Annotated in this window: 33 protein-coding genes (1 of these 33 running past the window's edge); 17 read left to right on the top strand and 16 right to left on the bottom strand. The window is 60.9% G+C overall.

Annotated features, from left to right (window positions below; genetic code table 11):
* Positions 1-194, top strand: a 194-nt coding sequence (locus CRO18_RS06810) for a transposase domain-containing protein (protein ID WP_143128607.1), incomplete at its 5' end; no start/stop codon positions are given.
* A gap of 171 nt (positions 195-365) precedes the next feature.
* Here CRO18_RS06810 and CRO18_RS06805 read toward each other — a convergent pair.
* From CRO18_RS06805 to CRO18_RS06775, 7 genes are read right to left on the bottom strand one after another with little or no spacing between them, the layout of a single operon-like run.
* Positions 366-1,670, bottom strand: coding sequence for an HlyD family type I secretion periplasmic adaptor subunit (locus CRO18_RS06805; RefSeq protein WP_097081538.1), 1,305 nt, complete (start codon positions 1,668-1,670; stop codon positions 366-368).
* 8 nt (positions 1,671-1,678) lie between these two features.
* Positions 1,679-3,808, bottom strand: a complete 2,130-nt coding sequence (locus tag CRO18_RS06800; RefSeq protein WP_097081537.1) for a type I secretion system permease/ATPase — start codon at positions 3,806-3,808, stop codon at positions 1,679-1,681.
* A 31-nt stretch (positions 3,809-3,839) separates the two neighbouring features.
* Positions 3,840-5,168 (bottom strand): TolC family protein, encoded by a 1,329-nt coding sequence (locus CRO18_RS06795; protein ID WP_212710064.1) that lies wholly within the window; start codon positions 5,166-5,168, stop codon positions 3,840-3,842.
* 24 nt (positions 5,169-5,192) lie between these two features.
* Positions 5,193-5,396 (bottom strand): DUF6447 family protein, encoded by a 204-nt coding sequence (locus CRO18_RS06790; protein ID WP_076483072.1) that lies wholly within the window; start codon positions 5,394-5,396, stop codon positions 5,193-5,195.
* 18 nt (positions 5,397-5,414) lie between these two features.
* Entirely contained in the window at positions 5,415-5,645 is a 231-nt protein-coding gene (locus CRO18_RS06785; protein ID WP_097081535.1) for a hypothetical protein, read from the bottom strand.
* Positions 5,646-5,691: 46 nt separating this feature from the next.
* Positions 5,692-6,342, bottom strand: coding sequence for a hypothetical protein (locus CRO18_RS06780; protein WP_097081534.1), 651 nt, complete (start codon positions 6,340-6,342; stop codon positions 5,692-5,694).
* A complete protein-coding gene (locus CRO18_RS06775; RefSeq protein WP_097081533.1) occupies positions 6,339-10,337 on the bottom strand; it encodes a cadherin repeat domain-containing protein in 3,999 nt (1,332 codons plus the stop codon). Before CRO18_RS06775 ends, CRO18_RS06780 begins: the two co-directional genes overlap by 4 nt.
* Positions 10,338-10,908: 571 nt before the next feature.
* Here CRO18_RS06775 and CRO18_RS06770 point away from each other — a divergent pair.
* On the top strand, positions 10,909-18,831 hold the full coding sequence (locus CRO18_RS06770; protein ID WP_097081532.1) for an ExeM/NucH family extracellular endonuclease: 7,923 nt from the start codon (positions 10,909-10,911) through the stop codon (positions 18,829-18,831).
* Between the two features lie 75 nt (positions 18,832-18,906).
* Here CRO18_RS06770 and CRO18_RS06765 read toward each other — a convergent pair whose 3' ends face one another.
* The 3 genes from CRO18_RS06765 to CRO18_RS06755 are packed head-to-tail and all read right to left on the bottom strand — an operon-like array spanning position 18,907 to position 22,633.
* Complete coding sequence (locus CRO18_RS06765; RefSeq protein ID WP_097081531.1) at positions 18,907-20,583, bottom strand: iron ABC transporter permease; 1,677 nt, start codon at positions 20,581-20,583, stop codon at positions 18,907-18,909.
* On the bottom strand, positions 20,583-21,533 hold the full coding sequence (locus CRO18_RS06760) for an ABC transporter substrate-binding protein (RefSeq protein ID WP_097081530.1): 951 nt from the start codon (positions 21,531-21,533) through the stop codon (positions 20,583-20,585). Before CRO18_RS06760 ends, CRO18_RS06765 begins: the two co-directional genes overlap by 1 nt.
* Positions 21,530-22,633 carry an ABC transporter ATP-binding protein gene (locus CRO18_RS06755; protein ID WP_212710063.1) on the bottom strand — a complete coding sequence of 368 codons (1,104 nt, stop codon included), beginning with the start codon at positions 22,631-22,633 and terminating at the stop codon, positions 21,530-21,532. The genes CRO18_RS06760 and CRO18_RS06755 overlap by 4 nt, the downstream gene beginning before the upstream one ends.
* A gap of 94 nt (positions 22,634-22,727) precedes the next feature.
* Between CRO18_RS06755 and CRO18_RS06750 the strand changes: the two genes are divergently transcribed.
* From CRO18_RS06750 to CRO18_RS06730, 5 genes are read left to right on the top strand one after another with little or no spacing between them, the layout of a single operon-like run.
* Positions 22,728-23,810: an ABC transporter ATP-binding protein gene (locus tag CRO18_RS06750; RefSeq protein ID WP_097081528.1), complete on the top strand. Its 1,083-nt coding sequence runs from the start codon at positions 22,728-22,730 to the stop codon at positions 23,808-23,810.
* Entirely contained in the window at positions 23,807-24,886 is a 1,080-nt protein-coding gene (locus CRO18_RS06745; RefSeq protein ID WP_097081527.1) for an MBL fold metallo-hydrolase, read from the top strand. The genes CRO18_RS06750 and CRO18_RS06745 overlap by 4 nt, the downstream gene beginning before the upstream one ends.
* Entirely contained in the window at positions 24,880-25,440 is a 561-nt protein-coding gene (locus CRO18_RS06740; RefSeq protein WP_097081526.1) for a histidine phosphatase family protein, read from the top strand. Before CRO18_RS06745 ends, CRO18_RS06740 begins: the two co-directional genes overlap by 7 nt.
* 41 nt (positions 25,441-25,481) lie before the next feature.
* Positions 25,482-26,462, top strand: a complete 981-nt coding sequence (locus CRO18_RS06735; RefSeq protein WP_097081525.1) for an ABC transporter substrate-binding protein — start codon at positions 25,482-25,484, stop codon at positions 26,460-26,462.
* Positions 26,455-28,164, top strand: coding sequence for an iron ABC transporter permease (locus CRO18_RS06730; protein ID WP_170952580.1), 1,710 nt, complete (start codon positions 26,455-26,457; stop codon positions 28,162-28,164). The genes CRO18_RS06735 and CRO18_RS06730 overlap by 8 nt, the downstream gene beginning before the upstream one ends.
* A 172-nt stretch (positions 28,165-28,336) precedes the next feature.
* Here the strand turns inward: CRO18_RS06730 and CRO18_RS06725 are convergent, their stop codons facing one another.
* The 5 genes from CRO18_RS06725 to CRO18_RS06705 form a co-directional block, all read right to left on the bottom strand.
* On the bottom strand, positions 28,337-29,164 hold the full coding sequence (locus CRO18_RS06725; RefSeq protein WP_097081523.1) for a sugar phosphate isomerase/epimerase: 828 nt from the start codon (positions 29,162-29,164) through the stop codon (positions 28,337-28,339).
* Between the two features lie 206 nt (positions 29,165-29,370).
* Entirely contained in the window at positions 29,371-29,937 is a 567-nt protein-coding gene (locus CRO18_RS06720) for a DUF302 domain-containing protein (RefSeq protein ID WP_097081522.1), read from the bottom strand.
* 46 nt (positions 29,938-29,983) lie between these two features.
* Entirely contained in the window at positions 29,984-31,027 is a 1,044-nt protein-coding gene (locus CRO18_RS06715) for a YeeE/YedE family protein (protein WP_097081521.1), read from the bottom strand.
* Positions 31,028-31,061: 34 nt separating this feature from the next.
* Positions 31,062-31,442: a helix-turn-helix transcriptional regulator gene (locus tag CRO18_RS06710; RefSeq protein WP_076483087.1), complete on the bottom strand. Its 381-nt coding sequence runs from the start codon at positions 31,440-31,442 to the stop codon at positions 31,062-31,064.
* Positions 31,443-31,533: 91 nt separating this feature from the next.
* A complete protein-coding gene (locus CRO18_RS06705) occupies positions 31,534-31,905 on the bottom strand; it encodes a SoxS (RefSeq protein WP_097081520.1) in 372 nt (123 codons plus the stop codon).
* A 123-nt stretch (positions 31,906-32,028) separates the two neighbouring features.
* Here CRO18_RS06705 and CRO18_RS06700 point away from each other — a divergent pair, with 123 nt between their 5' ends.
* The 9 genes from CRO18_RS06700 (at position 32,029) to CRO18_RS06660 (ending at position 39,548) form a co-directional block, all read left to right on the top strand.
* Positions 32,029-32,775 carry a cytochrome c biogenesis CcdA family protein gene (locus tag CRO18_RS06700; protein ID WP_076483089.1) on the top strand — a complete coding sequence of 249 codons (747 nt, stop codon included), beginning with the start codon at positions 32,029-32,031 and terminating at the stop codon, positions 32,773-32,775.
* 1 nt (position 32,776) lies between these two features.
* Positions 32,777-33,337 (top strand): thioredoxin family protein, encoded by a 561-nt coding sequence (locus tag CRO18_RS06695; RefSeq protein WP_097081519.1) that lies wholly within the window; start codon positions 32,777-32,779, stop codon positions 33,335-33,337.
* Between the two features lie 119 nt (positions 33,338-33,456).
* Positions 33,457-33,933, top strand: a complete 477-nt coding sequence (gene soxX, locus CRO18_RS06690) for a sulfur oxidation c-type cytochrome SoxX (RefSeq protein WP_076483553.1) — start codon at positions 33,457-33,459, stop codon at positions 33,931-33,933.
* A 29-nt stretch (positions 33,934-33,962) separates the two neighbouring features.
* Complete coding sequence (gene soxY / locus CRO18_RS06685; protein WP_097081518.1) at positions 33,963-34,382, top strand: thiosulfate oxidation carrier protein SoxY; 420 nt, start codon at positions 33,963-33,965, stop codon at positions 34,380-34,382.
* Between the two features lie 17 nt (positions 34,383-34,399).
* On the top strand, positions 34,400-34,729 hold the full coding sequence (soxZ, locus tag CRO18_RS06680) for a thiosulfate oxidation carrier complex protein SoxZ (protein ID WP_097081517.1): 330 nt from the start codon (positions 34,400-34,402) through the stop codon (positions 34,727-34,729).
* A 26-nt stretch (positions 34,730-34,755) separates the two neighbouring features.
* Positions 34,756-35,613 carry a sulfur oxidation c-type cytochrome SoxA gene (gene soxA / locus CRO18_RS06675; RefSeq protein ID WP_097081516.1) on the top strand — a complete coding sequence of 286 codons (858 nt, stop codon included), beginning with the start codon at positions 34,756-34,758 and terminating at the stop codon, positions 35,611-35,613.
* 58 nt (positions 35,614-35,671) lie between these two features.
* A complete protein-coding gene (soxB, locus tag CRO18_RS06670) occupies positions 35,672-37,366 on the top strand; it encodes a thiosulfohydrolase SoxB (protein ID WP_097081515.1) in 1,695 nt (564 codons plus the stop codon).
* A 3-nt stretch (positions 37,367-37,369) separates the two neighbouring features.
* The gene (locus CRO18_RS06665; RefSeq protein WP_097081514.1) at positions 37,370-38,632 is read left to right on the top strand and encodes an NAD(P)/FAD-dependent oxidoreductase; all 1,263 of its coding nucleotides are present in this window, start codon (positions 37,370-37,372) and stop codon (positions 38,630-38,632) included.
* Between the two features lie 16 nt (positions 38,633-38,648).
* Entirely contained in the window at positions 38,649-39,548 is a 900-nt protein-coding gene (locus tag CRO18_RS06660) for an MBL fold metallo-hydrolase (RefSeq protein WP_097081513.1), read from the top strand.
* Here CRO18_RS06660 and CRO18_RS06655 read toward each other — a convergent pair.
* Positions 39,545-40,588, bottom strand: coding sequence for a YeeE/YedE family protein (locus tag CRO18_RS06655; protein ID WP_097081512.1), 1,044 nt, complete (start codon positions 40,586-40,588; stop codon positions 39,545-39,547). The genes CRO18_RS06660 and CRO18_RS06655 overlap by 4 nt on opposite strands.
* A gap of 388 nt (positions 40,589-40,976) precedes the next feature.
* Here CRO18_RS06655 and CRO18_RS06650 point away from each other — a divergent pair, with 388 nt between their 5' ends.
* Positions 40,977-41,663, top strand: partial view of a hypothetical protein gene (locus CRO18_RS06650; protein ID WP_097081511.1) — the 5' portion only. It continues 654 nt past the right edge of the window; only the first 687 of its 1,341 coding nucleotides appear in the window; the start codon lies at positions 40,977-40,979; its stop codon lies off the right edge, out of view.

Below are 41,663 nucleotides of genomic sequence, written 5' to 3'. Positions count from 1 at the left end.
AGAATGCCCTCTTCGCGGGCCACGATGCCGGCGCCGAAAACTGGGCCGTCATCGCCTCGCTGATCGAGACCTGCAAAATGAACGGCGTCGATCCCAACGCATGGCTCTCATCCACGCTTACCGCCATCGTCAAAGGTCACAAGCAAAGCCTGATCGATGATCTGCTCCCGTGGAATTATCCAGCCAACGTGTGATCGGGACACCGCTTACCGAATGGCAAGCCGTAATGGGGAAATCTAGCCATATAATTTTAGCTGTGTTAGCTAACTATTTGCCGCACGAACAGTTGGCCCCAACCCTGCATGAAAGCGGGCGGAGAGATGGACTTTGTGCAACAAATCTGTGCGGTTGGCCGCCACTTTGCCTTAGTCGCGCAAAGCGAGTTCCTGCACCTTCGCCATCGGCTGCCAAAGGTATTCCAACACGGTGCGTTTGCCCGAAAGAATGTCGATTGTGGCGGTCATGCCGGGCAGGAAGGTAACGGGCTTTTCATTGACCAATAGCTCGCCCTCAATCGCCACATCCACCAGATAATAGCTTTGCCCGCCTGCTTGTTCATCGACCATCGCATCGGGGCTGATCCGCGTGAGACGGCCATCGACAGCGCCATATTTGGCTGAATCATAGGCTGAAAAGCGAATCCGCACTTGGTCATCGACACGCAGGCTTGAGATGTCTTTGGGCTCAATGCGCCCTTCCACAATCAGCCCTTCGCCGGTGGGCACCATCTCCAGCAACACATCGCCGCGATTGACGTAGCCGCCGGGTGTGCGGAAGTTGAGCCGGTTCACGATCCCATCCATCGGCGCGGTGACGACGGTGCGGCTTACCCGTTCGCGCAGTTGCGGCAGCGCTTCTTCCAACTCTGACCGCTCGGCCATCACTTTGGTGAGTTCGTCAATCGCCTGAAGCCGATAGCTTTCCCGGGCATGCGCGGTTTCACTGTCGATTTCATTGATGCCGGATTGGGCTTGTGCAATCGCCACTTTCGCGCGGTCATGTTCGCCGCGCGCGCGTTCCAATTCGCGCTGCAATTCCAGCAGCCGCGTCGCAGGGGCAATTTTCTCGCGCACCAGCGGCTCCACCACGGTGATTTCTTCTTCCAAAAGCGCCATCGTGCGCGCCATCGCCTCTACCGTCGCTTCAGCGGATTGGCGGTCTTGCACACGTTGAGCGCGGCGTTGTTCGAGCACTGCGATTTGGCCCGCTAAATCGGTCTGGCGGGCGCGAAACAGGCTTTCTTCGCTTTGTGCGACCTCTGGGGAACGGGCGGCCAGATCCGGGGCGACGCTATAGGCTGTTTCGTTCAGTTCCGCCTTCAGCCGGGCCTCGCGCAGCGACAGCGCCGCCTCGCGTTGGCGCGCTTGGTTGAATTCGCTTTCGGCCTCAACCGGATCAAGCTCAAAGAGCAATTCGCCCTTTTGCACGGCAGAGTTCTCCGTAACATAGCGGCGCAAAATCACCCCGGCTTCTGCGGCCTGCACAAGCTGGTTTTGCGCGGCAGAGACCACGCGGCCCGTGCCCCGGGTGACATTGTCGAGTTCGGCAAATTTGGCCCATGTCAGAAGCGCCACGATCAACACGAGGACCACTGCCAAGATCGCCGAGCCGCCAAAGCCCTCGCGCCCCGCCATTTGCCGCGACAGTGTTTTGAAATCAGCCTGAGACATGGTGCCTCCTAACGCTGCGCGGCGCGCAGCTTATCGGGGGTGGTGTCGGCGATCACCGCCCCCTGATCGATCACCAACACCCGGTCCACCATATCAAAGAGGCTGTTGCGATGCGTCGCGGCCACCACCGTGCGCCCCGCCGCCCAACCGGCCAGCCGCTCCAGAACCACGCTTTCGGTGGCGCGGTCCATCGCGCTCGTGGGCTCATCGAGCAGCAACATATTGGGGTTATGGAGAAGGGCGCGGGCAAGGTTGATGGATTGGCGCTGCCCGCCCGAGAGCCCCTCGCCACGCTCTTTCACCGCCATGTCATATCCCTGCGGATGGCGTCCGACGAAATCATCGACCCCGGCCACTTTGGCGACCTGCAAAAGATGGGCGTCGTCATATTCGTAAAAGCCCATTTGCAGGTTTTCCTTGAGCGTGCCGGAAAAGAGCCAGCTGTCTTGCAGCATCACGCCAAGATTGCGGCGCAGGTCCGACCGGTCGATCTGGCGCAGATCAACGCCATCAATCAAGACAGAGCCCTCTGTCGGCTCCACTAGCCCCGCAAGCAGTCGTAAAAGCGTGGATTTGCCAGAGCCCATGCGGCCCACCAAAGCAAGCTTTTGCCCGGCTGGGATCTTTAGGCTCAGATCGCGCAGGATGGGGGCTTTTGTGCCGGGGAAAGTATAGCTCACCCCACGCAGCTCAATCTCGCCGCGCAAGACCGGGCGGCTGAGCCGGGGGGTGGCCGATGCCTCGGGCGTCTCACTTTCGGCCATGAAGGCCGACAGCGAGCGATAGGCTTGCCGCGCCGCATTGGCGCGCGACAGAGCGGCGGCCAATTGCGAAAGCGGCGCCAAAGCCCGCCCGCCAAGGATCACGGCGGCAATCATCGCCCCCATCGTGATGCTGCCTTCTTGGATCAGGAAAACGCCAAAGAAGATGGTCGCCACCTGCGCGAGTTGCTGGGTCGAGCCCGCCGAGTTGATCGCCAGTTGCGACAGCATCCGGTTGCGAAAGCCCAGATCGGATTGGGCGTCGACCGCTTCTTCAAACCGGCGCCGCATCAGCCGCCCCGAGCCTGTCGCCTGCACCGTTTCCAGCCCGTTGAGCGTTTCGACAAGCACCGCTTGTTTTGACATGGCGCTGGTCATCGTGCCTTCAGAGATGCGCGCCAAGAAAGGTTGCAGCACCAGCCCAACGCCAATGACGACCGGAACGGCGACGAAGTGCACCAGCGCCAAGGGGCCAGCGATCATCCAGATCACCCAGATGAAAAAGAAGATGAAAGGCAGATCGACCACCGCCAAAAGCGTGGCCGAGGTGAAAAACTCGCGCAAAGTGTCGAATTCGCGCACGATACTGGCCATCGCACCCGAGTTGCGCACCCGTGTATCGAGCCGCATCGACAAGATCCGCTCGAAGATTTGCCGTGACACGCTCAGATCGGCGCGCTTGGAGGCATGATCGACAAACTGCCCGCGGAGCGTCTTGATAATAAAGTCAAAAGACAGCGCGATCAGCACGCCGATGGTGAGCGCGATCAGGGATTCTGTGGCGGCATTTGGCACGACCCGGTCATAGACGACCATCGTGAAAAGCGAGACGGAGAGACCAAGGAAGTTGGTCACCATCGCCGCAATGATCACTTGCGCATAAAGCCAGCGGCTTTGTTTGAGCGCGCCCCAAAACCAGTCGCCATTGCGTTGTGGCGAGGCGCTGCCTTTGCGAGACAACAGGAAATAGGGGGAGAGCAGGCTGCGCCAGAGGTCTGCGGGCAGCACCTCTTCGGTGGTTTCTCCCTCGAACCGGATCACGCGCGCGCTGCCATCTTTTTCAATCGACACGATCAGCACCGCATGTTGCGCGGCGTCAAAGCCAATCGCCGGGCAATGACCGGGGCGCAGATCGGCAGGGGGCATTTCGCCAAAGCTTGCGTCGTGGCCCAGATGTGCCAGCGCGGAAACGGCGGCGCGTGGGTCAAACCGCTCGCCCACAAGGTCTGGCAGATCGCGCACTGCACCCTCGGAAAAGGCTTTTCCCGACAGCGCGAGCAGCTTTTGCACGGCCAAGATCAGCGTTTTTTCCGCCATCGGGTCTGAGGTTCCCGCGCTTTGCGCATCTTCCGCAGAGAGGCTGGTCACAGCGGTCATGTGCGGCGCTCCTTCATGCGTGGCGCCAAAGTCATGGGGCGTCCACCCCAACAATCTGCGCCAGATCACCGGTGCCCGCGGCAATCTCGATCTGCGCCAGCGTGAGGGCGGCCTGCGTTGTGATCTTGCGTTCCTCAGTTTGGTAGGCTTCGACCTCGGTCGCGATCAGGGCCCCCAGATCGGATTGCCCGGTGGCGATCTGAGACCGCGCTGTACGTGCCTGTTCGGCCAGCAGCGTGGCCTTTTGCGCCAGAAGGCCCGTTGTGCTGTGCAGGGTTTGCAGTTGCGCAACGGCAGCGCGATGTTCTGCCCGCGCGCTGCGTTGCGCATCGGCCAGGGCCGCTTCGCGCGCGGCGACGGTTTGCGTGCTGGCCTCTAGTTGCGCCTTGCGGCGCCCGCCATCGTGGAAGGTATAGCGCAGCCGGACCCCCGCCATCACATCCGAACTGTCGTCGCTTTGCATGGGCGTGGTCGCGCCCACCTGCAAGCTGACTTCGGGCCGGAACCCGGCTTGGGCTGCCGCGACACCCGCCCGCGCGGCAATCAAGGCTGCGGCGGCGCGTTGCAAAATTGGCGCCTGCCGCCACGCATCTTCGCGCTGGGCTTGGCGCAGTTTTTGTGACGGCAATTGCGCCGCGCCAAGCCGTGCGGGGGCGGCCCCAAAGCGCTGTTCGAACCGGATCCGTGCATCGGTAAGTTCTGCGGCAAGATCGCGGCGCATCAGCTTGACATCAAGCGCTTTTCCCCGCGCAGTATCTAGCGCGCTACGGTCAAACGTCCCGGCACTCGCCAGCCGTTCGATTTGACCGATCATCTCATCCATCTGCGCTGCCCGACGGTCGAGCGCGGCAAGCCGCGACGCCGCCGATTGCCAATCAATCCAAGCGCGCGCGGCCTCTAGTAAAACCGCGTTTTCCTGCACCCGCCGCTCTGCCCGCGCGACAAGGGCTTCGGCGGTGCTGCGATCCACCTGCGCGGTGCTGGCGCCGCCATCGTAAAGCAGTTGCGTCAAGGTCAGATCACCACTCGCCCCAGTGGTCTTGTCGGGGGTGGTGCCGCCATGTTCTTCGATCCGGCCCGCCATTGCCGAGCCCGTAAGTTGCGGGCGCCGCCCACTTTGGGCCACCGCAATTTGCGCCTCTGCCTGTGCTTCGCTGGCCCGCGCGGCACGATAGCCAGGATCGGCCAGCAAGGCATTGCGCAGCGCGGTGGGGAAATCTTGCGCCACCTTGCCCGAAAGTGCGGTGGTCGGCGCGGGCTCTGCAATCCCAGCAGCCAGCCGCATATCTATTTCCGATTGCATCAGTTGCAGCCCGTCGGTCTGCGGCGCACAGGCCGCAAGCACCAGCGCGCCGGTCATCAAGCGTATTGCGCTGTGCATGCCTTACCCTTTCACCGCCGCAGTTTTGGCGACCTCGGCCTTCAGCGCGGCCAGATAGGTTTGCCGGGCGGTCTGGAAGGCAAGCACCTCGCCCTGCAAGCGCCGCAACTGCTTTTCGACGAAATCGAGATTGGCCAGATGCGCCTTGCCCAGATCGCTCAGATCCTCTGAATTGAAATCGAGATCCTCTATCTTGATGCGTGGCATGCGCCCCCTCCCGGAGCTTTAGATGTCATCAAGGAGCCGCGACAGATCGACCCCCGACTGTTGTTTGACCACCTCGGCGCGCAACTCGGCCAGATAGGCGGCGCGCGCCTTCAGCAGCACCTCGCGCATCCGCATCCGCTCATCAAGGTGATGTTGCACCTGAGCAATCTGCTTGGCCAAGGCTTGGCCGCCCGTGCTCAGATGCGCGATTTCGTAGTCCTGCCCCTCAAGCGTGATCTTGTCGCTCATGTCTCGGCACGGCTCCATGCGCGCGTATTGGGGGCGGTACAGGGCATCAAAACACCTTCGCCAGAAGGGCAAGGTTCACGGCCCGGTCGTAGCGGCTTGCGGTGTAATCCAGCCGCAAACGCATTTCGCGCCCATCGCCCAGTTGCGGAACCGCGACCCGCCAACTTGCGGCAAGCCGGGCCTGCGGGAAGGTGCGGGTCAGCGTATCGGTCATGTGCCAGTTGCCCATATCTGTTTTCAGCTTGAGCCGCTGATGCGTCACAAACAGATCGGCCTCCAACTCCATCCAAGGTTTGGGGGCCCAAGTGGCATAGGGACCGACAGACAGATCCCAGCCCGTCAGGCGCGCCTGCGTGGGATCGGTGAAATGCACCGCCCCGACGTAAAACCCTTCCGGATAATTCACCTTGCCAGAAACGCTGTGAAGTTCTCCGGCAAGGCCAAAGCGCATTGCGCCAGTGTCTCGCAAGCCCTGCCGCGCGGCCACAAACAGCGTTGGACGCACGCGGGTATTGCTTGGGGTGCTGCTCTCTGAGCCAGAGGTGGAGAAGCCGAAATCACTGCCCGCGCCCCCAGAGCCAGAGGTCGGAAGGCGGAGGTCAGACGTGGCCCCCAAAAACAGCTCGAAAGCGCCTGCGGGTTTCCCCGCAAGCGCCAGAAGGATTGTGCCAAGAAGGCAGGCGAAATTCAGTCTCATGAAGTGGCAAGCACCTGACTGTCGAGGAACCCACCCGCGAAGCTTGAAAGATCATCCGCTTCCAAGCCCACAAGCGTGATCGCCCAATCTTCACCGGGGTTGCTCAGTTCCGTCACCGGGGTGGTGCCGTCGTCTGCGGTGTATTCGGCGATGAGCTGGCCCGCATCGCCCGGACCGACCTGCGAGTCTTGAACAGCTGCGAAGAAATCAGCGATTTTGTCGACATCCAGCGACAACACGCTATCACCCGCGATGCTGTAGTCGATGCTAAGTGCGAGCGCATTGATGCCATCATCCAAATCGCCAAGATAGTCTTGGATATTCGAGAGGATGTCATGAAGCGCGACATATTCTGCTTCGGTTAGCCAGTTGCCAAAGCCATCGAAACCCCAGCCGTCAATATAACTTGGTTCTCCGCTTAGCTCCGGATCGATTCCGCCTTCCCACGTTTCGCTCCAGCCTAGGATATTGCTCTCTTCATCAATCCAATAATAACCGGAAGAGGGACCGTCTCCGTACTCGTAATACGTTGAGGTAAAATGATAAAAGATAGAGAGTTCCTCGTAAGTCTCCGTGTAGTTAACAGTCGTACCTCCGATCTGTTGCTGGCCCGGGTTCCATTCTCCTGATTCCACATAGAACCCGGCCATGGCGGCATCGATGAAGGCTTCGGCGCCACCTGCGGCGTCAATCATGCCCTCGATCAAGCCGGGCAGGCCATCGACCGCAATCGTGAAGATATGATCGCCCAGCGTGTATGTCAGGCTCTGTGCCGTATCGGTGCTGTCAAGGCTGACGGTGGCAAGGGTTGTGTCCTGTGCCATCATCGAAATGCCGGTCATGTCGATCAGGTCATTGAGCCCAGAGAGCAGGGTCAAGGCCCCGTCCAGATCGGTTGCGGAGGGGTCCAACGCAACGGTTTCGACCGTTTCCCAAAGCGCAATATAATCAACGATCTGGTTGCCGAAGCTGCCGTTGAGCACCAGCGTATCCATTTGGCCCGTGGTCACGCCTTCAATGGAGAACTCCATCCCATTGGCGGTATTGGACAGTGAGGCCAGAAGATCGCCATTTGAATCCTTGATCTCCATGGACACAAAGCCACCCGAAATCGTCAGATCATTGAAGTCACCGCTCGCACTAAAGTTTTGAATGGTGGTGACCAGGCTTTCAACGGAATCGGGGCTGAAATTGGCGAAGTTGAAGGCGACGGAATTGCCCGAAAAATCGCTTGTGACCGTAATCCCGTTAGAGGACACGGTGGGCGACAAATAGGCCAAACTGGTGCTGAAGACGTCATCAAGCACCATGCCCCACGCCGGGTGATCTGCAAAAAACTCGGCGGTCGCCGCTTCAACAGTTGAGAGAGCCGCCTCATAACTTGCGCCCGCCGTTGCGAAAAGCGCAGTATCCACCGTCAGATGCACCAGCGGATCGACATTGGTGAGGCTCACCGTCACATCCTGACTGTCGCTCAGACCCGCATCATCGGTGGCCACAACGGTAAAGCTGTAGTCCGATTTGGCTTCATAATCCGGATAGGGCGCCTTTCCGCTAAACTCGATATCGCCGGTGTCTTGATCAATATGGAAATATTTGGCATCCGCCCCTTCAAGGGAAAGGGTGACGGTATCACCGGCATCCTCATCGCTCGCCTGCGCGTTGAAAACGATGCTATTGTCTCCGAGATTCTCAGATAGCGTCGCGCTCGTGGCCGACAGGGTCAATGTGGGCGCTTCGTTGATGTCGGTGATATCGACCGTGATATCGCGCGTAACCGTGTTCTGGCCATCATAAACGGCAACGGTCATGCTGTAGCTGTCTTTTGCCTCGTAATTGGGCGAGGTTTTGAAGCTGATCGCGCCCGTCTCGGCGTTAATCGTGAAGGCATCTGCGTCACCGCCAGAGGTGAGCGCATAGGCCAGCGTGGTCCCTGTATCTTCATCCGTGGCGGTCGCATTCACCAGCAACAGATTGGTGGTGTTTTCCGCGACCGAGAGCGCGCTTTCCCAAGCGCCAAACACCGGGGCTTCATTGATATCCGTAATGGAAACGCTCACGGCTTGGTCGATCGTACCACCGTTTCCATCGCTGGCGGTCACCGTGAAGCTGTAGCTCGCCTGTTCTTCATAGTTGGGCGTATCTTTGAAGCTGATTGCGCCTGTCGCCGCATCAATGGTGAAGGCCGTATCATCGGCGCCCGAAAGCGCATAGCTGAGCGTATCGCCATCTTCATCGCTGGCTTGTGCCGTGACCAAGGCCAGATCGGCGATGTTTTCATCAACGGTCAGGTTGCTTTGCCATTGCTCCATCACGGGGGCATCATTGGCATCTGTCACCGAAACGGTGATCTCTTGCGTCTCGGTGGCAGTGCCGTCTGTGACTTCGACTTGGATTTTGTAGGTTTTTTGCGTTTCGTAATCGGGGGAGCCGTTGAAGCGGAGCACACCGGTCGCGGCATCAATGGTGAAAGCATCCGCGTCACCGCCCGAGGTGAGCGCATAATTCAGCGTATCGCCATCTTGGTCGCGCGCCGTGACCGTAACGACTTCTGCGTCAACGGTATTTTCGGCGATTTCGGGGCTGCTATCGAATTTGCCAAAGCGCGGCGCGTCATTGGCGTCGGTGATCGTCACGGTCACTTGGCGCGCGGTGCTTTCCAGACCATCATCGGCGGTAACGGTGAAGCGGAAGCTCGCCTTTTCTTCGAAATCCGGTTGGTCGAGGAAGGTCACTTCGCCGGAGGCTTCATCAATGAAGAATTTATCCGCATCGGGGCCCGTTAAGCCGTAGGTGATCGTATCACCATCGGCATCTGTCGCGGCGGCGGTCAAAACGACAAGCGTGCTGGTATCTTCCGAGACCGTCACCTGACCGCTCCAATCGGTCATTTCGGGGGCGGCGTTGGTGGCAATGTCTTGCACCATGGCGGCGGCAACCCCATCATCCCCAAGAGGGATATTCCCTGAGCCGGATTGATTTGCTTCAGCCAAAGCTGCGGCTTTGGCTTGTTCAATCAACTCAACAACCAGTTGATAGGCTGGGACCATCTCGCCATCACCCAAATCTGTGACGGCCGCAATTTGCATCAAGACTTCTTCGAGGGCATTGATCAGGTCAGCTTGCAACCCCGAAAGAACTTGGTGTGTTACGCCACCTTCGGCTTCTTGCACCACTTCCTTGGCGAGCAGATCGTCAATCACCTGATCGATCATCGCGCCGATCGAGCCAAAATCGTCGTCCAATCGACCGGCCACGACTTCTTGCACAAGGTCATATGCGGTTTCGCCTTCAAGGCCTGCGGCTTCCAGTACGGCGGTCAAGGTATCAACAATCGCCATGATCTGTTGGGCGCGGCCTTCCGCCACCAACGCGAGGGTGGGGTCGGTTCCGTCCGCATAGGGGTTGAAGGTCGTCGGATCGAATTCCCCTGCCTCAAGCCCCAAAAGCGTGCCCAAAGCGTCTGCGGACCAGCCCTCTTCTTGCATCATCGTGGTATAAGCGCTGATGACGGTCGAGCCAGCCGGCGCGGTAAAGGTCTCGCCCTCGCCGTACACACGGCCCGAGGTGGTATCGACCGCCCCTTCCAGATTGGCGATGATGGGGGCGTCGGGGTCGATGTCGCCATCGGCCAGCAGGAAGCTCCCGTCGGAGCCGGTGATGCCATAGGCTTCACCTTCGTCGAAGACACCGTTGTCGTTGTTATCCGAGAATACAAAGGCCCCTTCCACCGGGCCCTTGACAACAACGCCGCTGGTTCCGTTGGCCGAAGACCCGGAGCCGCCGCTGCCTCCGCCTTGACAAGCGGCCAAGGCGAGCACCGAAACCGTCGCCATGCCGCCTTGGGCCAGTCGACGTTGCGCCTTGAAAGGGGTGGGGCGGGCGCGCAGCGCGGACCCGTCTGTTTTGGCTGCAACGATCGGTTCGATCGAAGAGAAAAGCGCGGACTGATCCGCAGCCACGGTTATGCGGTCAAAAGTGACGGTGTCTTTCATCGAACGAGTAGCCCCTAATAAACTTAGGGCAGCAAAAGGCCGCCCTTAGATACTGGTCAAATTCTGCACCTCGCGCGGCGCGCCACTCGAATTCTTTCGACAGCCGGAAATCGGCCTAATAGCAATTGTCGCGCACCGCCGCCCCTCCCGAGCCGCCAAAGGTTTACGCAAAATCAACCATCAACATAATTGTGAGGGTTCTTGATTCCTGTCAATTACTGAAAACCTTAGTTTATGGGCCTTTTCTGCCCGCCTGCCGCCCATTGGTTGAGCGGCTGTTCTCTGGCAAGCGCTAAGGCGGAATCGCTTGGCAGTGCTTGCGCGCCTGTCCGTCCATTCCCCAACGGGGGAATTGTGGGAATGGCTTTGAAACGCCACGCTAGGCCCGTCGCACCGACGCCAAGGGGCCGCAATGGGGAGGTTGCCTGCTTTTGTGGGCCATAAACCCGTTACAGATTCGCGGTAAACCTTTGCTTAATATTTGGAGCGCTCGGGATTTTCCTTCGCTCTAGCACCGCTTCTAACGCGCACCCGCTGGCTTGCGTAAATCAAACATATTGCGAGGGATAACATGGTTCGTTCCGTCACGCAGGTTTTCATCAACGAAATCCATTACGACAATTTGGCAGGTGACGAGAACGAGTTCGTCGAGATTGCTGGTCCGGCTGGGACCGACCTCACAGGTTGGTCGCTGGTTCTGTATAATGGCAATAACGCCAGCAGTGGGGCGGCTTACGTTACGATTGCACTGTCCGGTAGTCTTGCCGATGAGGGCGCTGGCTATGGCACCCGGTCTTTTGCCGCGTCAGGGCTGCAAAACGGTCCTCGCGATGCGATTGCCTTGGTCAATGCCTTGGGCGAAGTGGTTCAGTTCCTCAGCTATGAAGGTGAAATGACCGCAGCAGATGGCCCGGCAGCGGGGCTGACCTCGACCGATATTGGCGTTGCGGAAACGGGCAACACGCCTTTGGGGCAGTCCTTGCAGCTTACGGGCACAGGGGCGGTCTATGAAGATTTCAGCTGGACCGCGCCAGCGGTGAACTCTGCGGGAACGATCAATGCCGGGCAGAGTTTCGTGGGCGGCGCCATGACGCCGGTATTTTCAATCGCCGATGCGCAGGTGACAGAGGGCGATGCGGGCACCGTCGAGATGGTCTTTACCGTCACGCGCAGCGATGCCACGGGCGGTGCAACGGTCGATTGGGCGAGTGCCGATGGCACCGCGCTCGCGGGCGAGGATTATGTTGCCGCTGCGGGCACGGTTAGCTTTGCCGATGGGGAGGCCGAACAGCAGCTTCGTGTCATCGTCACTGGCGACACGGTGCGGGAGGCGCATGAAACCCTCACCGTCACCCTGTCAAATCCGTCGGCGGGCTTTGGCATTTCGGTGGCGACCGCGACGGGGACGATCTTGAATGATGAGATCACCCTGATCTCTGAAATTCAGGGCACGCCGACGACGCAGGGCACGAACCTTGTGAGCGGCAATGACAATGGCGATGCCAGCCCCTTGCTGGGGCCGACTGTCACTATTGAAGCGATTGTGGTGGGGGATTTCCAAAACGGCGATGCCGACACGGCGCGCAATCTGGGCGGCTTTTACCTGCAAGAAGAAGATACCGATGCCGATGGCAATGCGCTGAGTTCGGAAGGGATTTTCGTCTACGACTGCAGCTTTGGCACTGATGTGCAAATTGGCGACAAAGTGCGCGTCACCGGTGTTGTGGGGGAATATTTCGGCCAGACCCAGATTGGTTCGGTCAGTTCGGTGCAGGTACTTTCCTCGGGCAATACGCTGCCCACAGCGGCGGTGATTACGCTTGGTGGCGATGTGAGCTTGGCCCAAGATGGGGGCTATCAGGCCGATCTGGAGGCCTATGAAGGGATGCGCGTCACCGTGGCCAACACGCTGACGATTACCGAGCAATATAACCTCGACCGTTTCAATGAGATGACCCTGTTTGACACCAACGGGTTTGAACAGACCGGGCCGGGGGGCACGACCTTGGTGGGCGCGCGGCCGTTCCAATATACCCAATTCAATGACCCCGATGCGGCGGGCTATGATGCCTATCTGGCCGCGGTCGCTGCACGCCAGATCGTTTATGATGATGGGCTGAACGCGCAAAACCAAGCCATTGACCTGCTCGATGGGCTGCAAGGCTATTCGGCGGCCACCGCGCCGTCGATGGGGGATACGATCACCGATTTGAGCGGGGTGCTCGATTATCAATGGGCGGGTAATTCTGCCTCTAGTGCGACATGGCGCATCCGTTCCACCGAAGATGGCGAGAACACCTTCGAAGATACCAATGCCCGCCCTGATGCGGTGGCGAGTGTTGCGGGTGATATCAAAGTTGCCAGCTTCAACGTGCTGAATTTCTTCACCTCGATTGATGGCAGCGGCGTTGAAGGCGTGGGGGAGACGCTCGACCAGCAGGCCCGTGGCGCCGACAGCACCGAAGAATATGACCGCCAGTTGCAGAAATTGGTTTCGGCAATTTCGGGGCTTGGGGTTGATATCATTGGCCTATTGGAGTTGGAAAACGACTTCTTTGATAGCGGCTTGGCACCGGCTGATGGCATGGCGCAAGGGGATCGGGGCATTGCCATTGCCGCGCTGGTGGCCGCACTGAATGCCGCAGAAGGCAGCGAGGTTTGGGGATGGGTTGATCCCGGCCAAGAGTTCGCCGGGGATGATGCCATCGCGGCTGGGATGATCTACCGCACTGACAAAGTGATGTTGGCTGCGGGCACCACCACCGCGATCTTGACCGATGCCGAGGTCGATCCGGGACTGATCGGCCAAAGCACGGTTGGCGGTATCTTTAATGGCGACAGCACCTCGCGCGCGCCGATTGCCGCGACCTTCGCGACGCTGGAGGGCGAGGCGGAAATGACTGTTGTCGTGAACCACTTCAAATCGAAGGGGGGCAGTGGCATGGGGGCGGATGCCGATGCGGGCGATGGCGCGGGCGCGTTTAACAATCAGCGCCTGCTGGCGGCGCAGGCGCTTGATGCTTGGCTCGACACCAACCCGACCGGTTCGGCGACCGAAAACCTGCTGCTTTTGGGGGATTTCAACGCCTATGCCTCGGAAGATCCGATTGCCTATCTGACTGGCGACGCGGGCTTTGTGAACGTTGTCGCGGAATTTGTGGAGGCGGGCTATTCCTACCTCTTTGATGCGATGCTTGGCACGCTTGATTACGCGCTGGCCTCGGTCTCTCTCTTCAATGCCATTGTCGGTGCGGCGGAATGGAACATCAACGCCGATGAGGCCGACGCGCTTGATTACAACCTCGATTATGGCCGCGACGGCAGCTATTTCGATGGCACCGATCCTTATCGTGCCTCGGACCATGATCCGCTGATCCTTGGCATCGCGCTGCCCGAGAGCCCGCTTGAGGTCACGACTTATGCCGGGCCAAGCTACACGGGCGAGATTGCCGCGACCGGTGCGCTCAATGCGACCCATCTGGCGTCGCTCACCCTGAACGGGGCCGAGATTGCGGCCTTTACCGCCAATACGCTGATCGTCTCTTCGGGGAACGGGCTGCAATTGGTCGATATCACCGATATCGCCGATCCTGCGACCCCGGCCCCTGTGATGTCGATTGATCTCGTGACCGATTTTGGCCTGACGTCGAATGATGTTTCCTCGGTTGCGGCGCATGGTTCGCTGATCGCTGTGGCGGTCATCAGCGCCGATCCGACCGCGCCGGGGCAAGTGGCGATCCTCAATATCGAGACCAACGCGCTTGGGATCTACACCACCGGCTCGCATCCCGATGCGGTGACCTTCTCGCCCGATGGCACCAAAGTCCTTGTGGCGAACGAGGGCGAACCGGTTGATATCGACACGTTCAACCCCAAAGGGGGCGTGACGGTGATCGACATTTCCGCCGGGGCAGATGCCGGTGTGGCCACGCAGGTCGATTTCACCGCCTTTGACGGCCAAGAAGATGCCCTGCGCGAAGCGGGTGTTCGGATCTTTGAAGGCCAAAGCGTTTCGGATGATGTGGAGCCCGAATATATCGCCGTGTCGAAAGACGGGCTGACGGCGATGGTCACGCTGCAAGAAGCCAATGCGATTGCGGTGCTGGATCTGACCACCAACACTTTCACCCAGATCATTCCGCTCGGCGGCAAAGATTTCTCGGGCTTGCTCGCCGATTTCTCGGATAAAGACGGCGGGATCAATCTGACCACGGGCAACCCGGTGATCGGCCAGTTCATGCCCGATGCGATTGCCTCTTATCTCGGGCTGGATGGCAAGACCTATTACGTGATCGCCAATGAGGGCGATGATCGCGATGATTTCGTGTCCGTGGATAGCGCGCGGCTGAAAGACCTCGACCTCGATGATGCCACTTATCCCGATGAAGCCGCGCTTTTGGCGGATGAGGCGCTGGGCCGGCTCAATGTCTCGTCCTCTGGGCTGCTCAACGGCGACACCGATGGCGATGGTGATATCGACCAAATCCTGACCTATGGTGCGCGGTCCTTCTCGATCCTTGATGAAACCGGCGCGATGATCTTTGACTCGGGCGATGCGATTGAACGCATCATCGCCGAGCAATTCCCGGGGCTTTGGGATGATGGCCGCTCGGATAACAAGGGCGCCGAGCCCGAGGGCGTGACCATCGGCGTGATTGGCACCCAGACCTATGCCTTTGTCGGGCTGGAACGCGCAAACACTACGCTGATCTTTGATGTCACCGATCCGGCAGATGTCAGCTTTGTCACGGCCGCAGGCACTGTGGGGGACACCAGCCCAGAAGGGACGCTCTTTATTCCGGCGGTGGAAAGCCCGACCGGCACCGCGCTTTACGTGGCCAGCAACGAAGGTTCCGGCACGATTGGGATTTATCAGATCGAGGAAAACACTGCGCAAACGGCGACCTTGCACGTCAGCGAGGTGTGGGTGGGCCAAGAAGGCGAGGATCTGACCGCTGATTGGTTTGAAATCGTCAATTCCAGCGACATTGCCTATGACGCGGCGACGATGGGCTCGCTCTATTACGATGACGACAGCGCCGATCCTGCGGCGGCAGATATGGTGGAAGGTCTTTCCACCTTGGCGCCGGGGGAAAAGGCAATTGTGGTGATCGGCACCGAGGCTGACGCGCTGCATTTCGCGCAGGTTTGGGGCAATAGTATCGACCTTAGCGCAGTGCAAATCGTTTGGACCGATGGGGCTGGCCTTGGCCAAAACGGCGATACCGTCACCTTGTGGATGGGCAACCCGCAGCAATCTGGCACGCTGATTGAAAGCGTGGTTGTTCCGGGGCCGGTGGTCAGTGGCGCGTCCTATGATGTGTTGCTGGGGGCAGAAAGCACTGTGGGCAATGCGTCGGGGGCTGTGGCGACAGACCGGACGGCGGGCACAGATGGCACCGAGCCTGCGGTGGGCTCGCCCGGTCATATTGTGGGGGAGGCGGCGCCGCCCGCGCAAAACTTCACCCTCGAACTGCTGCATTTCTCGGACCAAGAAGCCTCGACTTCGGCGCTTGCGGATGCGCCGCGGCTTTCGGCGGTTCTCAATGCGCTCAAAGCGCAAGACTTGGGCAATGACGGTGTGGCCGACAACACGCTGGTGCTTTCGTCGGGGGATGCCTATCTCGGGTCGCCCTTCTACACCGCCTCGGCCAATGTCTTTGGCTCAAACGGGATCGCCGACATCTTGATCCAAAACGAGTTGGGTGTGCAGGCGATGAGCCTTGGCAACCACGAGTTTGACTTCGGCACCGCCAATCTGGCGGGTCTGATCTCTGGCTCGGCTAGCGGCACCGATCTGGATGGCAATGACTTCACCGGCGCGGCCTATCCCTATCTTTCGACCAACCTCGATTTTTCGACCGATGCAAACCTTGCGCCCCTTGAAGTGGCGGGCGGTCAGGCACCGCAAGCGGGCACGGTGACCTCCTCGGTGGTGCTCACCGTCGATAGTGCGCAAACCGGCACCACGGAATTGATCGGTGTTGTCGGGGTGACCACGCCGACCCTGGGGCGGATTTCCTCGCCCGGCGGGGTGGGTATTTCGCCGGACAGCTTTGATAACCAACCGACGCCCGCGCAATTGGACGCGCTTGCCGCCGAAATTCAGGCGGAGGTCGACACGCTGCTGGCGGCAAACACCTCGATGAACAAGGTGATCTTGCTCGCCCATATGCAGATGATCGGCATTGAAGAGGCGCTGGCGACCCGGCTCTCGGGGGTGGATGTGATTGTTGCGGGGGGCTCGAACACACGGCTCTTCGACGATGATGACCGGATGCGCGATGGCGATACCGATCAGGGTCAATATCCGTTCTTCACCACCGATGCCGATGGCAACCCGATTGCGGTGGTCAACACCGATGGCAGCTACAAATATGTTGGCCGCCTTGTGGTCGATTTCGACGAAAACGGTCACATCATCACCGACAGCTATGATGAAACCGTCTCGGGGGCCTATGCCACCGATGCGCAAGGCGTGACCGATCTTGGTGCCGAAGCGCTGGTTGACCCCGAAGTGCAGAAGATCGTTGATCTGATCGAGGCGGAGATCGTCTCGACCCAGTCGAATATCTTTGGCTACTCGAATGTCTTCCTTAACGGCAACCGCACCGGCGCGGATACCGCGACCGACACCGATGGCGTGCGCAGCCAAGAAACCAACCTTGGGGATTTGACCGCGAAAGCGAACCTTGCCTATGCGCAGGGCTTTGACGACACGGTGATGGTCTCGATCAAGAACGGGGGCGGCATCCGCGCCTCAATTGGGGAGGTGGTGGTGCCGCCGGGCGGCACCGAAGCGGAACGCTATGCCAATGCCGAGATGGTCGATAGCGCAGGCAATGTGATCAAACCCGCAGGTGCGATCAGCCAGACCGACATTGCCGCAACGCTCGCCTTCAACAACGGTTTGTCGCTTGTCACGCTGAGCGCCTCTGAACTGGTCGCAGTGCTCGAACATGCGGCGGCCAATGCGGGGGGCGGTGGCTTTGGCCAGTTTGCCGGGGTTTCCTTCAGCTTCGATCCGAGCTTGGATGCCGGTGCCCGCATCACCCAAGCCGATATTGTCGATGAAAACGGCGCATCGCTCATTGCGCTGGTGCGTAACGGTGTGATGGTGGCCGACCCGGCGCTGACGGTGCGCGCGGTGGCGCTCAACTTCATGGTTGAGGGCGGCGACGGCTATCCACTCAATGCGCTTGCCGATGCGCAACGGGTGAACCTTTACGATCTTGATGGCGACATGATTGCCGATGGCACGCGCGATGGCGCAGCGACTTTCGCCGATACCGGCACCGAGCAAGATGCCTTCGCCGAATATCTGGCCGCCCATCACGGAACGGCGGAAACCGCCTATGATGTTGCCGATGTCGGGCGGAGCAGCGATCTGGGGATCACCAATCTGGCTTATGCGCGCCAAGATGTGCGGTTTGATACGGCAGACAGAGATTGGGCGCAGATCACCCGCACCTATGACGGCAATGATGTGTTGCGCGAAGAGGTGCGGGACTATGACAATGGGGATCTGTCGACGCGGATCTTTGATGAAACGGGCACCCTGAGCGTCACGCGCCGCGTATATAACGATCCGGCCAGCCCGCTGGCGTCTTCGGTCAATACCTACAATACGGAGGGGGAACGCGACAGTCGCACGATCAGCTATGAGAGCGGCGTTGAGGTGGTGACCACCTATGTCGATGGTGTTCGGGTCGCCCAGACGAACACCGACACGCTGGATACGCAAAGCTACGACCGGGTCGAGACCACCTATGATATGGAGGGTCGCATCACTTCGCAGTTGGCGGTTTATGACACCGGGGTCGAGGTCGAGACGCAGTATATCGACGGGGTGCGGGCCTCTCGGACGACCACCGACACGCTAGATACGCAAAGCTACGACCGGATCGAGATCAGCTATGACGACGAGGGCCGCATCGCCTCGCAGATGACCATCTACGACACCGGGGTTGAGGTGGAGGCGCTCTATGTTGATGGGGTGATCAGCACCAAATCGACCGTCGATGTGTTGGATACGCAAAGCTATGCGCGGATCGATTACAGCTATGACACGATGGGCACGCCCACCCAGACACGCATCCTTTATGATGACGGCCGGGTTACCGAGAAGGTCTTCATCGACGGGCAACTTGATCAGACACAGACCATCGCCACGAATGGGTCGATGACCGTGCGGGGCAGCGCTTTGGATAACGTGATCACGGGCGATGTGGGCAATGATACGCTGAGCGGCGGGGCAGGGGCGGATACCTTTGTCTTCACTGGCAGCTTTGGGCATGACCGGATCAACGATTTCAATGCGGGCGAAGGCGATCTTCTCGATATGTCCGGCCTTGGGATCAGAAGCTTGGCCGCGCTTCAGGCTGCAGCGACGCTCAACGAACTGGGCGCTCACCTTGAGATTGATTTCGGGGCCGATACGATCTTGATGCGGAACTTCGGCTTGGCCGATCTGGACGACACTGTCTTCGTCTAAACTCACACGCCTAAACGCATCGCAGTGAAAAGCCCGCCGAAAGGCGGGCTTTTTATCTCTGCGGCTGGCGCTGGGCTAACCGATCTCTTCGGTGCGTCTTGCGGCAATCAATACGACCAGCGGCAAAAGCGTTGTCAGGCAGATCGTGACAAAGGCCATCGCCATGCCAAGCCCGACCGAACCTTGGTCGAATTGACGCCAGATAAACGTGGCAATGGTCTGATGCCCAACCGGCAGGATGAGCAAAGATGCCACCAGCTCGCGCGCGGCAACCACGAAGACGAGCAGCATTGCGACCAGCAGATGCGGCCCGATCAGCGGTAGCAGGATGCGCCGCGCCATGGTCAGTTCTGACGCGCCCGAGACCCGTGCCGCCGCGTCCAGAGAGGGGGCAATCTGTTGCAATGCGGCAGTGGTGTACCGCACCGGTTGGGGCAGTAGTAACAACACATAGGCCAGCACCAGAATGGAAAGCGTGTTGTAGGGGGTGATGGGCCACCACGGTTGGTTCCAAAGCAAAATCATCCCAAGCGCCACCACAACGCCGGGTGCGGCATTGGGCAGGGCGGCCAGCAAATCCACATAGAATCGCCCGCGCGCGCGGGTGCGCAGCACTACAAAAGCGGCAAAGGCGCCAAGCAATCCGGTGAGGAGCGCCGCCACCAGCCCAAGACCAAGGCTCGTGAGCAGCGCACTGCGCGCCGTGGTGCTGGTGGCCAAAACGGCGGTGAAGTTTTGCAGCCCTAGGTTTTCTGGCGCGAGCCCGCCAGAAATGGTTTTGGCCAGTGCGGTTGCCAAAACCGCCAGCAAGGGAATGCCGGTGGAAACCAGCGCCACCGCGCCAAAGAGCAAAAGCGCAGGCAACGTGGCGCGTCCAAGCGGGCGGCGGTCAGCTTGTAGCGGGCGCGATCCGGTGGTTTCAAATCCGCCGCGCGCAAGCAAGCGCCGCTGCGCCAGATAGGCTGCAGTCGCCATCCCCACCAGCACCAGCGCCAAGGTCGAGGCGCCGGGCAGATCGACTGGCCAATCTCCGATTGCCTCGTCAATCCCCGTCACCAAAACGCGAAAGCCGATCCGGGTGCCAAGCACGGCGGGCGTGCCATATTCCTCAATCGCCATGGCGAAGACGAGGATCAAACTGGCCGCCAAACCCGGCAGAGCCAGCGGTAGGGTAACGCGCGAAAAGGCCCGCAAAGGGCCTGCGCCAAAGACCCGGCTGACATCTGCAAAGCGCCCGCCAATCGCGGCAAAACTGCGTGACAATGCGAAGTAAACGACGGGAAAACAATGCAAAGCCAAAATGATGACGATGCCCGGCACCGAGAATAAGAGCCCGGCGATGTTTTGCCCCGTGAGTTGTTCAAGATAACCGCGCGGTTGCCCCGTCATCACCCAGCCCAGCGTCGCGATATAGGGCGGGATCATGAAGGGCACGAGAAAGATCACATCCCAAAGCGCCGCGCCGGGCAGCCGATAAAGCGCGCGGATTGCAGCCAGAGGAACCGCGATCAGCGCCGAGACAATCACGGTCCCCACGCCCATGATCAGCGTGTTAAGCGTGGCGCGCGGGAGCCGCCCGGCGCTCAGCACATCTGCCATGGCACTGAAAGGGGCGGCCAGTGAGCCCGCCCCGATCTTTGGAAAAATCGCCTGTAGCGCGATGAAGAGAAAGGGGGCGGCCACGATCACGGTGAGCAAAACTGCGGCCAGCGCGGTCAAAAGCCCCTGTGGCGCGCCTCCCTGTCTGCGCATCAGTTGCCGAAGCTCTTGGCAAAAGCGTCAAGCGTTTCGGCGCGCGCACCATAAGCAGCTTCGGCATCAAAATCGAGCAGCGTAAGCTCGTTGATGCGCGGGCGTTTCGCCTCGATATCGGTGCGGGCAGGCATCAGGAAGGTGGCCGCGACCATCGCTTGGCCCTCTTCCGAGAGCATGTAATCAATGAATTGCTTGGCTTCTTCGGGCTGAGGCGAGCTTTGCAAAATCATCGCGGGGCGCGGCGCAACCACCGTGCCCGAGGTCGGGAAGATCTCTTCAACAGTTTCGCCCTTCGCGGCGGCCGCCATCGAGATGTAATCGACCGCGCCGAAAACCGCGCCTTTGGCCCCTTGCAGCACCGGGTTGAGCGCATCGGCATTGGCCCCGGCCACAATCGCGCCATTGGCCGCCAACGCGTCAAAGATTTGCGCGCCAATCACGCCATCGAGCGCCGAAACCAGCTCAAACATCGAGCCCGATTTCGCGGGATCGGGCAGGGTCACCATGTCTTTGTATTCCGCCGTGGTCAAATCCGCCCAATCGGTGGGTTTGGGCAGGCCCGAGGTCGGATTCCATGCAATCGCCAGCGCCGAAATGCCCTGCGCCACGGCGTAGTCGGTTTTGAGGAAGTCGGGCACCATCTCGGCATTGGGGCTGGTGTAGGCCAGCAATTTGCCATCGGCCGCCATCGAGGTGGCGGTGCCCCAACTGGCCGAAATCACCACATCGGCGACCGGGTTTGCCGCTTCGGCCTCTAGCCGCGCCATCACCTTGCCGGTCGTGGCTTGGAACACATCGACCTTGATCCCAGTTTCTGCGGTGAACCCGGTCGAGAGCTTTTCGATCAGGCTCGCGGGGCCAGCCGAATAAACGGTGATATCGGCGAAGGCCGCTTGGGCGCAAAGGCCCGTGCTCAGCGCCACGGTGGCAAGCAGCAATTTCTTCATGGGGACGTCCTTTTTGACGGGGAAGAGGGGAACCAGCGCAGGCTCCCGTGCGAGATCTGCAAGCCGAGCACCGCGCCCGGTGTGGGGCGGTGCGGCAGCAGGAGTTGAATGTCATGCCCGCCGTCGAGCGCGAGCGTGGCCCAATGCCCGTCACCGCGAAAAAGCGTACGGGTGACCGTGGCCGTCAGCATGCCCGCGCCGGGCTCGGTCACGCTTAGCGCGCGGCTGGGCAGAAGGACGGTATCGGTCTTTTCCGGCGCGGCCTCTGGCGGAGCCAAAAACGCGCCGCCGCGCAAATACCAGCCCTGCGCCCCGCGCTGCACGGGCAACAAGGCGCCAAGGCGTAAGAACCGTGCAATCGAGACAGAGGCAGGGTCGGCGACCAGATCCTCGGGCGCCGCGATTTGTGCGATCTGGCCCGCTTCCATCACCGCCACCTCATGGGCGAGCGAAAACGCCTCGGAATGGTCATGGGTGACGTAAAGCGCGGTCAGGCCCAATTCCTCGACCAGCCCGGCAATCTCGCCCACCATGGTTTCGCGCAATTCGCGATCAAGGTTGGAGAGCGGCTCGTCAAACAGCACAAGCGCGGGTTCGGCCACAATCGCGCGGGCAATCGCCACGCGCTGCTGCTGACCGCCTGAAAGCTCTGAGGGGCGGCGCTCGGCAAAAGCGGCAAGGCCGACCCGGTCCAGCGCCCGCGCGACCCGTTTGGCGCGTTCGGGCGCAGGCATGCGGCGCATCTCTAACGGAAATCCGACATTGCCTGCCACGTTCATATGCGGCCACAGGGCGTAATCTTGAAACACCATGCCAAGCCCGCGCGCTTCGGGCGGCAGCGCTTGGCCCGCTGCGGCGACAAGTTTGCCCGCAAGGTGGATGGTGCCCGCATCGGGGACCAAAAGACCTGCCACAAGGCGCAAGAGCGTGGTTTTGCCGGAGCCAGAGGGCCCCAAAAGCGCCAAAACCCGCCCGGGAGCAAGTTTGAGGTCGATGTCCCGCAAAATCGGGGTGCCGCCCAACCGCAACGAAAGACCCGCCATCTCGAAAGCGGCGGGGGTGTCGACAACAGCGGTCGAAAGCGGGGGTTGCGGGGTCAAATCCATCACCGCAAAAAGTTAACGCCGCGCCATGACAGTTCCGTGACGGCGCATTGTCACAAAAGCTTCGCGGGGCAAAACTATCAGCAGCCCCATGGCTGCTCTATCGTTTCAAAACCTAAGCCGAAGCTTCGGCGATATTCGTGCCCTTGATGGCGTCAGCGCCGACATTCCTGAGGGCAGCTTTCTGGCTTTGCTCGGGCCTTCTGGCTGCGGCAAGACCACGCTTTTGCGCTTGATCGCGGGGCTTGATCGACCCGATGGCGGCAGTTTGCACATCGGAGAAACTTTGGTGGCCGGGCCAGAGCAGTTCATTGGGCCGGAAGCGCGTGGGCTTGGGATGGTGTTTCAATCCTATGCGCTTTGGCCGCATATGACGGTTGCGGGCAATGTGGCTTTTGGGTTGAACCGGCTTGGGCGCGCGGATCGTGCCACGCGGGTGGAGCGCGCGCTGCACACGGTTGGGCTGTCCGATATGGCGGGACGGCGCCCGCATGAGCTTTCGGGCGGGCAGCGGCAGCGCGTAGCCTTGGCGCGGGCTTTGGCGGCGCGCCCGCGCGTTTTGTTGCTTGATGAGCCACTTGCCAATCTAGATGCTCATTTGCGCCAGCAAATGTTGGCGGAGTTTCGCCGTATTCATGCCGAGACCGGCTGCACGATGGTGTTTGTCACCCATGACCAGAGCGAGGCGATGGCGGTGGCCGATTTGATCGGGGTAATGGATCGCGGGCAATTGATGCAGCTTGGTACGCCGCAAGACCTGTTCCAGCGCCCCGCGAATGAAATGGTCGCGCGGTTTGTGGGCCATGGACGCACGTTGCCGGTGACGGTGGTGTTGCGCGGCACGCGGCGGTGTCGCTTCATGATCGGGGGATGTACTTTCACCTTGCCCGGAATTGCGCCACCCGGCCCGGCGTGGCTTTGCCTGCATCCGTCCGATTTGACGCTCAGCACCAATAAATCCGGGCTTGTGGCGCGGGTTACCGATTTGCGTTTTGAAGACGGGTATCAGGTCGCGCATCTTTGGCTTGAGGATTTGCCCGAGGCCGCGCCTTTGGTCTTGCGGCTCGACCATCCCCTTGTGCTTGGGGCCGAGGTGCGGGTTACGGTGCGCGGCGGTTGGGTTTTACCGCGTGCGGAAGTCTCTACGCCTTCGTTTCAAACGGTGCCCGCATGAACCGACTAACGGCACTCGGTGGGTTTGATGCCAAGGGGCCGGCCTGCTTCCTGTTGGAAATGGGCGGGGCGCGGTTGCTTTTGGATCTTGGCATCGGCCCCGATCATGATGCGCGCCCCGCGATTCCGCTTGAAGGCGTAGGGCGCGTAGATGCCGTGCTGATCTCGCATGGCCATGCCGATCATGTCGGCTCGCTCGATTGGTTGGGTCGGCTTGGCGATCCCCCCGTTTATGCCACGGCACCTGTGCGCGTGCTGACGCGTGATCCGGTGCTGGCCTGGGCCAATCCGTTGCGCGCATTGCAAGACATTGCGGGTCTTGCGGTTGAGATCGGTCCCGCAGGCCATGCCCCCGGTGCGGTCTGGATGCGGATCGGCGGGGCAGGGGGACTGCTTTACAGCGGTGATCTTTGTGCCGAAGGCGGGCTTTTTGCGGCCGCCCCGCTGCCGCGCGCGCGGGCGGCAGTGTTTGATTGTTCCTATGGTGCGGAACCCGCGCAGCTTGCAGACCAACGTGCCGCAGTTTTGTCGGCCATCGCGGCGGGGCCATGTCTTTTGCCCGCGCCAACCGCTGGACGAGGGCTAGAGATCGCGCTTGCTTGCCTTGAAGCCGGGCATGCGGTGGCTTTGTGCCCCGAGACATGGCGGGTGGCAGACCTTGTGGCGCAAAACCCCGACTGGCTCGCCCGCAATGGGGCCAATGCTCTGAACCGGCTTTTGCAACAGGCGCGGCGTTTAGAACCCGCAGCCCCGCTGCGTGGGGTGATGGTGGCTGGAGGGCCTAATTGCAACGCGGGTCTTGCGGCAACACTTGGCCCGCGCGCGTTGCAAGAAGGCGTTGCGGTGATCTTTACCGGCCATCTCGCGCAGGGGGCACCGGCTGCGGCTTGGGTGGCAGAGGGGCGCGCGCAACGGTTGCGCTGGAACGTGCATCCAAACCTTGCCACCTTGCGCAAGATGCTGGCTGAGGTGATGCCCGAAACGGTATTGCCCGCCTTTGCCCCCGCCGCTTTGCGCGCAGATTTGGCTGCTGCGCTGCCGGCCCCGTGGGCGCAGAGCGGAAGCCTGACATGGTAGCCCTGCCGCCTGGCGCCTTTTGGCTGATGCGCCACGGCGAAACTGCGGCCAATGCGCAAGACATCATTTGCGGTCAGACCGATTTGCCGCTGAGCGCGCGCGGGCGCGCGCAAGCTGATCAGGCCGCAGCCTTTTTGGCGGATTTGCCGTTGGCCCGTATCGTCACCTCGTCGCTGCTGCGTGCGCGCCAAACCGCTCAGGCTTTGGCGGCGCGCTGTGGGCTGGTGCCTGAGGTTATCGAAGATTTGGCGGAGCGCAATTGGGGCGCGCTTGAGGGGCAACCACGCAGCGCCTTGCGGCGCGAGGAAACCCCGCCGGGCGGCGAAGCTCCCGCAGCGTTTCGCGCCCGCATTCGTGCAGGATTTGCCCAGATCGACCGTTCCAAGCCGGTGCTGATCGTTGCGCATTCGGGCACGGCGCGCGAAATTCATGCGCTTTTATCTCAGGCCCCGCATCGCCGCCTTTGGAATGCCGAAACAGTCCTTTGGCAGCCAGATAGAGAAGTTTTGCCAAATACTTGGCACTGTCACGATTGTTTCAAACCGGCGGGCTAGGAGGGGGTAAATTCTCCCCTCTCCAAGAACAGGAGTCTTCCATGTCCCACCTTCGCAACGCCACGATCGCGCTGTTTGCGCTCGCCACTCCGGCGCTGGCGCAGCCCTCGGGCGAGATCACGGTCTATACCTCGCAGCCGCAAGAGCAGATGGCGAAAGTGGTGGCCGAATTCAACAAAGACTACCCCGATGTGACGGTGGAGATTTTCCGCACCGGCACCACCGAACTGATGACCAAACTGCAAGCCGAATTCGCGGCGGGCGCCACCCCCGCCGACGTGCTTTTGATTGCCGATGCTGTGGCGATGACGCAGCTTAAAAACGAGGGCCATCTGCTTGCCTATGAAGATGCGCCGCTCGCGGGCATCCCGGCGGATGTGGTTGACCCCGATCACACCTTCTTCGGCACCAAGCTGATCACCACTGGCATTGTGTATAACACCGATTTGGTCGAGACCGCGCCCACCAGCTGGGACGATCTGCGGGCCCCGGAAGTGGCGGCCCAAACCATCATGCCGAGCCCGCTTTATTCCGGCGCGGCGGTGATCCATGTCGGCACGCTGACGCAACAGCCGAACCTTGGCTGGGGCTATTATGAAGAATTGGCGCAAAACGGCGCTGTTGCGGGCCAAGGCAATGGCACGGTGATCGAGGCTGTCGCGCGCGGTGAAAAGGCGTATGGCATCATCATCGAATACATGGCGATGAACGCCAAAGCCAAAGGCTCGCCGGTTGATTTCATCTGGCCCGCGCAAGGCGTCAGCGCGATCACCCAGCCTGTGGCCATTGTGAACACCACCGACAATGCCGAAGCCGCGAAAGCTTTTGTCGATTGGCAGCTTTCCAAAACCGCGCAGGAACAATCTGTGGCGCAGGGGTATTTCCCGATCATCGAAGGCGTGGCGCCGCCCGCGGGTTACCCGGATCTGACCAGCCTCACGATTTTGCCGCTGGATGCCGACAAGCTCATGGCCGAGGGCGAGGCGAACAAAGAACATTTCGCTGATCTCTTCGGTGGCTGATTTTCGCACAAAGCAGATCCGGTTGGGCGGCCTCCATTGGATGGCCGCCCTTCTGGCCTTTTACCTCGCCGTGACGGCGCTTTATCCGCTGGCGCGGCTGTTTGCTTTGGCCTTGGGGCCGGGGCCGGATGGAGCGCCCTTTGGGCTTTTGCGCGAGACCTTTGCGAGCTTTGGCTTTCGCCGTGCATTGTGGAACACGCTTTGGTCTTCTGCGGGTTCGGTGGTCGTCTCTGTCTTGCTGGGGCTCGCCTTGGCGCTTGCCACCGGGTTGATGCGTCTGCCGGGGCGGGCCTTGGCGTCTTTCTTGGCCCTGTCCCCGGTGCTGATCCCGTCACAGATCATGGCGCTTGGCTGGATTGAACTGATGGGGCCGGGCTCGCCCGTGCTTTCTCCGCTGGGCCTCGCGCCGCCACCGGGGCGACCCAATCCACTGTATTCCGGCGGTGGCGTCGTGTGGCTGATGGGGATCGAGCATATGCCGCTTGTTTTCATCGCCGTGCGCGCAGCGCTGCAAGCGATCCCGGCAGATTTGGTCGAGGCGGCGCGGATTGGCGGTGCGGGCACTGGGCGGATCATCGCGCGCGTGCTTTTGCCGCTCACCTTGCCTGCTTTGGTCGCGGGCGCGATGCTTTCTTTCGCGGCGGCGGTTGGGAATTTTGGTGTGCCCGCATTGCTTGGTATTCCGGGGCGGTTTTCGGTGCTGACAACGCTTATCTACCAACGGCTCAATGGTTTTGGCCCGGCGGTGATTGGCAAAGTCGCGGCGATTGCTGCTGTGCTGGTGGCGCTGGCACTGGCCGCATTGGTGCTGCGCCACATCTTGCAAAAGCGCTGGTCGGTGCCAATGGCCTCTGGCGTGGGGTTTGCAGGGTTTGCGCCGGGGCGCGCGGGCTGGCCGCTTTCCATCGCACTTTGGGCAGGGTTGGGGATGCTATGTCTCGCGCCGCTTTTGGCGCTTTTGGCCACGGCTTTGGTGCCCGCACTGGGCGTAGGGCTGAGCCTCGAAACCGCAACATTTGAGAATTTTGCCAATGTGCTGGCGAACCCAGCGGTGCGCCGCGCCTTTCTCAATTCTGTTTCACTCTCCCTTGCTGCCGCAGCGCTGAGCGGGGGGATTGCCATCTTGCTCGGCTGGCTCGGCGGGGTGGGGCGCAGCCGCGTGGGGCGCGTGCTTGGCTGGGCGGCAGATGCGGGCTTTGTGGTGCCGGGCACGGTGCTGGGCCTTGCGATGATCTTGGTCTATCTGCGCCCGCTGCCGCTTGTTGGCCTCTCGCTCTACGGCACCGCCGCGATCTTGTTGCTGGCCTATCTGGGGCGCTTTTTGCCGCTCGTTCTGCGCCCGGTCGAGGCCGAAATTGCAAGCGCGGACCCTGCGCTCGATGAGGCGGCGCGGATAGCGGGTGTGGGCGTGGCCCGCCGCATTGCCTTTATTGCCGCGCCCACGCTCGCTCCAACCGCCATCGCCGGAGCGCTCCTGATCTTCATGACGGCATTGAATGAACTTACCGTCTCGGCGCTTTTGTGGTCTGCCGGGCATGAGACGATCGGCGTGCAAATCTTCTCGATGCAATATGAGGGCAACTCCACCTCTGCCGCTGCGATCTCGGTGCTGGCGCTCGGTTTGGTCGGCGTGCTTGTGCTGATGGTGGATCGTTTCGGGCGTAACCTGCCGCGTGGCACCTTGCCGTGGCGCACGCCCTAACCGACCTGCGCGCAGACCACACGGCAAGTTTGTGGGGCCGTCGCAAAGGGTGCATTTTAGGAAAAGAGCGAGAGCCATAGATTGGGCGCTCCGCATAGAAAACGCCGCGATGCTGCGAGGTGGTTGTGGCATTTTACCATGAGCGAACAAAGCCTTGCAGTTTGAAGTTGACCTAGCGCGCCAAGCCCAAGGCTTCGAGCCGCGCGACGGTTTGCGGCAGCCGCGTCCGATCCTCGCGGACTTCCAAAATCAAGCGCGGCGGTGTTTCCAACTTGGCCAATGCCTCGAACACCGGGCGCCACGGAATACGGCCATCGCCGGGGTGCCAATGGCGGTCGGCGTAACCATCGGCATCTTGCAAATGCACATGGCCCAGCGTTGCCCCCGCTGCGGCAATGTAATCGACCACGGGGGGCGCGCCATAGCGGCCATGCGCCAATTCGGCATGACCGGTATCAATCGAAACGCGCAGGTTCGGGTGGTTGATCTGCTGCACCAGTCGCACCCGCGCGGTGGGGTCGGTGTCATCGATATTTTCCAGCATCACAGTGCAGCCCACATCGGCCGCCCGCGCCAGCACCGGGGCCAAGCAATCGGCCATCGCGTCGAACATCGCGGGCTCGATGAAAGGGTAATTGGCGCGGTTGAGCAGGTGCCAATAGGTGAAGGGGGAATGCACCACCATATGTGTGGCGCTGAGCGCCTCGGCCACGTTCACCCCCCACAACAGTCGCTTGGTGACCAGCGCGCGGATTTCCTTGTCTGCGGTGGAAAGGTCGAGCCCCAAAAACGGCCCATGGATGCCGCGCGGGCCGGTGTGGGCGGGCAGCAGTTTTTGCCATTGCGCGATGAGTTCTGCGGTCTCCGCCTCGCTCATATTGGGGGTGACGAAATCTTGGATTTCAATCGCGCGGCCCGCCTCGCAAATCCAATCGCGCAGCGGGGTGAAATGGTCGATCAACAGCGCGGTGCCAAGCAGGGGGAGGGGCGTCGCAGTCATGGGGGCCGTCCTTTGATTTCAACTTGATAGGAGCGCGCAGGACGCTTTGCACAAACTGGCGCTGAATGCACGGGAAGGCAATCAGAAGCGGCGCAGGCATCATCCGCTTGGCCGCGTTTCCATTGAATTCGTGACGACAAGCGGCCAGAGGAAATTCTTCCAATGCACCGTAAGCATTTGCCACGCTTTGAAACGTAAGGCTGTGCTTAAAAATCCCCGACGGCGGCCTTGTCCATCAGTGACAGGATCGAATTGCGCACTGTCTCGGCCTCTGCGGCCACCGCATCGGGCAGCGGGCGGCCCCCGTGCAGCATGTAATCCATATTGAGCGTATAGAGCCAAAGCGCCCCGGTCTCATCCTCGACAAGGCTCACCCGGCAGGGCAGCCAGGCGGCAAAAGCGGTGGAATAATCGACCATCGCCGCCGCTGTAAGCGGGTTGCAATAAAGGTAGACCTTCATCTTGCGCCAGTCTTCCCCCTTCATCGAGGAGACCTGGTCGCCCAAGGGCAGCGCGCCCACGTCGCGGATATTGAGATCCATCGCCAGCGAGCGGATCGATTCATCGACCTCTTCATAGCTAAGATCCTCTGCGACTTTGCGCTTCCAGACCATAGCCTCGGCAGGGTTGCCGTTTTTCGCAAGGTCTTGCACGAGGCTGAGGTAAAGCCCGCCCGCTGCCGGGTCAAAGCCCCGGAAGGTGAAGGCCGCCCAGCCAAGGCTGCAAAGTGCGACGACGCCCAAGAGGGCAAGGATATTGCGCAGTAAACTCATCTCTCTCCCTTTCACTCATGCACCTCGGGCTCCCGCTCCGAGGTTTTCAACCAAGCCGGAACCCGGTCATCAATTGCCGTAAGCCGATCAGTGCACCCAAGGTGATGGCCGCGAGCGTCACCGGGCCTGACCATGCAAGCGTGGCAAAGGCGGTGATGCCTTGCCCGACAGAACAGCCCATGGCGATCACCCCGCCCACGCCCATCAAGACAGCCCCGCCTACAAGGCGACCCAATTCGCGGGGGTCTTCGCAGGCCTCCCAACGGAAAAGCCCGCGCAGGGCCGAACCTGCGACGGCACCGATCAAAACGCCCAAGACCGAGCCAACCGAGAAGGTTAGCCCGCCCCCGGTCGAGGTCATCAAGTAAATCAAGGTGCGGCCCACGGGGGCGGTGAACGATGGCCCTTCAATCGCCACCGCGCCAAGGCTGTCTTGCGAGAGCCATGTGGTGCCGATGAAGCTGCCCGCCACGGCAAGCCCCGCCGCAACACCCCAAAAAACCATGCGCGGGGCTTGCCGCAGCGGTTTGTGAAACAGCGCAACGGCGAGCGGCACGAGCCCCAAAACCATCACCGCAACCCAGCCGGGCACGCCCCGCGTAGCAAGGTCGGCTACGATACCTTGCGGGGCAGGCGCGGCGATCTGCGGGAAGAGCTTTTGCCGCACTGGGCCGAGGGGGCCTGACAGGGTCATGAAACCAGCAATCCCCATTACGATCACCACGATCATCGCGCGCAGATCGCCCCCGCCGAACCGTACCAAGGCTGAAAACCCACAATTGCCCGCAAGCGCCATGCCATAGCCAAAGATCACCCCGCCCAAGATCGAAGCGAGCGGGTTCCATGCGATGCTGTGATAGGCGCTTGCATCGAGATCAGCCCAACCGAGCGCCGCAGCCCCTTGGGTGGCGAGAATGGCGGTGCCCAGCACCACCCCCCAAAGCCGCAGCCGCTTTTGGTCCCGGCCATAGGCGGCGCTTTCCAATGCGCCCAAGGTGCAGAAATCCCCTGGCCGGGCCGCAAGGCCCAGAACGATCCCGGCTGCCAGCCCAATCAAGGCCGCCAGCCCGCCGTAAGGCAGGTCCTCCATCACTCCTCCCTCGCTCCCCGCCTCCCCGCGGGGGTCAGCCCTCGGCCCGGTCTTGTGCCGGTACGCCGTAAAGCTTGCTCAGCAATCCGATCATCTCTGCGACCTTTGGGTCAAGCAGGGAATAGATGATCGTCTGTCCTTCGCGGCGTGCGCTAACCAACCCTTCAAGGCGCAACCGCGCCAGTTGTTGGCTCACCACGGCCTGCCGGGCAGCAAGGAGGTTTTCGAGTTCGGTCACGCTGCGCGGGCCGCGCAGCAGATGGCACAGGATGAGAAGGCGACCATCATGCCCCAGCGCTTTGAGGAAATTCGTGGCGGGTTCCGCCGCGCCGATTAGCCCGTCCAGCCCCTCAGGAAGGGGCCATGGTGGAGGGACTTCATCCTCAAATTGTCTGCGGGGTTCCGCCACGTTCATCCTACCGTCCTCTTGCTCCTTCCTGCCGCAGCGCGGCATGTTTCGCAACGGAAAACCGTTACCTACAACCTATCTTTGCGTTGCGTCATATCTACTCGCCTATCTCTTCTGCGCCGGGGCTTTGTGCTTGTGCGATCAGCGCGCTGAGCATGGGCCAAAAGAAATCTTCCCCCGGATAGCCTTCGATCCGCCCGGTTTCGGTGCCGTCGTCGAGCAAGATGAAGGTGGGCGTGAAACTGGCCGGGCTTGCCGTGGTCAGCCCCTCAGGCAGGGGCGCGCGCAATTGCACGCGTGTGATCGGCGCTGCTTGCCCTTCAGCCGTAAGTGCATATTTCGGGCCGATTTCTTCTTCCCAGCGCGCGCAATAGGCGCAGCCCGGTTGTTCGACCATCAGCAAGCGCAATTCGCCTGCACTGACGGCCAAGGGGGCAAGGAAGAACGCAACCGCAAGGCGAACGAGCATGTTGACAGCCTCATTAGAACATAGAAATATGCTAATAAATCCCCGCCACTTCGGCAAGGCGCGCTTTCAGGGAGGAGAGCGTTTCTCAAGGGGCTTTCAGAGCATGGTTTTTGGGAGGAGACGGTGCTCGATATCACCTTTGGAGGGGCAGCCCTAGCGGGACTGCTGTCATTTCTGTCACCCTGCATTTTGCCGATGGTGCCGTTTTACCTGTCTTACATGACGGGCCTTTCGGTGGGGGAGTTGCGGTCTGGGGGCGCTGTCGCTCCGGGGGCGCAGGGGCGCATCTTGATCCAAGCGCTGGCCTTCGCACTGGGGGTGACCACGATCTTCGTGTTTCTTGGGGTTGGGGCCAGCTTTCTGGGGCAGGCTTTCGGGGCCTTTAAAGAGGTGCTGAGCTGGGCGGCGGCCGCGATCTTGGCGCTGTTCGGGCTGCATTTTCTGGGCATTTTGCGGATCGGGCTGCTGTATCGCGAGGCGCGCGTGCAATCCGATATGAAGCCTACCACCTTGATTGGCGCCTATGTGATGGGGCTGGCCTTCGGCTTTGGCTGGACCCCCTGCGCAGGCCCGCCGCTTGCCGCGATTTTGTTTGTGGCCTCTGGCATGGGCGATCCGCTGCGCGGCGGGCTTTTGCTGCTGATCTATGGGCTCGCCATGACGCTTCCCTTTGTTGTGGCATCGCTTTTTGCCGGGCCGTTTCTGGGCTGGTTTGCCCGCCACCGCGCGGTGATGGGCTATGTCGAAAAGGCGATGGGGGTGATGCTCTTGGTCTTTGCGCTGCTGATCGCCACCAATTCCGTCAGCCTGATTTCGGATTGGCTTTTGAAGACGTTTGACTGGAGTGCCACGCTCGAAGGGGAGCTTTGAGATGAACCACTGGACCACGCTTGCCGCCGCCTTCGCCTTGGTCGCGATGCCCGCTTTTGCCACCGATTTGGGCGATGATGGGCTGCATAAACCCGATTGGCTGCGCGAAACCTTCAAAGACCTGCGCGAAGACCTGGCCGAGGCCAATGCAGAGGGCAAACGGCTGATGCTGATCTATGAGCAGCGCGGCTGTATCTACTGCACCAAAATGCATGAAGAAGTGTTTCCGGTCCCCGCCATCGACGCGCTGATCCGCGAGCATTACTTCGTCGTGCAGCTCAACCTGTTTGGCGATGTTGAGGTGACAGATTTTGACGGCACCACAGCGAGCGAAAAAGACATGGCGCTGCGCTGGGGGGTGATGTTCACCCCGACGCTGATCTTCTTGCCCGAAGAGGTGCCCGAGGGCGAAAGCGCCGCGCAAGCCGCCGTTGCAATGATGCCCGGTGCCTTTGGCAAGGGCACGACCGAGGCGCTGCTGACATGGGTGAAAGACCACGGCTACGAGAGCGGTGAGAATTTCCAAAAATATGTCGCAAGCCGCATGACGGTGCAGGAATAGGCTGCAAGCCTTTGAAACTGCAGGGTATATATGAATATTCGCGAAGGCTAATATTTTTATTGCTCCAGTTGTGAAACCTTGGTTATCGTAACCTTAGGGAGAATTCAGGGAGGATGAAAATGACACGTCAGCTTGCGCTGGCGGTCGCAGTGGCTTTGGCTGCTGCGTCCCCAGCTATGTCTGAAACCTCACCCAATGATGTGCAATTTGACGGGGGCGCGGTGGCGCAATCGCTGACCGGTGTGCCGGGCGATCCGACCGCGGGCGTCAAGGTGATGACCACGCGTGCCCTTGGCAATTGCGTGGCTTGCCATCTTGTCTCGGCGCTGCCCGATGTGCCCTTCCCGGGCGATATTGGCCCCGCGCTGGATGGGGCAGCGAGCCGCTATTCCGAGGCGCAACTGCGCGGCATCATCACCAATTCCAAACACACGTTTGAGGGCAGCTTCATGCCCGCCTTCTACAAGACCGAAGGCTATATCCGCCCCGGCGATGCTTATACCGGCAAGGGGGCGGCTGAGCCGCTGCCACCGATCCTGAGCGCGCAGCAAATCGAGGATGTGCTGGCCTATGTGATGACGCTCACCGACGAGTGACGCGGCGCCCAAGCAACAGGGAGAGACCCATGAAACTGACACGACGCGACACGCTTTGGCTCGGACTGGGTGGTTTGGCGACAGCCGTGCTGCCGGGCGCGGGGCTGGCTGCCACGGTGGAAGAACTGACTGCGGGCTTCGCGGGCGGTACCACACCGGGCACGGGCGGGATTACGCTCACCGCGCCCGAGATCGCTGAAAATGGCAACACCGTCCCGATCGAGGTGTCCGCACCGGGGGCGGTGGCGATCATGTTGATTGCGCCGGGCAACCCCGAACCTTCGGTGGCCACGTTCACCTTTGGCCCTGCGGCAGGCAGCCAGCGCGCCGCCACGCGGATCCGGCTTGCCAAAACGCAAGATGTCTTGGCGCTGGCGAAAATGGCCGATGGCTCGGTCGTGCAGGCGCAATCGACCGTCAAGGTCACCATCGGCGGCTGCGGCGGCTGAGGCAGGGAGGAAACACCATGGCAGATAATGCAAAACCGCGCGTGAAAGTGCCCAAATCCGCCGCGGCGGGTGAGGTGGTCACGCTCAAGGCGCTGATCAGTCACGCGATGGAATCTGGCCAACGCAAAGACAGTTCTGGCAACCCGATCCCGCGGTCGATCATTCACCGCTTCACCTGTGATCTGAACGGGCAAAACGTCATTGATGTGGCGATCAACCCATCGGTCTCCACCAACCCCTATTTCGAATTTGACGCGCGCGTCGATGCGGCGGGGGAATTTGTCTTCACTTGGTACGACGACGACGGCTCGGTCTACACCGAGACGAAGCCGATCGCACTGGCCTGAGCGGCATGGCGTAGGGAGGAAAGCCAATGCATCGCACAAGCATATTGGCCGCCGTTCTGGCGGTTGGGGTCGCGTTTCCAGCACTTGCGACCCCGGTCGAAGATACGCTGGTGATCGAAAGCGACGACGGGCCGGTTGAGATCGTTACCCAAACCACAGCGCCCGCGCATCTTCAGGGCGCGTTGGAAACGATCTATTCGGGCTGGCTGTTTCGCAATGACGAGACGCGCGATTTGGAGCGGGATGATTTCGACAATCCCGGCATGGTCTTTGTTGATCGCGGGCGCGACACATGGAACGCCGAGATCGGGGCCAAGGGGGAAAGTTGCGCCTCGTGCCATGGCGGGCCGGAAAGCCTGAAAGGGCTGCGCGCCGTGCTGCCGCGTGTCGATGAAAAGACCGGCGCGTTGATGACGATGGAAAACTACATCGACACCTGCCTGACCGAGCGGATGGGGCTGGAAAGCTGGGGATGGACCTCGACCAATATGAGCGACATGCTCGCGCTGATTTCCATGCAGTCGCGGGGCATGCCGGTCAATGTGGCGATTGATGGGGCCGCCGCACCCTATTGGGAGCAGGGCAAGGAAATCTACTACACCCGCTTTGGTCAGCTTGAGATGGCCTGCGCCAACTGCCACGAGCAATATTACGGCCATATGATCCGCGCAGATCATCTCAGCCAAGGGCAGATCAACGGCTTCCCGGTCTATCGGCTCAAGGACTCGGCGCTGTTGTCGGCGCAAAAGCGTTTTGTTGGCTGTGTGCGCGACACCCGCGCCGAGACCTTCAAACCCAATTCGCCAGAGTTCAAAGCCTTGGAGCTTTACGTTGCCTCGCGTGGCAATGGGCTTTCGGTCGAGGGCGTGTCGGTGCGCCATTGACCCTTGCGCGGCCGTTTGTCCCGAAGGCGGCCGCGCTTTCATCTGTGGGGAGAACCGGATGATTACCCGGCGCGAATTTCTTCAAGCCTCGCTGGCCACCTCAATGCTTTGGGGGGCTTCGGGCATCGGTAACTGGTCGCGGCTCGCCGCACAGCAGGCGCTGAGCCAAGATAAGCTTTTGGAATTTGACGATTTTGGCAATGTGACGCTGATCCATATCACCGATATCCATGCGCAGATGCGCCCGATCTGGTTTCGGGAGCCGGAATGGAACATTGGTGTGGGCGCGGCGCAGGGCCAGCCACCGCATGTGGTCGGCAAAGAGTTCTTGCAGATGTTCCAGATCGCGCCGCAAAGCCCCGAGGCCTATGCGCTGACCTATGAGGATTTTGCCGCGCTCGGTCGGGAATATGGCAAAATGGGCGGGCTGGATCGGGTGGCGACCGTGGTGGCGGCCATTCGCGCCGCACGGCCAGAGGCGCTTTTGCTTGATGGCGGCGACACGTGGCACGGTTCGATGACCTCTTTCCTGACCAAGGGGCAGGATATGGTCAACGCCATGAACCTGCTCGGGGTTGAGGCTATGACCTCGCATTGGGAATGGACCTATGGCGCGGATCGAGTGCGCGAAATCGTGGAAAACGATCTGCAATTTCCGTTCCTTGGCGCGAATATCTTTGATGCGGAATGGGATGAGCCCGCTTTTGAGCCCTATCAGATGTTTGAGCGTGGCGGGGTGCAGGTGGCGGTGATCGGGCAGGCATTCCCCTATATGCCGATTGCTAATCCGCGCTGGATGTTCCCCGAATACAGCTTTGGCATCCGCGAAGAACGGATGCAGGAAATGGTCGATGAAGTGCGCGCCAAGGGCGCCGATCTTGTCGTCTGCCTAAGCCACAATGGCTTTGACGTGGACCGCAAGATGGTCAGTCGCGTTCAGGGCATTGATGTGATCTTGACCGGCCACACCCATGACGCGGTGCCCGAACCTGTACTGATTGGCGAAACGATCCTGATCGCCTCTGGCTCCAACGGGAAATTCGTCTCGCGCATTGATCTCGATGTGCGCGACGGGCGGATGATGGGCTTTCGCCACAAGCTGATCCCGATCTTTGCCGATGTCATTACGCCCGAACCCGAGATGGCGGCGCTGATCGAGGCGGAACGCGCCCCCTTCAAGGCGCAGTTGGAAGAGAAGATCGGCACCACCGAGAGCCTGCTTTATCGGCGGGGCAATTTCCAAGGCACGTGGGATGATCTGATCTGCGATGCGATCCGCTCCGAACGGGATGCGCAGATCGCGTTGTCTCCGGGGGTGCGCTGGGGGCCTTCGCTCTTGCCCGGCGATGCGATCACCCGCGAAGACATTCATAACGTCACCTCAATGACTTATGGGCAGTGCTACCGCACCGAAATGACGGGTGAGGTGATCAAAACGATCCTTGAGGACGTGGCCGACAACATCTTCAACACAGATCCTTATTACCAGCAGGGTGGTGACATGGTGCGAGTGGGCGGCATCGGCTTTACCTGCGACGTGGCCAAACCGATCGGAAGCCGCATCTCTGAGATGGTGCTGACCGATACGGGGGCGACGGTCGATGCCGCCAGTTCTTATACGGTCGCCGGCTGGGCCTCGGTCAATGAGGGCACCGAGGGGCCGCAAATTTGGGATGTGATCGAGGCGCATGTGAAAAAGCTCGGCACCGTGCGGGTCGCGCCGTCTGATACTGTCCGTGTTACGGGGCTATAGCCGATGCGCGGGGGCCTGACACGCCGCCGCGTTTTGGCTGCGGGCGCGGGGCTCGCGGTCGGCTTGGCCGCCCCGACTTTGCGCGGGCAGGGCCTGCCACGGGTGCTTGTTATCGGTGGGGGAGCGGGCGGCGCGTCATGTGCGCGTACCCTTGCCGAAGCGGGGGGCGTGGCCGTGACGCTGCTAGAACGCGCTCCCCGCTACACGACCTGCTTTTTCTCAAACCATGTGATTGGCGGGCTGCGGCCGCTTGAAAGCCTGCAATTTGGCTATGAGGGTCTGGCGCGCGCCGGGGTTCAGGTTGTGATTGGCGAAGCGGTGGCGGTGGAGCGTTCGGCTCGGTTGGTGCGGCTCGCCACGGGTGAGGGGCTCGTCTATGATCGGTTGGTTGTCTCGCCGGGGATTGATTTTGTCCCGGATGCGGTGCCCGGCTGGTCTGAGGACGTGGCCGAGATCATGCCGCATGCATGGAAGGCGGGGCCGCAGACGCTTTTGCTCAAACGCCAGATCGAGGCGATGCCCGAAGGCGGCACTTTCGCCTTGATCGCGCCGCCCGCGCCCTATCGGTGCCCACCCGCCCCCTATGAACGGGTGAGCATGATCGCGCATCGGCTCAAACAGGTGAACCCCACGGCAAAGATCTTGATCTTTGATCCCAAGGATCATTTCTCAAAACAGACGCTCTTTGAAAACGGCTGGGGCAAATACACCAATGGTATGGTGACATGGTTCGGTCCCGAATTTGGCGCGGCGGATATTGAAGTGCGCCCCGAGACAATGGAGGTTTTGGTCGAGGGGGAGGCTGAAAAGGTCGATGTCTGCAATGTGATCCCGGCGCAGCAGGCGGGAAAACTTGCCCATCTTGCTGGGCTTACCGATGCGACGGGTTGGGCTCCGGTGGACCCGTTCACGATGCGCTCTTTGGCCGATCCCAACATCTGGGTTTTGGGCGATGCCAGCGCGCAGGGAGCGATGCCCAAAGGCGCCTTTGCTGCGCATTCGCAGGCGCAGATGGCCGCAGCCGCAATCCGGCGCGACCTTTTCGGGGCAGGGGATCTGCCAGATCATTACAGCAATATCTGTTGGTCCGTGCTTGCCCCGAGGGATGCGGTGAAGCTTGGTGGGATTTATATGCCCCGCGCCGAAGGCATCACCCAGACCGAAAGCGTTATTTCGGCGGCGGGCGAAGATGCTGCCACCCGCCAAGCCACCTATGAAGAGGCGCAAACATGGTATGGCGCCTTCACGCAAGACATCTTTGGTTGAGCCGGAAAGGAGCACCATGATCGCCCGTCGCCGCTTTTTAATGACCGCCGCCGCAGTGCTTGCCGCGCCGCCACGGCTTTGGGCCAATACCAGCCTAGAGCAAGGTGCGGCGCGCATTGATACGCTTTCGGACGGGTCTTTGATGCTTTCGCCCGGCTTTTTATTTGGCGCGATGCCGCAGGCGGAATTGCATGAAATCCTCACCCGCTATGACGCGCCGCTCGATCGCTTTGATCCGCCGTGTAATGTGACGCTCTACCGTGATGGCATGCATACGGTGCTGTTCGATGTGGGGGCTGGCCCCGATTTTCAGCCTACAGCAGGCAAATTGACCGAGGCACTTTCGGTTTTGGGGCTTGCGCCTGAAGACATCACCCATGTGCTTTTTACCCATGGGCACCCAGACCATCTGTGGGGTGTTTTGGATGAGTTCGATGAGCCCGTTTTCCCCAATGCGCTGCATATGATGGGGCGGATCGAGCATGACTTCTGGGCCGACCCCGAGACAGTGAACCGTATCGACGCGCCGCGCCAAGGCTATGCGGTGGGAGCACTGCGGCGGTTGCAGACGCTTGGCGAGATCCGCTTGTTGGAAGCGGGGGAGGAGGCTTTGCCCGGCATAAGCGCGCAACTCACCCCCGGCCATACGCCGGGGCATATGGCGTTTCGTATCGAAGGGCCAAAGCCTGCGCTGGTGCTGGGCGATTGTCTCTCGAACCACCACGTTGCCTTTGAGCGGCCAGAATGGCTGACCGGCTCGGACCATGATCGGGAAACCGCCGCCGCCACGCGGGTCGCGCTGTTGGCGGAACTTGTCAGCGAAGAGATCGCCTTGGTTGGCTACCATTTGCCCGGCGGGGGGATCGGTCGGGTGGAGCGGGCCGGGCGGGGCTATCGGTTTGCTTTGGACTTTTAGCGCTGATCCACCAGCCGATCGGTCGCCATCGCGCCGATCCACATGCACAAAAGCGCAAGCCATGCCGTTGCCGTGCCGATAGACGTGCCAGTGACGCCCGCACCAATCGCGCAGCCGCCTGCCAGCATCGCCCCAAACCCCATCAAAACCGCGCCGAACATGGAGCGCCGCATCTGACTTTCACGTTCAAAGCCTTGAAATTTTAACTCCCGCGTCAGCGCGGCGGCGAAAAACGCCCCAAGAAACACGCCGGGCACCAGCCCAACATCGAAATCGAGCTTCGGGGTGGGCTCGAGGAAAAACATCAAGGTGCTGGCCGAAGACCCGGAAAACGTGGCCGAGGTGACGGAAACCGGCCCAAAGGCCACTTGCGACAGCGCGAAGGTCAATACCCAGCCCAAGGCCACGGCAAAGCCGACACCTGAGGCAAAGGTGAGCGTGGAAAAGCCGATCTGGTTGCGCCGCGCCAGCCAAAGTGCCAGCGCTGCGCAACCGGCCCCGAGCCCCAAAGCGCTGCCTTTGGGTAACGAAAGGGCCGCGAAAAGCTCAAGATTACGCCCGCCCGGTGTCACCCAAAGCCCGGCCAGCCATTGCCGCAAAGGTGCGAGCCAGCCATGCAGTGCCATCTGCGCCGTGACGGCGAAAATCAGCCCCGAAACCACGGCGCGCAAATTGCCGGTGGCCGCGAGCACCAAAAGCCGCCCAGAGCAGCCACGCGCCAGCACCATGCCGACCCCAAACATCAGCCCGCCGATCACCGCCCCGGACCAGCTGCCCGCAACCGCCATCATCCGCGCATCTTCGGCGCGAAACAGCCCAAGCATTTGCGCCGATTGCACCCAGATCAGCGCGGTTGAAAAGGTGAGCAGCCAGACCGCGACCGGTCGACCTAGGTTGCCGCGGGCAAAGTCGATCGTTGCCGCGCGCAGGCAAAAAGAAGACCGCTGTGCCGCCACGCCGAAAACCGCCCCCGTCAGCACCCCAAACAGGGCCGACAGGATCGGTTCTGCGATCCAGTCAAGTAGCGGCGTGATCTCCATGCGTCCTCCCCGACGCGGGTCTCCCTAAGTGTGTATGGTGGCGCAAAATGGCGGAAATGTCATCTCTGTGTACCGCGCAGCCAAAGGCGCGGCGGCGATGCGTGATCGACCACATTCGATTGTGCGAAAATGACGTTAAGCACGTTGCAAATAGGCGCTCGGTGCCTCATTTCACATGGTCTCAGGCGCGGTTTGCGTTGGGGCTTTTTGTAGCGCCTTATTTTTAAATGGAAAATTTTGGATTGTGCGTCGTGCGAGTGAGATGCGCTGTCGTGATCGCGGCTCTCTCTGCGGGCGGGGTTGGGACGCTATCGTCACGTCAATTTACGTTTTGACAACACTTCGGGCACACCCTTGAAGCGTAAGTACGAGTGATCGGGAGGGTGAAATGGCCAAAGTTGCCTATACCGAGGGCCTGAATGCCAAGCGGTATGACGCCGATGAAGCCGATATTGGCGATGGCGTGACTGCGGGCGCTGTTCAAGGGGATCGTCCCGCATTGATGGGCACCTCTGCCGCAGGTCCAAACGGCGGACATGCTGCGGAGGTGTCCGTGATGCGTGCCGCCGCGCTTGCCTCCGAAAGCAAAACCAGTTTTGTCAGTGAACCCGTAGCCCCCCTTTCCGTTTTGGAAACGGATATGCCGGGGCGGAGCTTCGCCTCCGCCGATATGGGGCCCGCGAATGCGTCTATTCGGCCGCTGAATGCGCCGCCCATTGGCAATGCGCCGACCGCGCGCCTTGCGGATGGCCAGTCGGTGACGATGGATGAGGGCGGTTTCGTCACGCTGGATCCGGGGCCACCTGTCTCTCCGCCCGCGATTGATCCCGCAACGGATGAGCTTCCCTCGCAGCCCCAGTCGCCGTCGGACCCCGTTGTGGACGATACGAGCGACGACCCGACGCCTGCGGATGACCCAGTGCCGCCAGTGGTCGATGATGGGTCCACCCCGGTGATGCCGGACACAGATCCGGGGGAAGACGGTCTTCCGCCCGGTGACACGGATGTCCCGGTCGATGATGGTGTCGACCCTGAGCCAGATACGGATGACCTTCCTCCGCAGCCCGAGCCGCCG

Source organism: Rhodobacter sp. JA431 (assembly GCF_900217725.1).
GTDB classification, from domain to species: Bacteria; Pseudomonadota; Alphaproteobacteria; order Rhodobacterales; family Rhodobacteraceae; genus Rhodobacter; species Rhodobacter aestuarii.
This window is presented reverse-complemented; position numbering and strand designations above follow the sequence as displayed.

Excerpts from the sequence above, each read along its gene's own strand:
- CRO18_RS06805 (WP_097081538.1), bottom strand. The coding sequence starts at position 1,670 with ATGTCTCAGGCTGATTTCAAAACACTGTCGCGGCAAATGGCGGGGCGC.
- CRO18_RS06800 (WP_097081537.1), bottom strand. The coding sequence starts at position 3,808 with ATGACCGCTGTGACCAGCCTCTCTGCGGAAGATGCGCAAAGCGCGGGA.
- CRO18_RS06795 (WP_212710064.1), bottom strand. The coding sequence starts at position 5,168 with ATGACCGGCGCGCTGGTGCTTGCGGCCTGTGCGCCGCAGACCGACGGG.
- CRO18_RS06790 (WP_076483072.1), bottom strand. The coding sequence starts at position 5,396 with ATGCCACGCATCAAGATAGAGGATCTCGATTTCAATTCAGAGGATCTG.
- CRO18_RS06785 (WP_097081535.1), bottom strand. The coding sequence starts at position 5,645 with ATGAGCGACAAGATCACGCTTGAGGGGCAGGACTACGAAATCGCGCAT.
- CRO18_RS06780 (WP_097081534.1), bottom strand. The coding sequence starts at position 6,342 with ATGAGACTGAATTTCGCCTGCCTTCTTGGCACAATCCTTCTGGCGCTT.
- CRO18_RS06775 (WP_097081533.1), bottom strand. The coding sequence starts at position 10,337 with ATGAAAGACACCGTCACTTTTGACCGCATAACCGTGGCTGCGGATCAG.
- CRO18_RS06770 (WP_097081532.1), top strand. The coding sequence starts at position 10,909 with ATGGTTCGTTCCGTCACGCAGGTTTTCATCAACGAAATCCATTACGAC.
- CRO18_RS06765 (WP_097081531.1), bottom strand. The coding sequence starts at position 20,583 with ATGCGCAGACAGGGAGGCGCGCCACAGGGGCTTTTGACCGCGCTGGCC.
- CRO18_RS06760 (WP_097081530.1), bottom strand. The coding sequence starts at position 21,533 with ATGAAGAAATTGCTGCTTGCCACCGTGGCGCTGAGCACGGGCCTTTGC.
- CRO18_RS06750 (WP_097081528.1), top strand. The coding sequence starts at position 22,728 with ATGGCTGCTCTATCGTTTCAAAACCTAAGCCGAAGCTTCGGCGATATT.
- CRO18_RS06745 (WP_097081527.1), top strand. The coding sequence starts at position 23,807 with ATGAACCGACTAACGGCACTCGGTGGGTTTGATGCCAAGGGGCCGGCC.
- CRO18_RS06740 (WP_097081526.1), top strand. The coding sequence starts at position 24,880 with ATGGTAGCCCTGCCGCCTGGCGCCTTTTGGCTGATGCGCCACGGCGAA.
- CRO18_RS06735 (WP_097081525.1), top strand. The coding sequence starts at position 25,482 with ATGTCCCACCTTCGCAACGCCACGATCGCGCTGTTTGCGCTCGCCACT.
- CRO18_RS06725 (WP_097081523.1), bottom strand. The coding sequence starts at position 29,164 with ATGACTGCGACGCCCCTCCCCCTGCTTGGCACCGCGCTGTTGATCGAC.
- CRO18_RS06720 (WP_097081522.1), bottom strand. The coding sequence starts at position 29,937 with ATGAGTTTACTGCGCAATATCCTTGCCCTCTTGGGCGTCGTCGCACTT.
- CRO18_RS06715 (WP_097081521.1), bottom strand. The coding sequence starts at position 31,027 with ATGGAGGACCTGCCTTACGGCGGGCTGGCGGCCTTGATTGGGCTGGCA.
- CRO18_RS06710 (WP_076483087.1), bottom strand. The coding sequence starts at position 31,442 with ATGAACGTGGCGGAACCCCGCAGACAATTTGAGGATGAAGTCCCTCCA.
- CRO18_RS06705 (WP_097081520.1), bottom strand. The coding sequence starts at position 31,905 with ATGCTCGTTCGCCTTGCGGTTGCGTTCTTCCTTGCCCCCTTGGCCGTC.
- CRO18_RS06695 (WP_097081519.1), top strand. The coding sequence starts at position 32,777 with ATGAACCACTGGACCACGCTTGCCGCCGCCTTCGCCTTGGTCGCGATG.
- soxX (WP_076483553.1), top strand. The coding sequence starts at position 33,457 with ATGACACGTCAGCTTGCGCTGGCGGTCGCAGTGGCTTTGGCTGCTGCG.
- soxY (WP_097081518.1), top strand. The coding sequence starts at position 33,963 with ATGAAACTGACACGACGCGACACGCTTTGGCTCGGACTGGGTGGTTTG.
- soxZ (WP_097081517.1), top strand. The coding sequence starts at position 34,400 with ATGGCAGATAATGCAAAACCGCGCGTGAAAGTGCCCAAATCCGCCGCG.
- soxA (WP_097081516.1), top strand. The coding sequence starts at position 34,756 with ATGCATCGCACAAGCATATTGGCCGCCGTTCTGGCGGTTGGGGTCGCG.
- soxB (WP_097081515.1), top strand. The coding sequence starts at position 35,672 with ATGATTACCCGGCGCGAATTTCTTCAAGCCTCGCTGGCCACCTCAATG.
- CRO18_RS06665 (WP_097081514.1), top strand. The coding sequence starts at position 37,370 with ATGCGCGGGGGCCTGACACGCCGCCGCGTTTTGGCTGCGGGCGCGGGG.
- CRO18_RS06660 (WP_097081513.1), top strand. The coding sequence starts at position 38,649 with ATGATCGCCCGTCGCCGCTTTTTAATGACCGCCGCCGCAGTGCTTGCC.
- CRO18_RS06655 (WP_097081512.1), bottom strand. The coding sequence starts at position 40,588 with ATGGAGATCACGCCGCTACTTGACTGGATCGCAGAACCGATCCTGTCG.